The sequence below is a fragment of the Paenibacillus sp. Y568 genome (genome assembly GCF_059445545.1).
The window spans coordinates 115,344-173,014 of the sequence record NZ_JCAIUM010000008.1 but is presented as its reverse complement, the minus strand read 5'-3'; the positions used below and the strand labels follow the sequence as shown (position 1 = coordinate 173,014).

The window sequence follows — 57,671 nt, the reverse complement described above, 5'->3', positions numbered from 1 at the left end:
TCAACGGTACCCATGACGCCTTCTTTTTCATTATCAAAACCACGTAGCCATTTCGTTAACTTGATTCCTGAATTCTCTAATGTTGATAATACGGTTTCTGAGACACCACGGTCTTTAATGAGTCCAATCATATGGTCTGCGTTCAAAGATGCCATACCACAATCCATGTGACCAACGACAAAGACTTCATCTGCTTGAAGCTCATATATTGCAACCAACACACTACGCATAACACTACCGAAAGGTTGTGAAATAATAGCCCCTGCATTTTTGATGAGTTTGACGTCACCATTCTTGAAATTCATTGCTTTAGGAAGTAATTCGGTGAGGCGAGTATCCATACAAGTGATAACAACGATTCTCTTCTCAGGGAATTTGTTAGTACGATAGGCTTCGTACTCTTTGTTCTCAACAAAATGACGATTGTGTTCTAATACTTCAGTAATGTGATTCATGGGGGACCTCTTCCTCCTTTTTATTTTAACGATTTTCGTTCTTAGAAGTTGATTATACTTTTCTTAAAAAGTATCATCAAGAGGAAACAATAATTTTTTTCGTGAGGTGGATCACATAATGGAAGATCAAGTAAAAATGAAATTAGAACAATTCCGGGAGTTAGTTCGTAAAATTAGAGGATATTATGAAGCTGTAGCTTTAATGCAATGGGATCTACGGACGGGTGCTCCCCGTAAAGGTGCTGAATTTCGCTCAGAGACCATTGGAATGTTAGATACAGAAATGTTTAAGTTACAAATCTCAGATGAGATGGGAAACTATCTGGAATATTTTACAAAACCAGAAATTGCAGAACAGCTGGATGAAATAGATCTTAAAATCGTGAAAGATTGTAAAAATGACTTTGATCGAAACAAGCTTATTCCAGCGGAAAAGTTCCAAGAGTACTCCGTATTAACAGCTCATTCGCAAACCCTATGGGAAGATGCAAAGGAAACAAGCGATTTTGCTGGATTTGAACCTTATTTGAGTAAGATTGTTGCCATGAAGCAAGAGTTTATCGACTATTGGGGAGTCAAGGGAACAAGATACGATACGCTCATTGATATGTATGAACCGGATATGACCGTTGCGAAATTAGATAAATTGTTTAATCAATTACGTAGCCGATTATTGCCACTAGTTGAGAAAATTCACGCGTCTGAGTACCAACCGGACAATGGATTCCTACAGCAAATATTTGAGATCGATCAACAAGAGAAGTTCGGCCTCTTCATTCTTGAACAGATGGGATATGACTTTCAAGCAGGACGTCAAGATGAGAGTGTACATCCGTTTGCTACGGGACTGAACATTGGAGATGTTCGGATAACGACACATTATTTACAAGATGATGTAACAAGTGCGATATTCAGTTCTTTACACGAAGGCGGACATGCTCTTTACGAGCAGAACATTGACGCTAAGCTCGGAGGGACTCCTTTAGCTGAAGGTACTTCTATGGGAATACATGAATCTCAGTCACGCTTATGGGAAAATATGATTGGACGTAGCCGTTCGTTCTGGGAAAGATATTATGGAGATTTGCAACAACATTTCGGTCCGCAACTGCAGGGTGTATCCGTAGATGAATTCTATCGAGCTATTAATCGGGTAGAGAATTCACTGATCCGCATTGAAGCAGACGAATTAACGTATAATCTGCATATTATTATTCGATATGAGATCGAGCAGATGTTATTTAACGAAGGATTATCGGTTAAAGATTTACCAGAGGTATGGAATGCCAAATATCAAGAGTATCTGGGTGTAACACCTCCAAATGATGGACTTGGCGTCCTTCAGGATGTTCACTGGTCTGGTGGTGATTTTGGTTACTTCGCATCTTACTCACTAGGTAATATGTATGCAGCTCAATTCTTACATACCATCCGTAAAGAGCTACCTCAGTATGATGAGTGGATTGCAGAAGGCAACCTATTACCTATTAAAGAATGGCTTACTACCAAAATCTACAAATATGGCAAGAGTCTTACACCTACAGAAATCTTATTACAGGTAACAGGTGAGGAACTGAATCCAGACTACTTGGCGGACTATTTGGAAGAGAAATATAAAGAAATTTACAAATTATAGTCTGAGTACTATTGAATCACTCTATTAAATAGAGATTATTGCATAAGGTCTTGATTCTTCTACGATTAGTAGAAAATCAGGGCCTTTTTTTTGCCTAGAGATTTAAATGAGAGTACATGAATAACCTTTTGTAGGCTGAGGGCATATGATGCCATATCTTATACGAAAGAATGGAGGATACCATATGTGGAAAGGAACAAAAAAGCTGACTGCAGTAGCAGGTATTCTTCTTCTCTGTACGACGGCCATTGCTGGGTGCGGAGGGAAAGATGCTACGACGAAGGTGAAGATTGGGGAAGTAACCCGGTCAGTATTTTATGCTCCAGAATATGTTGCCATAGAGAAGGGTTTCTTTAAGGATGAGGGGTTAGATGTCGAGCTACAGACGACCTTCGGCGGAGATAAGACGATGACAGCATTGTTATCGAACGCGATAGACGTGGCACTTGTTGGCTCAGAAACATCCATTTATGTGTATCAGCAAGGATCCGAGGATCCTGTCATTAATTTCGCTCAATTGACTCAGACAGATGGAACATTCCTTGTTGCGAGAGAAGACAGTGGAACATTTAGCTGGGATCAGTTGAAGGGTGAGGTGTTCTTAGGGCAACGCAAAGGTGGTATGCCACAAATGGCCGGGGAGTTTACACTCAAGAAAAAAGGCATTGATCCACATGTCGATTTGGAATTAATTCAGAATATTGATTTCGCGAATATCGCATCAGCCTTTGCATCGGGAACAGGGAAATATGTACAGTTGTTTGAGCCACAGGCCTCCATTTTTGAAAAAGAAGGTAAAGGTCATGTAGTCGCCTCATTCGGTGTAGAAAGCGGGCAACTTCCATACACCGTGTTTATGAGCAAACAAAGTTATATGAAGAAAAATGCGGATACGGTGCAGAAGTTCACGAACGCCATTCAGAAAGCACAGCAATGGGTAGCAGGACATACGCCTGAAGAGATTACGGATGCTATCATGCCCTATTTTAAAGATACAGATCGTGAGATCATTGTCTCCGCAGTGAAACGTTATCAAGAACAAGGCACGTATGCTACTGATCCTATACTAGATGAAGCAGAATGGAACAATCTTCTAGACGTTATGGATAATGCAGGCGAATTGAAGGAACGGGTGACACAAGACGCGATTGTAGATAATTCATTTGCAGAGAAGGCAAAAGTGACGGTGAAATAACGTAATCCCTGCCAAAAGGAGAGTGCACATGGTACCTGTTGTTGAGTTGAATGATGTCGCCCATGTCTATATCACTGATCGCGAAGCCTCTCTGGCTGTGGATCATCTTCAAATGTCGGTTGCTCCTGGAGAATTTGTAAGTATTGTTGGGCCTAGTGGATGTGGTAAGACCACCATTCTGTCTATTATTGCAGGACTACTTACACCAAGTCACGGAGAAGTCCTTGTAAATGGTCACAAATTGGATGGACCAACACCTGAGGTAGGCTATATGTTACAACAGGATTATTTATTTCCCTGGCGTACCATTCTAAATAATGCCCTCATAGGGTTGGAGTTAACAGGAAGAGTCACACCGGAAAGTATAGAGGTGACTTCAGGTCTGCTTGAAGAGATGGGTCTAAAAGGGAAAGAAAATATTTATCCACAACAACTCTCAGGTGGAATGCGCCAACGCGTTGCACTTGTTCGGACACTGGCTACGGATCCCAGTCTATTGCTACTAGATGAACCTTTCTCTGCACTTGATTACCAGACAAAACTTCAATTAGAGGATTTGATATCTAGGACTTTACGTGAACGCAACAAAACGGCAGTGCTTGTTACCCATGATCTATCCGAAGCGATTGCGATGAGCGATCGGATTATTTTACTTGGTAGCAATCCTGGAAGAATACGTAAGACGTTCGATGTACCCCACAACATTCGAGAAGTGTTACCTTTTCATGCTCGTGATCAGGAAGGGTTCCAACATCTCTTTCACGAGATCTGGAGTGCAATGGAAATGACAAATGAGCAGAAGTGAGGAGGTGATCGATTAGGATGATAAGGAGAAGTCGAACGGAGGATGAGTCTACTGACACGAGGCACAGCGAATTAACTTCCATGTATCAAAATCATCTTGCTTTCAAAAAAAAGCAACGCCTGAACATATTATCCGTCCAGCTAGGATTGTTATTGTTGTTATTCGTTTTGTGGGAGACAGCTGGAAGGCTGAAATGGATCGATGTACTGTTATTCAGTTATCCGAGTAAAATATTTAAACATATTGCACAAGAAGTCATTAGCGGAGAACTCTGGGGACACTTGGGAGTAACGGTCGGTGAGACTGTCGTAGGTTTCGTACTTGGGACGGGACTTGGAACAGTTCTAGCCATTCTTATCTGGTGGTCGCCGTTCTTATCGAAAGTGCTAGATCCTTATATGGTTGTGTTTAATAGTATGCCGAAGGTAGCATTGGGACCACTATTTATCGTAGTGTTTGGTGCTGGCTTTACGGCCATTGTCGTGACTACATTGTCTGTCATCGTCATTATTACCACATTAGTGGTATACAATAGTTTCTCTGAAGTGGATTCTAATCTAGTTAAAGTCGTGCGAACATTCGGGGGATCACGATCAGATATTTTTCGAAAAGTTATCTTTCCAGCATCTTTCCCAGCCATTATCTCCACACTGAAAGTCAATGTGGGTCTAGCTTGGGTTGGTGTTATTGTCGGAGAATTTCTAGTGGCACAGATGGGGTTAGGATACTTAATTATCTACGGATTCCAAGTATTTAACTTCACCTTGGTGATGTCTAGTTTGTTCATTATTGCTGTAGTAGCAACGGTTATGTATCAACTTGTTGTCCTTATGGAGCGGAAGTTGTTGTCACATAAATAACGATTAGAAACATTCTTATCATGGAGTGTAAGATGTCACATTGTGTAGAAATATGAAATAAAGTACCATGAGACTACGATTATAATGATAGAAGAAAGAGGCGTCCTCATGGGTTTTCGTGTTATCAAAACAGCTATAGCTACACTTATTTCTGTTCAGATTGCAGCTCTAATTGGTATTCCCAATCCGCAGGCTGCAGGTCTGTTAGCTATTCTAGGGGTGGAAGTTACGCGTAAAAGGAGTCTTAGAACGATTTCGGCTCGTTTTTTCGCCTCCATCGTGGGGCTCCTTTTTGCGTGTGGACTATTCGCTCTATTTGGGTTCCATTATTGGGTACTAGCTCTATTTGTCCTCTTTGGATTTCCGTTAATTGTAAAGGCAAGCTTTAAAGAAGGGATCGTGACAAGTTCAGTCGTTGTGTTTCGTGTATTTGGAGAAGGTGTCCTATCGCTTCATATCGTGTTAACCCAGGTTGAACTGCTTGTTGTAGGACTAGGCTCTGCCATGATCGTTAATATGATCTATATGCCCAAAAGAGGAGAGCAGATGCTTGAGATTCGTCACAAGGTGGACGGGCTATTTGCTGTAATCTTTAATCAAGTGGCTTGTACGCTTCGTGATCCTCATTATTTATGGGACGGTAACGAGATTATTGAAGCGGGTAAAGCGATTAATGAAGGGTCACTGGCAGCAACTCGAGCGATGGAGAATCAGATGGTACGTCCTGACGTAGCCTGGAACATCTATTTCTACATGCGCAAGGAACAACTGGATTTGATCATGCAAATGATGCAACGAATTGCTGATGTGTATCAGAAGCTTCCTCAGGCTGACTTGGTTGCGGATTTATTCGAACAACTTAGTCATGACGTTACAGAGGAAATGTACACGGGACGTACAGAAGTCTTACTCCATGAGTTGGAACAAGATTTCAAAGAAATGGATCTCCCAACCACTAGAGATGAGTTTGAGATTAGGTCTTCTATTTTACAATTATGCCGAGAATTATCATTGTATTTGAAGATCGCGAAGAAGAATAAATCTCCTGTCCCTAATAAAATGCGGGTTGAATATGTCTTGAAGTAAGATCATGTAATAAAATAGTATTTACATAGTTCATTGTAGTGAAGCGATGGAATTAACGTAGATCAGGTTAAGTATATCTTTAATAAAGGGTGTATGTAGCCCAATTACAGTACTGACTATACTTAATATGGCTCACTCTTTGTCAAGAAGAATAGTATCTCGTTGATTCTCTCAAAAAATATTTGCACTGGGCTAATCAACTTTTGCCTACCTCCTGCATACACTTAGTAGTGAATGATTGTATGGAGGAGGTTCAAAGATGTCATTAAGTCGTAAACATCAAAGTAGAGAGATCATAACGAAAGCGATCTGCGGCAAAGGTCGTAAGTTCTCTACCGTAACACATACCGTAACTCCGCCTCATAATCCAACCAGTATCTTGGGTGCATGGATTATAAACCATCAATATGAAGCGGTAGCGGCCGGAGACGGAATTGAAGTTATTGGTACTTACGATATCAACATTTGGTATTCTTACGACAAAAATTCCCAGACAGATGTAGCCAAAGAAACTGTACCGTATGTAGAATTTGTCTCGCTGTCGTATCTAGACCCAAGACACCGTGCTTCAACAGTGGAGGTATCTGCGGAGGCAACGCAGGAACCTAGTTGTGTTGAAGCAAGTGTATCTTCGGGTGGGGGAAGCGTCATTATCCGTGTCGAAAGGGAATTCACTGTGGAACTCATTGCTGAGACCAAAGTATTCGTCCTGATCGGACATGAAGATTATGACGATAAGGAATTTGAATTCAGCGAGGATACTGGAGATTATGAAGACCTTGACCCTGATTTACTGGATGATGACCTGTAATAACAAGGGTAAGATTTAAATGGTATAACGTATTATATGATTCGAGGGCGTCTGTGTAGAGGGCGGATGCCCTCCTTTTTTGTTTTTATTTAAATCCTTATATTTCTGCTGAAACAAATGCCTTCCTTGAACCAAAGGACGTCTTAACCGTTTCTACTTGAGTGAAGGGGGAATTACGTAAGTGGATCAAGAAGAGTCTCTCTATAAATCGATGTCACTCCCAGCGGCACAAGCTCGACTTATCCGTTCTGGGGTCTCAGCTCAGCTTATGGAAGGTAGATCAGGACGTGAACACACATCTATCTATCGTAGCAGGTATGCTGTGCAAGTATGTAATTTACGTGGAATTGAAGTCAGTAAGTTAGGAATTGGTGCTAGTAGAATAGGTGTAATGCAGGGTTCTGGGAGAACGGAAATGGACATTGAACATCATCCTTTAATGAAAAGATTAACGAAGGTGGCTGTACGAAGCTTATATACGTTAGGTATAGATTCAGGTGAAGCTATCATCTCAACCTATGGTGATCGCCAATATGTGTTAGAACAGATTACACCATTATCGAAATTACGTGAACCTAAGTTGGCTGCATTATATAAACAACAACGAGCAAATGTACATAAGGTTTTACGTGAAGAAGAAAAGAATGGGATTCAGTTAATGATGGGTATGGATCCAGAATTTCTACTTGTCAATTCATCATCCATGGAAGTTGTTCCAGCTTCTGAATTTCTAGAACGAGTTGGTGAGGTGGGGTGTGATGCGGTTCATATGGAAGGGGTAACTAGCTACCCTGTGGCGGAATTACGTCCTGGACCACGTCTAGAACCACGAGGCTTACTGATTGAGCTTATGCACACGATGGGTTCCGCAAAGAAGTTAATTCGAGATCGATCATTAATATGGATGGCTGGGGGAATGCCAATACCTGGTCTGCCATTAGGTGGACACTTACATTTCAGTGGGATTGTGCTCACAACGTCCCTTTTGGAGGCTTTGGATAATTATTTGGCGCTTCCTGTTATGTTGCTTGAAGATCATACAAGCTTATCTAGACGGCCTCGGTATGGTTATCTAGGGGATTTCAGAAGGCAACCGCATGGGGGGTTTGAGTATCGAACACTTCCCAGTTTCTTAGTATCTCCACTCGTAGCGAAGGGTGTTGTATACCTAGCTTATTTGATTATGCTTCATTATAAACAATTAACTCTGAGACCTTTGCATCAAGAGAATATCCATAGAGCTTATTATGAAGGAAATAGGAATGTGATCCGAGATTGTGTAGAGCCATTGTTCAGAGATTTAACAGCTCTTCGTGATTATACAGCGTATGCCAAATATATCGATCCCTTAATGGTTCATATTTCCAACGGCAAGATATGGGATGAATCACGGGATATCCGTCCGCTATGGAATATTCCTGTGCTATAATAAATCTTAGTATAAGAAGATTTATGGAGGTAACTCATGGCCCAATATACGCCGATGATTGAACAATATTTGAAAGTGAAAGAACAAGCACAAGATGCTTTTTTGTTTTTCCGACTGGGAGATTTTTATGAAATGTTTTTTGAAGATGCGATTCTGGCATCTCGCGAGCTTGAGATCACGCTGACAGGGCGCGGAGGTGGAGGGGAAGAACGCATACCGATGTGTGGTGTGCCTTACCATGCTGCTGAGGGCTATATTCAGCGTCTAATAGAAAAGGGATATAAGGTTGCTATTTGTGAGCAACTTGAAGATGCGGCAACCACCAAAGGGATGGTGCGTCGTGATATTGTACGTGTTGTGACACCGGGAACGATTATGGATAGTAAGAACATCTCGGATAAATCAAATAATTATTTAGTATGTGTTACAACATCAAGCGGGATGATGAGCCTATCTGCTTGTGATCTTTCTACAGGGGAGTTGTATGTCACCTCGGTTCCATCTTCTTTGGAATGGCTTCGTGATGAGATTAATATATATGAACCTTCTGAGATCATAGGTGATCAAGGGATGTTAGATAGCATTCGATCCTTACAGCTTCAAGGAAACCGGCCTGTTGTCTATACGTCGTGGGATAAGAAAGATGAGAAGATGGTCCGGAGTCAATTCGGTGAAGCTTCATGGGCTCGATTGGATCAGGAGAGAGCGTTATGTGTCTCAGTGCTAATCTCATATCTTAGTGAGACACAGAGACGTTCCTTGGGCCAGTTAACACAAATTTCTTCCTATGAACCAGGTCATTTCATGATATTAGATCCCTTTACGCGGCGTAATCTAGAATTAGTGGAGACGGTCCGCGAAAGATCTAAGAAGGGTTCTTTGTTATGGCTTCTAGATAAAACAGAGACATCGATGGGTGCTCGCTTATTAAGACGTAGAATAGATAAGCCACTGTTACATCGGAGTCGAATTGAGGAACGGCTCGAAGCCGTTGAACTCCTATATAACCAGCTCATATTACGCGAAGATTTACGACAATCGCTTCGGGAAATCTACGATCTAGAGAGACTAGTGGGTAGAATAGCTTTTGGTAACGCGAATGGTCGTGATTTGAATGCACTTAAATTGTCTTTAGGCCAGATCCCGTCTCTCAAACAATTATGTGCAGCAACGCCATCCCTAACGCTTGGTAAAATTGCCAGAGAGATAGATGCCTGTGAAGATCTTTTTGATGAAATTAATCAAGCGATTAAAGATGAACCGCCATTATCCGTCCGTGATGGGGGATTAATCAAACCTGGATATCATGAACATTTGGACGAGCTTCGGGAAGCTAGCATCAATGGGAAGAAGTGGATTGCTGAGCTTGAAGCTAGAGAACGTGCGGCAACTGGCATTAAGTCTCTTAAGATTGGCTTCAATAAAGTATTTGGATATTATATTGAATTAACCAAATCTCATATTGGATCCTTACCCGAAGGTAGATATGAACGGAAACAAACGCTTGCCAATGCAGAGCGATATATTACACCTGAACTGAAAGAGAAAGAGAGTCTCATTCTAGAAGCGCAGGAGAAGATGGTGGATCTGGAATATTCTCTTTTTACAGAGTTAAGAGAGAAACTTAATAAGCAAATTCCACGTCTGCAGTCTCTGGCAGAGAAAGTTGCTGAATTGGATGTGTACCAATCTCTTGCAGCGACAAGTGCTGAACATGGCTTCGTGAAGCCTATACTAACAGAGAATTATGACCTCATTATTGAGGGTGGACGACATCCGGTCGTTGAGGCTGTGATGAAGGATTCTGCATTTATCTCAAATGCTACGAATCTGTCACAGGATTCAGCGAATATTTTACTAATCACAGGTCCTAATATGGCGGGTAAGAGTACGTATATGCGTCAGGTAGCCTTGATTTCCATTATGGCGCAGATCGGTTGTTTCGTCCCTGCGAGTCGGGCAGAGATTCCGATGGTAGACCGTATATTTACGAGAATTGGCGCAGCTGATGACCTGATTGGTGGTCAAAGTACCTTTATGGTAGAAATGGCAGATATTCAAGTGATGACAGAGAAAGCAACCCCTCGGAGTCTCATCATTATAGACGAGCTTGGTCGAGGAACATCTACAAGCGAGGGAATGGCCATTGCACAAGCCGTTATCGAATATGTACATGACGAAATTGGTTGTAAAGCGTTAGTATCCACCCACTTTCATGAATTGTCTCATATCGAAGGAAGCTTGAAGGGATTACGTAATTACTCCATGGCCGTGCAAGAGAGCGGAGATAAAGTTCATTTCCTACGCAAGTTGATTCCAGGCCCGGCTGGCAGTAGCTATGGTGTCTATTGCGCTCGCTTAGCAGGACTACCTGATTCTATTATTGACCGTGCGAATGGACTTCTTGAAAGTTTGGAGCAAGCGCTTGTCACTTCAGAAGTGGCCGTTGCTACAGAAGGAGCAAATGTTAAAGGAATACCAGCGACTGAAGATGCAGTAGTACCAGAGGCAGCACAAGCATTAACGTTAACGTCAACGAATGAAGCATCGACTAAGGCATATGCCGTGCCAGCAATGGAGAAACATGCAACTTCTATAGTTGTAGATGACGAGATCAGAGAAGGCGGTGACGTTGTACAGCTATCCATCTTTGATGAAGAGGAAGTCAAACCTCACAAAAAAGAATCCATAGCTCCAATGAACCGTAACGTCACTCAGATTATAGATTCTGTGAAGAATCTCGATCTTATGAACATGACCCCCTTACAAGCCATGCAATTACTCCACGAGCTTAGTGTGAAGGCGAAGGGGATCTAAATATAAGGGAAATTAAGGTGCTAGGTAATTAAGGGATTAAGGAATTAAGGTGTTGAAGTGATTTGTGATTTTAATAATATAAGTATTGAGTGAAATCGGAGTGTTACATTGTTTCATGCACAAACGTAGCGGAGGGGACGGAATTGTTCTGGAGAAGCGATAGCGTTCGCCTTTGCGGTCAGATTTCAACCGCTAAAGGCGGTATATAATCAAGAAATATGACCGCAACAGCGATCGTAAGAACAATCCGTTACCGTAGCGGTCGGTCATTATATATATATTTTTTCAAAACTAACAATGGTGTAGAAACCGAAAAGAGAGAGGGAAAATCCATGGCCAAAATCCACATATTGGATGAGCACATAGCCAACCAGATTGCCGCAGGTGAGGTTGTGGAGCGTCCTGCCTCCGTTGTTAAGGAACTTGTAGAAAACGCGATTGATGCAGGGAGTACAAAGATTGAGGTTACGATCGAAGAAGGTGGACTTCAGAGTATTCGAGTAACAGATAATGGTTCAGGGATTGAACCGGAAGACTGTGAGTCTGCCTTTTATCGTCACGCTACAAGTAAAATTACTAATGGTCGCGATCTTTTTCATATTACAAGTCTAGGCTTTCGGGGTGAAGCATTACCAAGTATTGCAGCGGTATCCAAGGTGACACTTACCACTTCTAACCAAGAAGATGGATTGGGACGAAAGCTTATCATTGAAGGTGGAAACTTAATCTCCAATGATGATTCCGCGTCTCCTCGGGGAACTGATTTTTTGGTGAAAGAATTATTCTACAACACACCAGCAAGGCTGAAATATATGAAAACCATCCAGACTGAGCTAGGTCATATTTCAGATTATATGTATCGAATTGCTTTATCTCATCCGAGCATTGGAATCACGTTAAGACACAATGATAATACGTTATTGCAGACCGTAGGAAATGGAGATCTCCTTCAGGTTATTGCTGCCATTTATGGGACGCAAGCTGCGAAGGCAATGCTCCCGATACAAGCTGAAGATATGGATTACGGCATGCAAGGATTTGTGAGTATGCCAGAATGGACAAGATCGAATCGTAATGCAATATCAACCTTTGTGAATGGTCGTTATATTCGGAATAATGGTCTGAATCATGCCATACTGAGAGCCTATCATACCTTACTGCCTATTAATCGGTATCCACTTGCGATACTTTCGTTAACGATGCATCCTTCGATTGTGGATGTCAATGTTCATCCAGCGAAGCTTGAGGTACGCTTTAGTAAAGAGTCTGAATTATATCCATTTGTTGAACAATCGATTCATGCGGTATTGCGTCAACAAGTCCTCATCCCACAACCTGTGAAGCATCCTTTAGGAAACAAAGGAAGTTCATCTTTTATACAAGAACAATTCCGATTCACCAAGAATCAAGAGAATGGAACATCGGATGTGTCGAATAAATCCGTTCAATCTGATATGATGGAAAGTCAATCGAGCAGACCTTCTTTATCCACCCCATACGCAACAAATTCAACAGGTCAGAATGAAGGGGTAAGGAATAGTGAAGCTACCCATGATGTTCGTTCGTCGAGTGCAAACACGCCGCTGAGAGAACGTAGTAACCAAGAGTATAGAGTGAATGGGATTACGGGAAATCGACCTCAAACGGGACAACATGTGCCTTTTAATCCAGAGGTATATGCGACACCTAAGAATGGATCACCGGATATTCCACTATTTCCAGAGTTGACACTTATTGGGCAACATCATGGTACATATTTGATCGCTCAGAATGAAGAGGGACTATATTTAATCGACCAGCATGCAGCTCATGAGCGAATTAATTATGAATTTTATTATGAGCAATTTGGACGACCAAATGATGCTTCTCAAGAGCTGTTATTACCCATTACCTTAGAATTTACGCCTTCGGAATCGGAACAATTGAAACATAAACTTACTTGGTTCGAACAAGTCGGGGTATATTTAGAACATTTCGGTGGACAGACCTTTCGTGTTCGATCCCTTCCTTATTGGTTTCCTAAGGGAGAAGAAGAGGCTCTAGTTGAGGAAATGGCAGAATGGGTATTAAGTGAACGCGTGATCGATCTGGCTAAATTAAGAGAGAAATCATCCATTCTATGTTCATGCAAAGCCTCTATTAAGGCGAATCAGAGTTTGACGACATTAGAATCTGATACGTTATTAGAGCGTTTAGCTGCTTGTAAACAACCCTATACATGTCCTCACGGACGTCCGATTGTGATATCATTCTCCACGTACGATTTAGAAAAATTATTTAAGCGTGTGATGTAGTGTAATGGAATAATGAAAACTTGTATTCACATATGACAGGAGAAAAACATGATTATTACAACAGGAAGAAGCGAGGCTACAGAAAGATTGGTGGAGCGTGCTAAGGCATTAGCTCTAGATACAGGATTCCGTTATGTACCGCGCCAGAGATCATCTGTAAAGAAGCTAGTTCAATCATCAGGAGATACAGTAGCACTCATTGTGCTGGATGGTGGCGCTAGGTTAGTCAGACCTGGACATCCGCCGATCGAATATCACCCAAGTATGGGTTATGTGAGAGTAAAACGTGTGATTAAAGGCGACAATGATCCTATGTTAGATGCAACAGGGATGCAAGTAGGAGACACAGTGTTAGATTGCACGGCTGGTCTGGGAAGTGACTCTCTTGTTTTTGCTGTAAAAGCCGGCCCTGAAGGTAAAGTGATGTCATTGGAGAGTTCGGGTGACTTGGCAGCCCTGTTGAAAGAAGGTTTGGGACATTACGTCACAGATCTTGAGGAAGTGAACCAAGCGATGCGACGAATCGAAGTGAAGCAGGGACATCATCTAGATGTATTAAGAGACATGCCGGATAAGAGTGTAGATGTTGTATACTTTGATCCGATGTTTCGGGAACCTTTAATGGCATCTGCAGCGATTAATCCGTTAAGAGAATTCGCCAATAGTGATGCACTTAGCTTAGATAGTATACAAGAAGCGATACGCGTGGCTAGAAAGTCGGTTGTGTTAAAAGAGAAGTGGGGTAGTCCTGAATTTGCACGACTTGGCTTCCAGATGATAGAGCGAAACAATTCAAAAATCACGTATGGAGTGATATTCCTTGACAATAGAGACTAAACCTTCTCTACTCGTGTTATTAGGTCCTACCGCCGTCGGAAAGACAAAGATGAGTATTGAAATTGCAAAACATTATGGCTGTGAAATTATTTCAGGTGATTCTATGCAGGTATACCGCCAAATGGATATTGGTACTGCCAAAATCTCGAAAGATGAAATGGAAGGTATCCCACATCATCTGATAGACATTCATGATCCAGATGATCCGTATTCTGTCGCCGAATTTCAAGAGCAGAGTCGACGACTCATTGAAGAGATTCACGCAAGAGGGAAGATTCCTTTTATTGTTGGAGGGACCGGGCTGTATATTGAATCCGTCTGTTATGATTTTCAATTTACCGATGTAGGCGCAGATGAAGAATTTCGAAATGAACAATTCGCTTACGCAGAGAGCTTTGGCGCAGAGGCTTTACACGATCGATTAAAGCTTGTAGACCCGATTAGTGCTGAGAGATTACATGCAAATGATCAGCGAAGAATCGTCCGAGCTTTGGAAATATATCATCTCACGAATAGGACTCTTTCGGATCAAATGGCTGCCCAAAAGAAAGAATCTCCCTATGATTTATGTATATTAGGTTTGACAATGGATAGGCAAATGCTATATAAACGTATTGAAGCTCGTATTGATGAAATGATTGAACAAGGATTAGTAGAAGAAGTGAAATCATTAATTCAAAGGGGTTACGGACCAGGTTTAATCTCGATGCAAGGTTTAGGTTACAAAGAGATCATAGCCTACTTGCAAGAAGAGTTAACATGGGAAGAAACAATAACGTTATTGAAACGGGATACACGTAGGTTTGCTAAGCGACAATTATCCTGGTTCCGCCATATGAAGGACATTTCATGGGTTGATGTTACGGACGTAGCAAATTTCTCTGAGAATTTCGCACGGATTCGTGATATAATAGCAGGAAAGTTTCTTTCAGATATTGAATATATATCTAAACAATCTAATTGAATCATTGGGGGTACGGCTAATGAACAAATCCATTAATATCCAGGATACTTTTTTAAATCAATTACGTAAAGAAAACATCTCTGTTACCATTTTCTTGGTGAACGGTTTTCAGATCAGAGGAACAATCAAAGCATTCGATAACTTTACGGTTGTAGTGGATAGTGAAGGTCGCCAACAAATGCTATTTAAGCATGCAATCTCAACGATTACTCCACAGCGTAATGTATCTCTTATGCAGGAACCTTCAACTGAGGCATAAAACAAAAAAATGAAACCTTTTATAATGTTTCTTCGTTTAAAAGAATAGGAAAAAGACAATGAGCAACCTATTATGGGTTGTTCTTTTCATTCCGATACTAGAATCAAGGGGTTAGGGAGGGCAATGATATGGCGAACGATCGGCCTACGAGGGCTAACGCAAATAATGCGAATAGTGCAAATAATAGAAATAGAGAACAGCCCAAAAAGAAAAAGAAGAAACGACTAACAAAAAAACGAGTGTTTTGGACGTTGTTTTTTACAGCAGCAATTGCAATCTTTTGTGCTCTAGCAGGATACTTGTATATTACTGTCAATGGTGAAAAACTTTATAATGAAAATAAAGATAAAATGGTTGTCAATGAAAATTCCAAAGTGTATGACAGAAATGGGAAATTAATGGGGGAACTATCCATTCAAAAAAGTGACCCAGTTGATTTCGATCAAATTCCACAGTTGCTAATAGATGCGTTCGTGGCGACAGAAGACAAGCGTTTCTACGAGCATAGTGGAGTGGATATTTTATCCATTGGACGTGCAGCGGTTAAGGACATTATCGCTAGAGCAAAAGTAGAGGGTGGAAGTACCCTTACGCAACAGCTTGCTAAGAATATATTCTTAACCCGTGACAAGACGTTTTTCCGGAAAGCAACGGAAGTATCGATTGCCATGGCACTCGAGCGTAACCAGACAAAAGACGAGATCATAACGATGTATCTCAATCGCATTAACTTTGGTGGCCAAATTTATGGGATCAAGGCTGCTTCTGAGTATTACTTTGGAAAAAGTGATCTGAATGATTTAAAGATTTGGCAGATGGCCACATTAGCGGCGATGCCAAAAGGACCAAGCAAATATAACCCTCTTCGCAATCCGGAGCTCTCCATGCAACGTCGGTCTGTGGTTCTTCAATTGATGGAAGAACAAGGTTACATTACAAGTGCAGAGAGAGAAGAAGCTAAAAAGGTGGTGTATGACTATACACCACCTGCGAAGAAACAACAGTACCTTGCATTTATGGATTATGTCATGAGTGAGGCTGAGGAAGTTACGGGCTTGTCTCAAGATGATCTAAACGTCGGCGGATATAAGATTTATACAACGATGGATGCTGATGCACAGAAAGTGCTTGAAAAAGAATTCGCTGATGATGACAACTTCGAGAAAAGTGTAGATGACACGCAGGTACAAGCTTCTATGGTGATCATGAACAATGACTCAGGAGCTATTGTGGCCCTATTGGGTGGTAGAGACTATGAACGTAAGGGATATAGTCGGGTTACAAGCAGCCGGAGACAGCCAGGTTCAGCTTTTAAACCTATTGTTTCTTATGCTCCAGCGTTAGAGTCAGGACAATTTACACAAGATTCGCTTCTTAATAATCAGAAGCAATGTTTCTCAGATTACTGTCCAGGTAACCTACATGGATATTCCGATACCATTAGTATGCCAGATGCCATTCAAAAGTCAGAGAATATTCCGGCGGTATGGCTGCTGAATGAAATTGGTGTAAGTACTGGATTTAAATTCGCACAGAAAATGGGCATACCTCTTAAGCCTGAAGATAAAAACTTATCATTAGCGCTAGGTGGTCTTAGTTCTGGTACGAATACGCTAGAGATGGCTCAAGCATACAGCGCATTCGCAAATGGCGGGACATTGAATGAAGCCTATGCCATTAAACAGATTAAGAATAGTGATGATGAAGTTAAATATGAGCATAAGAAGAATGGCAAAGAAGTAATGAGCGAAGAGACTTCTTATCAGATGACGGATATGATGAGGAATGTTGTTGAGAGTGGTACCGGGAAAAAGGCAGCTATAAGTAGACCTGTTGCAGGTAAAACAGGTACGACTCAGAGCGGTATCAAAGGTAACAGTTCGAACCGTGATGTATGGTTTGTGGGTTACACACCAGAATTAACTGCAGCCGTATGGATGGGTTATGATAAACCAGATGCTAAACATTTGCTTAAGAAGAGTAGTTCCCTAGCAGCATCTTTCTGGGGGAAAGTCATGGAACAGGCTGTACAAGGTTTTGAAGAGAAGAGTTTCCCTGCTCCTAAAAATACGAAAAAACCTGAACCAACGCCTGAACCAGAAGTAGCATCTGTCGCAACAGGGTTAAGTGGTTCTTATGATCTAAATACACAAATTGTATCTCTTACTTGGAATGGAGTAGATGATAATAATATTGAGTATCGTGTGTATCGTAAGGAATCCTCTGAAAGTCAATACAGCTTAATTCAGGATAATGCATCACCAGATAACACAGAAGATGTGGATGTGTTAGAAGGATTTACGTACGAATATTACGTAACGGTGTATAAACCAGATACGGGAGTAGAATCAGACAAATCTAATTTGTTTCAAATATTTACGGAACCGTTAGAACCTGAAGTTATACCAGAGCCTGAGGTCGTACCTCCAGACATGAATAACGGTAATGGTAACGGTAATGGTAACGGTAATGGTAATGGTAACCAGAATGGGAATAACGGGAATGGTAACAACGGGAATGGTAACAACGGAAATGGTAACAATGAAAACGGGAATAACGGCAATGGCAATGGTAACAATGAAAATGGGAATAACGGCAATGGCAACGGTGGTACAGAGGGTGGCACGAATCCGGGTGAGAATAACCCAGATACGGGTGGCGTGACGCCACCATCCGATATCACCCCAGTGGATCCAGGAACACCACCAGATGGCGTCGATTCGGGTGTGACGCCACCTCTAGATCCTGCATCAACCTCTACAGACACACTAGGTGTTGTAGATCCTGCGGGCACCACAACTCCATAAACCCCATAAAGACAACAAGAAAGCTCCCACCTGGGGGCTTTCTTGTTGTCTTTTTTAAAAGATAAGGAAATATAAGTTTTATTTGAATCATTCATCTAAAACAATGTAAGTTATATTGGTCTGTGTTGTATAATCAAGAAATAGGTAGTTGGAATTGTGCTAGAGAGCACTTATTTTTGAGTGTGATTCACAAATGTGTTAAGCTGTAGCTAACATATTGGAGAGGGTAATTTCCATGAAACGTAAATTTGGAGATCGTGCGAACTGGCGCAGAATTTCACGTCGACGCTTTACCTGCCGTTATGTTGAGTCCGAGAGGTTTACTGGGTATATAACGTTATATACGATTTATAACCTAAAGGAACCGCTATGGAAGACTTATGGCAGCCATACGTACAAAATTGCAGACAAAGGGTATTCTTGGTTGCAATATTATCCTAAGAATAGTCATTATATTGTGACTGCGATGTTTGATGAGCGGCAAGAAATCATTCAATGGTATATTGATACATGCAAAATACAGGGAGTAACGGACCAAGGGGTGCCTTGGTTTGATGATTTGTATTTAGATGTTGTTGTTCTTCGAAACGGTGAAGTATTTCTTCTTGATGAAGACGAACTGGAAGATGCATTGAATCGGAACGATATAAATGAAGATGACTATCAATTAGCTATGTCAACGGCACAACATTTACTACATGAAATTGACTCGCACCATTTCCCTTATTTCCTGATGTCATTGGAACACCGTAAACAATTGTTTGAGAACGGTGAATTCAGGAGGAACTCATGATTCTTATTTATAACACATCTTTAATTCGTAAAAGCCCGAAACGGCACCGTGCATTTAAGAGAATTCTAGTCTTCATTTTAATCGTATGTCTCCTCATTCTTAGTTGGTTAGGTTATGTATTATGGAAGATTAATCATGTACAAAATTCCGATATGAGAGAGTCAGTAGATGTCGGCATCATTCTTGGTTCTTCCATGTGGGGTGATTCCCCAAGCCCAAGTCTTCGTGAGAGATTGGATTATGGACTACAGCAATATCATGAGGGTAAATTCGATCATTTTATTGTAAGCGGGGGATTGGATCAGCCTGATTTCAATTTCACTGAGGCTGAAGGGATGCGCCAATACCTCTTAGACCATGGTGTATCGGATGAATTCATCATTGTGGAGAACAAAGCCACAAGTACTTTGGAGAACCTTCAATTTAGCCAACACATTATGGAGCAACGTGATTGGAAATCAGCTGTCATCATAACACATACATATCACGGAATGCGTTCTCTCGAAATAGCAGAATATTTAGGGTATGATCATCCTCTATTATCAACGACCGAATCGAAAGTTCTTCGGATGTCTTTTCATAAGAGTAGAGAGGTTCTGGCATATTCTAAATGGAAGCTAGATGAATTGATTCTAAGGCTTGGATGGAAATCATTCGAATCTGTTAATAACCCTACGTAAGTTTGAATACATTGAATAGAGATATCATCCCGGTAGATAATGAGGTGATGGGTGCATGAGCGGACGTGTCATGGCCTCAAACAGCCAGCCTGAGGGTAGGCCGTCTAGACAAATCAATGTTGTATTACGTAGCCAAGAATCACCTATACAGAGCAATGTTGCCCCAGAAAGAGAGCCTTTGAAAGTCCCAAAGGGTATTCCTGAGCAAGGCATGTATCAGGAAATTCAACGAGAGTTGGAACAACTTATAGGATTGGATAATATTAAAGAGTTAGTCTTTGAGATTTATGCACTTCTTCAAGTTGCTTTAATGCGTTCTGATGCAGGACTTGCAAGTGGAGGTCATGTGTATCACATGATTTTTAAAGGTAATCCTGGAACAGGAAAGACAACTGTTGCGAGAATCATCGCCAAACTTTTTCAAAAAATGGGTGTCCTTAGTAAGGGTCATTTGATCGAAGTTGAACGCGCCGATCTGGTAGGAGAGTATATTGGGCATACGGCCCAAAAAACGAGAGATCTTGTTAAGAAGGCATTAGGAGGCATTCTTTTCATTGATGAAGCTTATAGTCTAGCTCGTGGTGGGGAGAAAGATTTCGGTAAAGAGGCTATCGATACATTGGTGAAAGCGATGGAGGATCATAAGAATCAATTCATTCTGATACTTGCTGGTTATTGCGAGGAGATGGACTACTTCTTACAGACGAACCCTGGACTTCCTTCCCGTTTCCCCATTCAGGTTGATTTCTCGGATTACTCGATTGATCAATTGATTCAAATTTCGGAATTGATGGCTAAAGATCGAGAGTATATTCTAATGCCACAGGCGATACTTAAATTAAGACAACATATTACACATGAAAAGAACGAGAGTTTACATGCATTTAGCAATGCAAGATATGTGCGGAATATGATCGAGAAATCGATACGTAATCATGCTGTACGCCTGCTGAACCAATATTCAAATAGTAATCCGGGCAAACAAGAACTCATGACTCTGCGTACAGAAGATTTCAAGTTCGATTCTAAGTCTACCTCGAGCATTTGACTCAAATGGAGTTCAACCCATCCGTTCATTTATATTGAAAGCAGATAAAGGGGTAATTTAATTCATGGCAAATAACATCACGTTTGATACAGAAACAGATATTCCTGACCGCGCGGTACTAGTTAGTCTAGTTACGGATTCGGTTAAGAAAAAGGGGATTAATCCAGAATACTCTCTTCATGAATTAGTGCAGTTGGCTGAAACAGCTGGGGTAGAAGTTATGGATACGCTTAGTCAGAATCTGCAGAAACCAGATCCTAGATTTTTCATTGGAAAAGGTAAAGTGGAAGAATTGCGAATGGCTATGGAAGCTGTTGATGCCAATACGGCCATTTTTGATCATGAGCTATCTGGAGCTCAGGTTCGTCACTTAGAGGAAAGTCTAGATGTAAAGATTATTGACAGAACGCAGTTAATCCTTGATATTTTTGCCCAAAGAGCTAAAACGCGTGAAGGAATTATTCAGGTAGAACTGGCGCAGTTAACTTATTTGCTACCACGACTCTCTGGACAAAGCACGAACCTTTCCCGTCTGGGTGGGGGGATTGGGACCCGGGGTCCGGGTGAAAGTAAGCTAGAGATGGATAGACGTCATATTCGGAATCGTGTTAACGATTTAAAGGATCAGTTGGAAGAGATCACCCGTCACCGAACATTGTATCGCGAACGCAGACAGAAGAGCGGTGTCTTTCAAGTGGCACTTGTGGGATATACGAATGCGGGTAAATCGACATTACTAAAAGAACTTACAGATGCAGACGTATATATTCAGGATCAATTATTCGCAACACTAGATCCAACTTCTCGCATATTAGAGCTTCCCACGGGTAAAGAAGTAGTGATCACGGATACTGTTGGATTTATTCAAAATCTACCTCATGATCTTATTGCTGCTTTCCGTGCTACGTTGGAGGAAGTAAATGAAGCAAATCTCATTCTTCATGTGGTGGATGCTTCATCAGAAATGAGAGAAGATCAAATGGCGGTGGTTCAGTCGATCCTTGAGGAATTAGGTGCATCGGATAAACCACAAATCGTACTCTTTAACAAAAAGGATCGTTGTACACCAGAGCAACTAGAAATGCTTAATACAGTTGAAGGGCATTTGACGATCAGTGCCTTTGATGAAGAGGATCTGGCGTTGATACGAGATGCAATCCAGACCACGTTAACGGGGGACACCATTACCTTCCGGATTCCTGCAAGTCGTGGAGATATTGTAGCGTTGTTGTATCGTGTTGGTGAAATTGTTAATCAAGAGTTTGATGGTAGTGATACACTTTATGAGGTACTGCTTCATAAAGATGATTATGAGAAGAATGGTTATATGCTTCAAGAATACATTGAGTCATAATACACCTTTAAAATTCACGGATTGCATACTACATGCAATCCGTGTTGGTTTGATGACTACAAGCAAGGGAGAATGGAACAGAAATGGCAAGATTTACAGAACAACTAGAGAATGACATGAAATCGGTAGAACTTCAGATCAAAGATCAGATTCAAGCGGTAGATAACATCGTAGATCAGAATCAATGGAAAGTTATTGATGCATTTCAGAATCATCATGTGAGTGATTTTCACTTTGCTGGGTCTACAGGCTACGCCTACAATGATCGAGGCCGTGAAGTGCTTGATTTAGTATATGCAGACGTGTTTGGTGCTGAAGCAGCTCTTGTTAGACCTCATTTTGCCTCAGGGACACATACCATATCTACGGCCCTTTTTGGAGTGTTGCGCCCTGGAGATGAATTATTTTATATTACGGGTCGTCCCTATGATACGCTTCATAAGGTGATAGGTTCCGTTGGCGATGGCTCTGGTTCACTATTAGATTTCGGGATTACTTATCGAGAAGCAGCCCTACTAGAGGATGGAAATGTGGATTGGGAGGCTGTTGAGAACGGGATTACATCAGCGACCAAAGTCATAGGAATACAACGTTCGAGAGGTTATGATTGGCGATCATCATTCACAGTGGAACAGATTGGTGAAATGATTCGACGTGTAAAAGCGATTAAACCAGAGGTTATCGTATTCGTAGATAACTGCTACGGTGAATTTACTGAAGTGATCGAACCTACCAATGTAGGTGCTGATCTTATGGCAGGTTCTTTAATAAAGAATCCTGGAGGTGGCATCGCAGAGACAGGTGGTTATATCTGTGGGAAGAAAGACTACGTTGAATTAGCATCTTTTCGTCTGACAGCACCCGGAATCGGTGGAGAAGTAGGTGCAATGTTAGGAACAACTAGAGGAATCTACCAGGGACTATTCCTTGCTCCTACGCTTGTAGGACAAGCTGTTAAAGGTAGTATTTTTGCATCTGCTATGTTTGAAAAAGTTGGATTTATTACGAAGCCTGCTTGGTATGAGAAGCGCACGGACCTTATTCAAGCCATATCCTTCACAGGACCAGAGCATCTAATTGCCTTTGTACAAGGGATTCAACAAGCATCAGCAGTGGATAGTCATGTCGTTCCTGAACCATGGGACATGCCGGGATATGAACATCCAGTCATCATGGCAGCAGGTACCTTTATTCAAGGAGGTAGTCTTGAATTATCAGCGGATGCGCCCATACGAGATCCGTACATAGGTTATATGCAGGGTGGGTTAACCTATTCGCATGTTAAGTACGGTGTCCTTAAGGCGATTCAAACCATGATAGATAGAAAATTATTGTGAGTTTATCTAACATACCCTTGACACAACATATCATGAATTGTACAATGATAGATATTAGATCATTGGAAGGTTGATGAGTCATGGGTGATGAAATTCGTAGAAATATGGCTTTATTCCCGATTGGTATCGTAATGAAGTTAACAGATCTATCGGCAAGGCAGATTCGTTATTATGAACAACATCATTTGATTGTTCCTGCACGTACGGCTGGGAATCAACGATTGTTTTCTTTTAACGATGTGGAAAGATTGCTTGAGATTAAGGCCCTTATTGAGAAGGGTGTTAATATTGCTGGTATTAAGCAGGTCATGAACCCTGTGACGAAGGAATCTGAAGAAGCAACAGTCATTACACCAGATACTGAAGTTAAACGTAGGGAATTATCGGATTCACAGCTTCACCGTTTACTGAAACAGCAACTTGTAGCTGGTAAAAGACCGGGGCAAGTGTCTTTAATTCAAGGAGAATTGTCTCGGTTTTTTAATAAATAAATTAAGTAAGTAAGTATTTCCAGAAGAGAAAGGGAGAGGTTCTGTGAGTTATTCAAAAGAAGATATCCTAAACATGGCAAAAGAAGAGAATGTACGGTTCGTTCGCTTACAATTTACCGATTTGCTAGGAACGATTAAGAACGTAGAAATCCCTGTGAGCCAATTGAAGAAAGCCGTAGATAACAAAATGATGTTTGACGGTTCTTCTATTGAAGGTTATGTACGTATCGAAGAATCAGACATGTATTTGTATCCTGATCTTGACACATGGGTTGTATTTCCATGGGTAGCAGAAGATCGTATCGCGCGTTTGATTTGTGATATTTACATGCCAGACGGAACACCATTTGCTGGAGATCCACGTGGTATTTTGAAACGCAATTTGAAGGAAGCTGAAGAAATGGGCTATACATCCATGATGGTTGGTCCAGAACCTGAATTCTTCTTATTCAAAACAGATGCGAATGGTAATCCAACGACTGAATTGAATGACCAAGGTGGATACTTTGACCTTGCCCCTATGGATCTTGGTGAGAACTGTCGTCGTGAGATTGTTCTAACACTTGAAGAAATGGGATTTGAAGTTGAAGCTTCTCATCACGAAGTAGCTCCAGGTCAACATGAGATTGACTTTAAATATGAAGATGCTATCAAAGCGGCTGACCAAATACAAACGTTCAAATTGGTTGTTAAAACCATTGCTCGTGAGCATGGACTTCATGCAACCTTTATGCCTAAGCCTCTATATGGAGTGAATGGTTCAGGTATGCACTGTCACCAATCTCTCTTTAATGGTAATGAGAATGCGTTCTATGATGAAAGTGATGAATTAGGATTGAGCAAAACAGCTCGCCACTATATGGCTGGTGTTCTGAAGCATGCTCGTGCTTTTGCAGCGATCACTAATCCAACAGTCAACTCTTATAAACGTCTAGTACCTGGTTATGAAGCTCCTTGTTATGTAGCTTGGTCTGGTAGTAACCGTAGCCCAATGATTCGTATTCCTGCATCACGCGGACTAAGCACACGTGTGGAAGTACGTAATCCGGATCCTGCTGCTAATCCATACCTCGCACTTGCAGTTATGCTCAAAGCGGGTCTTGATGGAATCAAACGTGAACTTAAATTACCAGCGCCTATCGACCGTAACATCTATGTGATGTCGGAAGAAGAACGCATTGAAGAGGGTATTCCAAGTCTACCTTCAGATTTGAAGGAAGCATTGAATGAACTTATTCGTAGCGAAGTTATCACTTCAGCTCTTGGTGATCATGCTCTAGCTTATTTCTATGAGCTTAAAGAAATTGAGTGGGATATGTTTAGAACACAAGTTCACCAATGGGAACGCGATCAATATATGACGTTGTACTAGGTATTCTAAACCCTTGACGCTCTAAGCGTTGGGGGTTTTTCTTTTTGTGGGTATTTACTCATTTTGGAGCTATCGTCTTTGATTGCCCACAAAATGCCCACAAACTTTTAGATTTTTCAGGTTCGGTTTTTAGTTGCTAGATAGGGAGGGAATGTCGCCACGCAGACGTATATATTTTTTAGAGTAGACTAAGCAAGTAGTGATAAAACCAATAAGAATTATGGGAAACCATATGATACTCCAAGTAGAGGGAAGTACGTTCTTAAAGTAAGGACGCACTTCGTTATAACATGATGGCTTGTAAAGGATTTAATGTAGTGTACATATAATTACGGGGAATTGACTATATTTATATCATTATTTTCAATCTTTAAATCTCAATCTTTAATTACAAGTTCCAGCAATCCTGCAAATACATAAGCTTGGTTTCTTGAGATGGTACAACCCTTCAAATCATCCAGGTTAATACTTAATGAATTGAACTCACAGGTACTGAAGTCAATTCCTCCGTGTTTTGCACCCGAGAATTGAGATTGATCGATATCTGATTTCACAAAATTCACATTGCTAAAAGTAGAGTAACAATAGTCCGTGCTAGAGAATGAGCATTCATCAATGTTAACTTGTTTCATATTCGCAAACCTGAAATTTGCAAGTTCCCCCATACAGGTATGAAAAACAACATTTCGAAGTGTGGTCTCCGATAAATTTAATCCGATCATCTTACAGTTTCGAAATTCTGTTCTGTGGATGCTTGAGTTGCTGAAATCAGCATTAGAAAGATCACATTTATCGAATATCACATCGGTAAGCTCCAGATTAGAAAAATTAGAATTCGAAAAATTTACATTGGTGAAGAGAACTTCATCAAAAGTAACACGATCCAACTCAATATTGTCCATGAGGCAATCTTGATATCTACCTCGTTCAATGCATTCTCCATTGTGAATATCCGCTGCTAAAGCTGAGTTGTCTGGTAAATCCAACGGAATCTTGGGAGACTCTATCTTGACGGCTGGCTTCTTAGCTTTCATATGGGTTCCACCTCGATCTTAACAACAACACTCATATGTTGATACCTCCTGATTTTTTTCCCGACATTTACATAGAAAAGGACACAGCAGCAAGGTAGCAACCGTATCCTTTTCAAACGTCATTATGAAATGATTATAATAATAGCTTAATGAATGTCGCGGAAGAGTCCAACGACCTTACCGAGGATCGTGACATGATTTAAACGTAAAGCCTCGTAAGTTGGATTCTCGGGTTGGAGTCTGATATGATCCTTTTCTTTATAAAAGGTCTTGACCGTAGCTTCATCTTCCTCTGTCATCGCAACAACGATATCTCCGTTATCAGCCGTCTGTTGTTGACGAACGATTACAAAGTCTCCATCATGGATGCCTGCTTCAATCATACTATCTCCCATAACAGATAACATAAATACCTTCTCATCACCCACAAAATGTTGGGGTAGAGGGAAATAATCTTCGATATTCTCTGTCGCAGTAATAGGTACACCAGCAGTTACCTTACCGACAATAGGAACACGAGATACACTCTGGGTGAACATATGTGAATTCTCAGAGTCGTCTTGTCCTAAAATTTCAATCGCTCTTGGTTTCGTTGGGTCTCTTCGAATGAGGCCTTTCTTCTCTAGACGGTCTAGATGACCATGAACCGTTGAACTGGAAGCAAGTCCTACTGCTTCACCGATTTCCCGCACGGATGGCGGATATCCCTTAGTACGTACTTCGTTACGTATGAATTCTAATATAGCTTGTTGTCGGCTAGATATCTTCGACATATTGTACCCACCTCATTAAAGTGACTTTCGGGAAATTATAACATAGAACTTCCGTTCGCACAAACGTAGGTTCTAAATAATAGGGAACATCTGTTCTAAAATGTCTTGAACAAAACAAGTGTTCGTGTTATAGTTATTTCAAAGACAAGAACAAATGTTTGGGGGATGATGTTAATATGTTAAGATACAGTACTTACGAGAGTATTTATAAGGTGAATAGTGAATCACAAGTGCAAACACATACATACACATGGAGTGATAGAGTAAAGGGTTTGATCTCACAACAATTGATGAAGAAGATAATTTGTTTAATGCTATTATTTATAGTAGGCTGTACAGGTATGGTAAGTGTATTTGCTAATTCCACGAGTGAACTGCGGGAAGAGAAGCGTCTAATTATTCAACCAGGAGATACTCTTTGGGAGATTGCTCTGAATGAGAAACCTTCTAATATGGATACCCGAGTATATATTAAAGAAATAAGACATTTAAACGGATTATCTAACGGTGTAATAAGGGCTGGAGAGATACTGTCGTTACCACAATACTGAATTATTACTTACAATAGAGCTTGGTAAGGAGGAATCCTTGACAAGCTCTTTTTATCATGGCAAAGTTAGTACTGTTAGTCATGATTGGAGGAAGGTTTATGGATATAGACAACTTGGTACAACGTATTAATGAACTTGCCCAAAAGCACAAAACAGTTGGGTTAACAGAGGATGAATTGCAAGAACGTGCGAGTCTTCGCGAGAACTATCTTCAGAACATTCGGAGAAATTTCCGACAACAATTGGATTCTATTGAAATTGTTGATGAACCATCAAGTTCTGAACAAAAAGGTAATAAGTAAAGCTACATTATAAGGGGGACTAACGCATGGCTCGTTCGTGGGAGAGAATGGTAGAGAAGAATAAGAAAGAGCTTAATATGAAACGTAAGAAACAAGGACAATCGAGTATATCAACGACTGGATCCGTAGTAAGTGGAGATCGCTTTAAAGGACGTAAAATTATTTTTCCATTCGTATTAATTATGTTAGCCGTATTATATGGACTTCTTACATGGGCTTCGAGCACACTTCCCGAGCAAGAACAACAACAGACTAACGCTTTAATGAATTGGTTTGTAGTGGTTGCTTATATCGCGTTAGGTGTCATTTTGTATCTGAAACGTCCATATTTACTTGTCAATAAAGATAATCTACAAACACCTAAATTAAACAGAGTTCGAAGTGTACCGGCATCTGATATTACTAAGATTAAAGTTGCCAAAGGTTCGGTAGTGATTGAACAAAAGGGTAAAGGTGGGAACTGGGTATTTACACGTCTCCTTAACCGCTATGATGTTAATGCTATGGGAGAACGTTTGGAACAATTTGCAAAGGTCAACAATATACCTTTCGAAAAGTAATAGGCAAGGGAGAGAAGTAGAGAGATGTCGATAAATGCTGTTATATTCGATTTAGATGATACCTTGTTATGGGATGAACGCAGTGTGATGGAATCTTTTGAAGCTACATGTAACAAAGCTGCTGAAGCTACTGGAGTCGATCCTATCCAATTAGAAGAAGCTGTTAGAAGCGAAGCGCGAACACTATATGAGTCGTATGAGACATATTCTTTTACAACCAAGATTGGTATAAATCCTTTTGAAGGTCTGTGGGGGAACTTTACGGGTGGAGAACAGACTGAATTTCGTCAATTAGAAAAGTTAGTTCCTCTGTATCGGAAAGAATCTTGGAGACTTGGTCTGTTGAAACTTGGTATCGATGATGAGAGTTTAGCAAAAGAACTATCTGATCAGTTCGCAGCGGAACGACGTTCCCGGCCACATGTATATGAGGAAACGTTTAAAGTGCTAGATGAATTACGCGGAAAAGTGAAATTGCTCTTATTAACAAATGGATGTCCAGCATTACAACAGGAGAAGTTAGACGGCGTTCCAGAACTTACTCCTTATTTCGATGAGATCATCATCTCAGGAAATTTCGGACAAGGTAAACCGGATGTATCTATCTTTAATCATGCACTCTCTATTTTAGGTGTTAGTAAGGATCAAGTCCTTATGGTTGGGGATAAATTAACGACTGATATTCGTGGGGGTCTAGCTGCTGGGATTCAGACGGTATGGATTAATCGAACTGGAAAAATTTCTGATCCTGAAATCACTCCGAATTTCGAAATTGACCATTTATCTCAACTGCATCAGATTATCACTCAATTCTCTTAAAAGATCTTAATTAGCCTATTCTCTGTTTAGACAGAAGAAGGGGCTTTTTTTGAATATAAGAAAGGTTATTACGTATGACAAATGTCACAATATTGTGAATAAATCACTCGTTCTAAACTAGTTTGGGCTTTATAATACTGTTATGTGACTTATAGTGTATGTTCAAATTAATATTTATCTGCGGCTGTAACAAGAAAGGTAGGGGAAAACATGAGAAGAACATTAGCGGGGCTGGGTTTATTTATGCTACTTCTATTAGTAGTTGTTGGATGCAGTAATCATAATACCAATCATGCGGGGATGGATATGGAGAGCAATGGATCATTTTCTCTCGTGAACGTAGAACTAAACATTCAACCTAATCAAGTTAAAGTGAATGAGAAAGTTGTGATTGAGGCTGTAGTGACCCAGGATAATAAGAAAGTAACGGATGCAGATAAAGTCATCATTGAGATTGTGCCTACGGCTACCAACGGGAAACCTGTTGAAATACCAGCAAATCATGTAGGGGAAGGGAAGTATACGGTTGAGACAAGTTTTGTACAAGCTGATACATATAGCATCACGTCTCATGTGACGGTTGGGGCTATGCATACGATGCCGAAGAAAGTCATTACAGTTACGAATTAAGTACAACTACATAGTTATTTAGAAAAAAAGACAACCGCTGCCCTCCTTAAGTGGAAGACTGGGTTGTCTTTGTTGTATTAGAAATATAGGGATTAGTTCTTTATAAAATCAGGATCATTTACTGGTGAGGACACCCAGCCATTCTCTTCAATAAAGAGACGTACGGCTATAATCTGACGGTTATCCATTAATGTAAAGAAATGATTGGTGTTCTCAGGTACAGAGATGACATCCCCTGGGGATAATTCAACATCGAAATATCCAAGATCTCCAGCACCTTTGATTACAAAGATACCTTTTCCTGATACGATGGCACGAATCTCATCTTCTGAATGTGTATGTACTTCTTCGAATTTAGTGAGAAGCTCAGTGAGATTCGGAGTTGAATCTGAAAGTGTAATGACATCCCAAATTTTATATCCTCGACGAGTAGCTAAGTCTTGAATCTCTGCATCATAAGTTTGTAGAATGGTTTCTTTCTGGTCATCTGTTAGTAGAAAATTATTATGTAATTCGGCGGGTAACTTAGCTGGATCCCAACTTTCATAAATAACTTCCTGATTATTTAAAAAAGCACGTACATTATCCGCTCCAGTGATACGTTCGTTCGTGTTTCTAATAACGATTTCAGCCATTTATAACCCTTCTTTCCCACTTGGTTTAATATGTATTATAGTATAGGTTGTTTTCTTTGTCGATCATTGATTTATAGAAAACCTTCTCCTATCTAGTGTAATCCGACTAAAGTTACCTTTTCTATTGTTAGGTATTCTGTTAAACTAATATTTAACGTTTTGCAGGGGGGATAAAGTTGAATAGACAGAGCCTAGAAGAATCTTTAAAAGAACGAATATTCATAATGGATGGCGCTATGGGGACGATGATCCAACAAGAGGATCTCTCACCACAAGATTTCGGTGGAGAAGCGTTGGATGGTTGTAATGAGATGTTAGTTCTTACACGTCCAGATGTCATTGAAGGAATTCATGAAAAGTACCTGGATGCAGGTGCAGATATGATCGAGACGAATACATTTGGTGCAACATCCGTTGTACTCGCTGATTATGATATACCGGAAAAGGCTCGGGAGATCAACTTGAAGGCGGCGGAACTCGCACGTCGTGCTGCAGATAAATATAGTACGGAAAGTAAACCACGTTATGTTGTTGGGGCTATGGGACCTACGACGAAGACGTTGTCCGTCACAGGCGGGGTTACATTTAAAGAACTAATCGAATCTTATGAAGAACAAGCCATTGCACTAATCGAAGGTGGCGTGGACTTGCTTCTATTAGAGACGAGTCAAGATACGCTGAATGTAAAAGCTGGAAGTATCGGTATTCGTCAGGCTTTTGAACATACAGGTGTGACACTTCCTATTATGATATCGGGTACGATCGAACCGATGGGTACCACATTGGCTGGACAGAATATTGAATCTTTTTATATATCATTAGAACATCTTAATCCGATTTCGATTGGACTCAATTGTGCTACAGGACCTGAGTTCATGCGTGATCATATTCGCTCACTTGCTGCAATGGCCAAAACAGCTGTTAGTTGTTATCCAAATGCAGGTCTACCAGATGAGGACGGGAATTATCACGAGTCACCTGAGTCACTCTCACTTAAGCTCGCGGCTTTCGCTGAGAATGGATGGTTGAACATAGCAGGAGGTTGTTGTGGAACGACTCCAGATCATATACGAGCGATGGCAGAGACCCTCTCGAAGTATGAACCGCGGCGTGTATATGGTGAACATCCACCAGCAGTCTCAGGGGTTGATGCTGTCTTTATAGAGCCAGATAATCGTCCTATCATGATCGGTGAGCGGACGAATATTTCAGGATCGCGGAAATTCAAACGATTGATTAAGGAAGAGAAATTTGACGAGGCTTCCGAAATAGCACGTTCGCAGGTTAAAGGCGGAGCTCAGATTATAGATATTAACTTACAGGATACAGATATTGATGAGGAATTTGCTGTGAATCAGTTTCTTCCTATGGTTGCTAAGAAAGTCAAAGCGCCACTCATGATCGATTCTACGTATGATCATATTATCGAACTAGGTCTTCAGTATTCTCAAGGGAAAGCGATAATTAACTCCATTAACCTTGAAGATGGTGAATCAAAGTTTGAGAAAATAGTTCCACTTATTCATTCATATGGAGCAGCAGTGGTCTGTATCTTAATCGATGAGCGTGGGCAAGCGGTAACACGGGAAGCTAAACTTGAAGTAGCAAGCCGTTCCTACGATCTTCTTGTGAATAAGTATGGCCTGAAACCAGAAGACATTATATTTGATCCTAACATGTTCCCTGTAGGTTCAGGTGATCCGCAATATATTGGTTCTGCTGTTGAAACCATCGAAGGTATTAAGTTAATTAAGGAAAAGTATCCTGAGACAAAAACGATACTAGGACTTAGTAATATCTCTTTCGGGTTACCAGATGCAGGCCGTGAAGTATTGAACTCAGTATACCTGTATGAATGTACTAAGGCTGGGCTCGATTATGCTATCGTGAACACAGAGAAACTAGAGAGATATGCATCCATATCTCAAGAAGATCGTCGTCTTGCTGAAGATCTGATTTTCCGAACAAGTGACCAGACGTTGGCTGATTTTGTAGCTGCTTTTCGAGAAAAGAAAGTTGTGAAAAAAGAGGCGATTTCGAATCTTTCCTTAGAAGAGCGTCTTGCCTCTTATGTTGTGGAAGGTACGAAGGAAGGACTTATTCCAGATCTGAGTGAAGCACTCAAGAAATACTCTGCACTTGAAGTTATTAATGGTCCTCTGATGGATGGAATGGCGGAAGTGGGTCGACTTTTTAACAATAACGAGTTGATTGTAGCTGAAGTATTACAAAGTGCCGAAGTCATGAAAGCATCCGTTACCTACCTTGAAGATTTCATGGAAAAGAATGAGAGTAGTGTTAAAGGGAAGATTATATTAGCCACTGTAAAAGGTGACGTGCATGATATTGGTAAGAACTTAGTTGAGATCATTCTCTCCAATAATGGTTATCAGATCATTAATTTGGGTATAAAAGTACCACCGGAAAAGATTATTGAAGCTTATCGTGAAGAGAAGGCTGATATTATCGGTTTATCTGGGTTACTTGTGAAATCTGCACAACAGATGGTGATTACAGCTCAGGATTTGAAGAACGCTGGGATTGATGTTCCGATCATGGTAGGTGGAGCTGCCCTTACACGTAAGTTCACCAAAACACGAATTAATCCTGAGTATAATGGGATGGTACTCTATTCAAAAGATGCTATGGATGGACTAGATACAGCGAATAAGATCATGGATCCAGTACAACGCGAAATTTTGTTGGCAGAATCGAAGGCTGAGCAAGAGGCGATCCAATCTGCTAGTGTTGCTACACTTCCATTACCGGAATTGACACGAGCAATGAAGTCTAATATTGCAACAGATAACCCTGTCATTATTCCACCGGATACGGATCGTCACGTTCTACGTAATTATCCGATAGATCACATTATCCCTTATGTGAATATGCAGATGCTCTTGGGGCACCATCTAGGCTTACGGGGATCAGTTGAAACATTATTGGCTGAAGGAAATGTGAAGGCTGTAGAACTAAAGGAAACAGTTGATACTATTCTGGATGAGGCAAGACAGAATGCCATTATTCAGGCACATGCCATATATCAGTTCTTCCCGGCACAATCACAAGGGAATAATATCATTATCTATGATCCACAAGATCATGCGAAAGTGTTACACACATTTACGTTCCCTCGACAGAAGGTAGAACCGTATCTATGTTTAGCAGATTTCTTGAAATCTGTAGAAAGTGGTACTATGGATTATGTTGGATTCCTTATTGTTACTGCAGGACATGGTGTTCAACAATTATCAACTGAATGGAAAGATAAAGGGGACTATCTTCGTTCACATGTGTTGCAGGCAGTAGCTCTAGAAACTGCTGAAGGACTTGCTGAACGTATTCATCATATGATGCGTGATTCATGGGGATTCCCTGATCCAGCAGACATGACAATGAAAAAAAGACATGGGGCTCGTTATCAAGGAATTAGGGTATCCTTTGGATATCCGGCTTGTCCTGATCTTGAAGATCAAGGACCGTTATTTAAGCTACTACAACCAGAAGATGTTGGTATTGAGTTAACAGAAGGTTTCATGATGGAGCCGGAAGCTTCTGTATCAGCAATGGTATTTAGTCATCCACAAGCTCAATATTTCAACGTTGAAAAATTATAAAAAGTGTAATCTATGAAGTAAATACCATCAGGACATGTCTGTATAAGGTCCTCCGATATTTTCGGAGGACCTTATGCAGGTTGTTAAAGGGAGCTGATTTAGACATATGGATTTAATGTTTCTAGGTACGAATGCAGGTGTTCCTACGCTTCAACGCAATGTAACCTCCATTGCATTGCGTTTATATGAAGAAAGACGAAGCTTCTGGTTATTTGATTGCGGTGAGGCTACACAACACCAAATTCTAAAATCACCATTGAAGTTAAGTAAGTTAGAGAAAATATTTATAACGCATTTACACGGAGACCATTTATTTGGTCTTCCAGGGTTACTTGCGAGTCGAAATAATCAAGGCGGAACGTCATTATTAACGGTATACGGACCGAAGGGCATTAAAGAATTTTTAGACACCACATTGAAGTTGAGCCAATCTCGATTGGATTATGATTTAGATGTCGTGGAGCATGAGGGCGGCGTTATTTTTGAAGATCAGGGATTTGTGGTTGAATCCGAACTATTGGAGCATCGCATTGATAGCTATGGATACCGTGTGACGGAGAAGGAACGTATAGGAACGCTTAACCTTGCACTTCTAGAATCGCTCGGAATCAAACCGGGTCCTGTGTATGGGAAGATCAAGAACGGAGAGAGTATTGAACTTGAGAATGGCTCTGTTCTACTACCTGAAGAAGTATTAGGACTACCGAAGAAGGGAAGAGTGGTTACCATTCTTGGTGATACTCGACCATGTTCTACCGTTATCACTCTAGCACAAGATGCGGATATGCTTGTGCACGAAGCCACGTTCCTTCATGAGATGGTAAATACGGCTTACGAATACCATCATAGCACAGCTGTTCAAGCGGCTACTGCTGCTATGAAGGCCAAAGCTAAATGTCTCGTACTGACTCATTTTAGTTCACGATATAAAGATATGGAGCAGCTAGGTGGGCTTCTTGAAGAAGCGCAATCCATTTTTCGAAACACAATATTAGCAGAAGAATTTCACATTCTTCCAATTGAACGGATTCAATGAGATAATTGAGTTGTATAACTCTGGAGAAACTCTTGAATTATTTTCCGGGAAAGCGCAGGTTTAGACACAGGATTCCATGGTATTCATAGAAAATCCGGTGATCCTTCGATACTATGTGACGAATGTTGAGTAGAAGTGATGCTAAATGTGCTCTTTAAACCTTCGATTGTCATAAAGTAATGCTAAGTTAATTTTCTGTGTTTATTTCCTAATGATACATTTCCCACTGTGGGAATAGAAAGATACAGGTAATATGTTTTTGAGAAATGAGATTAAATACTAATACCATTAATTAAATGGAGGGTAGCTGATGTGTACTCTCCATTGAAAGGATGCTTCTATCATATGAAAACATCTAAAGGCCTATTAATTGATCTTGATGGCACGTTATATCATGGGGAACATATGATTTCAGGAGCAGATACACTTATTAATACGTTAAAATCCTTGGATATCCCGTATCTGTTCGTAACCAATAACTCATCGAGAACCGCACAAGATGTAGCAGCTCTATTAAATGGGATGGGCATACAAGCTGTTCCTGAAGATGTTTGTACTTCATCACAGGCTGCCGCAAAGTATATTGCTGAAGAATCACCTGGGGCAAGGGTAGCAATTCTGGGGGAAGATGGCCTACGTCAAGCACTAGCTGAAGCAGGTTTGCAAGAAGTTGAGGTGTCACCACAATATGTGGTTCAAGGTATTGATCGGAATTTTACATACCAATCTTTAGCTGCAGCGATCCGTTGGATTAGTGAAGGCGCACAATACATTCTAACGAATCCTGACTTACTTCTTCCTTCAGATCATGGGCAAATCCCAGGTGCGGGCACAATCTCGGCTTCAATTGAAGCTGGGAGTGGTGTGAAGCCCATTGTCATTGGTAAACCATCCAGTCACTTAATGACTTATGCAACGGATATACTAGGGATGAAACCATCTGAAGTCATAGTGATTGGTGATAATATGCGTACCGATATTGCTGCAGGTGCAGCTGCTGGTTGCGAAACGATTCTTGTTCTTACAGGAATTACGACGGATAATAACTTACAGCAGCATATACAGACTACAGGAGTAGAACCGGATACCATTTGTAAAGATTTGCATGAGCTTATAAAACTCCTGACTTCTTAAATGATAAGTATTTCAATAATTTGAATTCAAATCGTTATTCTCACACATGAAAGGGTCGAAGTCCACATGCCAGAAATGCCGGAAATGGAAAACTATCGCAAACTAATTTCTGACCAAATATTAAACATACCCATCACGAATGTAAAAGTGAATAGGGAGAAGTCGATTAATATGGAAGGAGATATGTTTATCTCCGAATTGTTGAACACAAGAGTTATTTTTGTAGAGCGTCGGGGTAAATATCTGAATTTCCATTTAAATAATGGTCGTAGATTGTTAGTCCATCTTATGCTTGGTGGACTCTTATATATGGGCACGAACGAGGATCTCCCTCAACGCAATACACAAGTGGAAATTTCATTTGGAGAGGTTACATTATATTTCATCGGCCTACGTCTAGGTTATGTGCATTTATTATCTGCGAAAGAAGTAGAACAAGTACTGGGTCAATTGGGTCCAGAAGTGACGGATCGTAGAATGGACAGCAATCGATTCGCGAGCATTGTCAAAGGTCGTCGCGGTTCATTAAAGACACTTCTCGTGAACCAAAATATTATTGCTGGAATAGGGAATCGTTATTCGGATGAGATTGCTTATGATGCAGGATTGTTGCCATCGGTAAAAGTGCAGGATTTGGGGCCAGAAGCGATAGACCGATTATATACAAGTATGAAATCTGTTCTAAGTAAAGCAGTCGAAGCTGGTGGTTATATTGACATGCCAGTGATGAAAGATGACACCCACACGGGGAGTTATAAATCAGAATTCAAAGTACATGATCGTGAAGGTGAACCTTGTGGTACATGTGCAGGACTCGTAGTTAAAGTAGAGTTGAATGGACGCAAAACATTCTATTGCCCTACTTGTCAGCATGAACAATAACATGAAGATTGGAAGTCATATCAGTATTCGAGGTGGCTATGCTAAAGCGGCGCGTCGAGCGATGGATATGGGGGCTCGATCTTTTCAATATTTTCCTAAGAATCCGCGGAGTTTGCATATTAAGGAATTCGATGCTAGAGACGCTGCAAGGTGTAAGTTAATTTGTGAAGAAGCGGATATCGTTAGTATTGCGCACACTCCTTATCCCGTTAATTTAGCCATTGATGAGCGTGATGATCCTGCGTTGTTTAATCTTACTGTGAGTTCTATACAGAATGATTTGAACATCGCTGAAGCCTGCGGTTCACTCGGGGTCGTGGTTCATTTTGGTCATTATAAAGGGATTGAGCCATTACAAGGGTATAAAAATATATTACAATGTCTTAATAAGGTACTCACCTCTTGGGAAGGAAAGGCAAAGATATTAATTGAGAATCAAGCGGGACATGGGCATATGATGGGAACTACGCTTGAAGAAATGGTTAATATTCGAAGTTTGTCCCAATATCCTGAGAAAATTAGCTTCTGCTTCGATACATGTCATGCATTTACAGCAGGATTATGGGATACTTCGGTTAGTCAATTGTTATTCGATAAAGGTGTAACATTGGATTATTGGAAAAACCTCGTTGCCGTTCATCTCAATGATTCACGTTTTCCTTACGGTTCTGGTCAAGATCGACATGCGCGTGTAGGAGAGGGTTATATTGGAGAGCCGGCTTTGCAAGAGCTATTATCCTTCCATGGCATGGATCATGTAGCGATCGTGATGGAGACTGAAGTCGGTGAAGATGGTACACACAAAGAGGATATTGCCAAAGTCCTCCGTTGGACATCGATGTGAGTAGTTACTTTAAATGAGGATTTGTGAAACTATTGAAAAGGATGATGACTGTGATTCATTTGTATTTAGATGACTATCGTCGCTGTCCTAAAGGATTCTCCTTAGCACGCAATGGAGAAGAATGTTTAATGATGCTTCGTGAATGTGAAGTAGATATTTTATCTCTAGATTACGAGCTTGGCTTCGATAGTAACATGTGTGGTGGAGATGTAGTGGCTGCGCTCATTCGAGAAGGTTTGTATCCACGCGAAGTGTATCTCCATACTTCTAGTCTGTCAGGGAAACAGGAGATGTATCAGATGTTATATGAGCATAAACCTGCGGGGATGATTCTCCACAATGGACCGATGAGTGATAAGGTATTACTCCGTATTGCAAAGGATTCTGATCTACATGTTGACTCTTAATGAACAAGAGTTACGTACCCAAATGAATGAGAAGGGTAGACCGATAGCTGTGTTTCTGTATACACCACTATGTGGAACATGCAAGGTTGCTCGACGGATGTTAGAGATTACGGAGCACTTACTTCCTGAGGATATACTATCGGCGGCGGATGTTAACATGATGCCTCAGATCGCTCAGGAGTATCAAATTCGAAGTGTACCTGCTCTCTTGCTAATGGACGCGAATCGTAAACACCCACCTAGTATTCGCTATCGTATGGGATCTGTGGAGGAGTTGTTAGAAGCTATTAGGAGTGTGATGTAATGATATCCATGCAACATATTACTCTTCAAAGAGAGAATGATATTATACTGGATGATGTATCGCTTGAGATTAAGAGTGGCGAGAACTGGGCGATCTTAGGTCGAAATGGTTCTGGGAAGACAACTCTTCTGGAAATGATGACGGGTTATTTATTTCCAAGTAGGGGTCGAGTTGAAGTAATGGGGAATGTATATGGACAATGCGATATTCGAGAAATACGCAAAAGCATTGGGTATATCAGTCCTTCACTATTAGATCGATTTACCGCGACAGATACGGTGTGGGAAGTTGTAGCAACAGGTGCGTATGCATACTTGCGCTTCTATGAAGTCATTCCGCAAGAGGTAAAAGAGAATGCATATCGTTTATTAGAAGAGATGAACATGGCGCGATTGTCAGAGCATTCATTAGGTACATTATCTCAAGGTGAACGTAAAAAGGTATTACTGGCTCGTTGTTTAATGGCAAATCCTAAACTTCTTATTATGGACGAGCCTTGTGCAGGTCTAGATCTATTTGAACGGGAAAAAATGTTAGTTGAAGTAGATCGTTTGCGCAAGAGAGATATAACAGTTGTTTATGTTACCCATCATGTAGAAGAAATTGTTCCACTCTTTACCCATGTTGCACTCATTAAAGATGGTAAGCTGGCTGGAGCGGGACCTAAAGAACAAGTTCTAAATAAAGAAATGATTATGCGTACCTATGAGATTCCAGTGGAACTGGAATGGGACGGTGGACGTCCCTGGATCAAGGTAACTTCTGGAGGTTAATCCGAATTGGATGATATTAAAGTAAATATTAGTGAAGAAGAACAACAACAACAAGAGCAACAAGAACAACGACAATCACAGTTTATTTGTACCGCAAATCATGGGTTCGCGCCATTTGCCCAAGAGGAATTGCGACGCTTGTTCGGAAGTGTCAAAAGTACGGTTCTCATCTCCGGTGAGGTGTTTTTGGTAAGCGTGGCATATTCATGGGACGAAGTGGCGAATATGATTGCGCAACAAGCACCTATCTTTGTTCGACACATTCAACCTGTAGATTTTGAGATTGCGGCTGATCAATTGAATGAAGGATTATCTGAGTTGAAGGAAGTTCTACTGCGTCAAGATGTACTACAGGGAGCGAGTGTTTCACTTCAAGTACGTAAATCCGAAAAGAGCCTAAGTGAACAAAGTGCGGGTGCACTTAGAGAACAACTACTTGTAGATTTGGCAGACCTACACGCGGAATTCACGGTTCAAGATGCGAAATGGATTCTGTCTGTGTTTGTATCATCCGACCATATTTATGCGGGCATATCTCTGCCTAAGGATAATCTTTCGGATTGGAATGGTGGTGCTGTTCGTTTCCAACGGGAAGAAGGTCAGATTTCTCGAGCTAAATTTAAGTTACTAGAGGCGGAGAAATCCTTCGGTATTGATTTCACTGCTTTTCGCCATGCTCTTGATATAGGTGCTGCACCGGGGGGATGGACATCGTTCTTACTTGAACGTGGAATTCATGTGACTGCGGTTGATCCAGCGAAGATGCATGATTCATTAGTGAATAACTCTCAATTAAAAATTATGCGTAAGAATGCTTCAGTAGTTAAATTCCGTGATAATCAATTTGATCTAATTGTATGCGATATGAGCTGGAGTCCTAAGCAAATGGTTAAACTGGTCAAAGATTTATTGTATAGTTTGTCCCCTGGAGGTACAGCTATAGTTACAGTTAAGCTTATGCATAAGAAGCCGATGGCATTGATCAAGGATGTGATCGCATCATTTGAAGAAGATCAGATGCAATTACAATATGCTAAGCAGCTCTTCCATAATCGGGACGAGATAACGCTTCATATGATTAAATATTAATGCGTTGAATTCGTTGATTTGATGACTTTTATCCGATTTACTCGTACTTTTCAAAAATAAACCTTTACAAGTGTCTTTGTAATGATTTATGATAATTCCAAAATTAACCAAAGAACAATATTAGGGAAAGTATCCCGAAGAGTTCGAAGAATGTCGGTTCAATCCGCTTCTTCACTTTTCTGGATACTTTCCTTTTTTTTGTTGCTACATGGAGGTGAAATAATGAATCAACGGTCTTTCCTTCAAAAGGGGCATATCATTGGTGGAAGATACATGATCCATCATGTGATAGGTTCTGGAGGAATGAGTCATGTTTATTTGGCCGATGATCTGAAGTTGTTAGGTAAACAGTGGGCTGTAAAAGAGTGTTTTTCTTTTCCACAGCAACTAATCAACATCGAGGATGAAGCGGAGCTTCTAATTACACTAAGTCATCCAAGACTTCCACGGATTGTAGACTTTTTTCCACCCCATGGAGGAGATCATGCCTATTTAGTCATGGATTATATCCAAGGAGTTACATTGGAGAAGTATTTCAGTAGTCATAATAGAAAAGTAAGTTGCGATTTTATCATTACCCTTGCAGAACAAGTACTAGATGTACTTGATTATCTACATAAACATGATCCTCCTATCATTTTTCGCGATCTTAAGCCATCCAATATCATGCTGACATCCCAACTAGAAGTCCGATTAATAGACTTTGGAATCGCACGTAACTACAACCAAGAGAAGGATCAAGATACGGTGAAACTTGGGACAGTCGGGTTTGCAGCTCCCGAGCAATATGGTAGTGGTCAGAGTGATGCGCGATCGGACTTATATGGCTTAGGGGCCTTACTCTTATATCTAGTCACAGGAGGAACGGCCAGCGAATGGACGGATGGGATAGAATCTAAGGTTCGTAGTGATTTCCCAAAAGAGATGATATCTGTAATACGTAAATGCTTACAACAATCACCAGATGATCGATATCAATCAGCACAGGATGTAAGCAAGGTATGGATGAGAAATAACCAACCTGTAAGTCATTCTTCTCAGACTAGAGTTACAGAACAAATAGGAACTCGAGTGATTGCTGTTATGGGCGTCGGTTCAGGTGCTGGTACTACACACACAGCTATTTGTATCGCACATTATTTAGCTAGAACTTTTAGCAAGGTTGCCATCGTTGAAATGAATATGAACGCTTCTTCATTTACTAGAATTCAGGAGGTGATCGAAGGGAGAACGAGTGTTACGAAGCAACAAGAGCGACGATTCTCGGTAGAGGATGTAGATTATTACCGACAGACTGCAAGAGCTAATGTGATCGCATTACTTGGGGGGAGTTACAGTTTTGTAGTTATGGATTTGGGTTCATACCGTGATAACGACCGATTGGAAGAGTTTCTGAGGGCTGATGTTCCAATTCTTGTTGGTTGGGGTTCGGAATGGCGCATGCAGGATATGAATGATGTCATACACAGTCTTGGGAGATATCCTCAGAACAAATGGGTATATTGTTTACCTCTTGCAGCTCCGGATGCCGTGCAACGTCTTCGTAAACAGATGAATACTACTAAAGTCTACAGCTTACCTGTACATGTGGATCCTTTTGATCGATGTGATCAGACGGAAAAAGTGATGGATCAACTATTTCAAGGCATTGTACCTGGCTTAGTGAAACGAAAAAGGTTTCGATTCGGATTAGGATAGCATTGAGAATGACTTCTAGAAGGGAGAAAGACGATGTCTAAGATCCGGCAGCGTAGTAAGAACCTGATCTATTCTGGACTTGCAGGGGCTGCTATTGTGGGAATTATGTTTGCAGGGTACGTGATATACAACATCAGAGACACCAATAAGCAGCAATTAAACTTGAGATTAGAGTATGAACAAAAGGTTCAGGTCATGAAGGATGAACAAGATAAACAGGAACAATCCATGGTTAGTGGATATGTAACTTCAAGTGATATTGCAGCAGGACAGATGATACAACAGAAGGATCTGGTCTCAGTGAAATTACCACCCATGGCCTCTCCAGAGAACTTAATTGCGAACAATGAGGACATTGTAGGATCTAGTAGTAAAATTGAACTCCGAAAAGGAACACCCTTGACCAAGGCGATGTTCTTTGAAGGTGCAGTGACCTCTCCCGATTTGAGAAATAGAGAGATTAACGTTATTAACCTTCCTACGAACCTTAAGATTGACGAGGTGGTAGATGTACGTATTCAATTTCCAACAGGCCAAGACTACATCGTTCTGTCGAAGAAAAAAATTGATAATTTGTTAAGTCCAACGATGTGGATCAGACTTAATGAACAAGAAATCTTAACGTTCTCAAGCGCCATGGTGGATGCCTACCTGCATAAGGCTACATTATATGCTTTAACGTATGTTGAACCACAAATGCAAGATGAGGCTATCCCAACTTACCCTATAAATAAAGAAGTTCAGAAACTAATAGCTAAGGATCCCAACATCGTGAACAAAGCAGAGCTGCATTTATCAGAATCCATTCGATTATCTTTAGAAGCCGATCTAGAACGAATGTCATTGGTTACTGGAACAGGCACTATAGAAACAATGAATAATTATGCCTCTAACTCTTCCGAAGTACCAACATCATTAGAAATGAATGAGGAGAACACAACTATTACCAACACGGATAATGAAATGAAAAATGATATTTTAGCACAGAATTCCCCCGCAGAAGAAATATTCTCAGATGCGCAAGATAACCCTTCACCGTAATGAAGAGAAAGGAGACACACACGATTGAAGACTTGGATGTTTGCCGGTATTCATGATAAAAGTGATTTGCTACTCTATCTGAGCATGATTCTAGCATCTACCAATAAGAGAGTTCTATTAGTAGATGCTACATTGACACATAAATATCCATTATATATTGGACAATTGGATTGTCCGTTGGCTATTACTGAGTTTATTAATTTTGATGTAGCATGCGGGTTTACTTCACATATGGATCTGGAGAGGCATTTACAAAATGAAGGAGAAGGAATAGATAAATATGATTATGTTATCTACGACATTGAAATTGAATCGTTCTGTTCAGTGAATATTTGGTTAGGAGCAGATGCAAGGATATGGACGATGGAGTATGGGGTTTGGTCATTGCATAGAGGAGCAGAATGGATGAACGATTGGATACACCAACACCCAGAGCTCAAAGGGCTCCCATTTCAACTCATATATTTACGAACAGTGGATTGTTTATTAGATCGTTCCTTTATGGATAGTTCCGTGGATAAATGGCCTGTAACCTGGGTGAATGAGTCTACGATTATTCCTTGGGATGAGCTGGATGTTGCGTTAAGGATCGAGAATGAGCATTTACGTCAACTGCGGCTCAAACCACTATCTAGGCGATACAAACGGATGTTGTGTACATTAGTAGAACAGCTTACTGAGATTGAACATAAACAAATTAAGCGTGCGCTACACAAAGCAGAAAGGAGAAAAGCATGAGCACAGTTGCATTTTGGAGTCCTTTACAAGGAGGAAGTGGAAGCACCGCACATACCATTTCTGTCGCATCTATGATTGGGTTGGAATATCGAGTTCGTATGTTGCTCGGACATGGTGGAGCAGTAGGTGAGAGAGTGGAGGGAGCATTTCAGTCAGGCCAAGTTGCATTAGATCAATCGTTTGTTTCATTTAATGATTGTGGCATGGATGCTTTGGAACGGTTATGTCTGAACCGACGTCTAAATAAAGAGAATATCCGCGATTACACGATACCGTTAATGCCTGAAAGATTCGACTTTGTTACTGGAAATGCAAAGAAGGAAGGTACACTTCCGGGATATAGACCTTCATTGTTACCGTCGATCCTCTCATGTGCTAACGAATATTATGATCTAGTACTCATGGATGCTGGATGTGGAAATGAAGATCTAGATAACAAAGGAGATGGAGCGCTTCTTAATAATGCAGATCTAATCGTCGTCAGTCTAACACAGAACATTAAAGCACTTGAAGCTTTTTTCTCAGGAGGAAAGCTGCCCGAAGCTCTTCATAATAAGCCATATATCATCGTGGTGGGTAGATATGACCGTGACTCTCACTGTACATTACAGAATATGAAGAGAAGATTTAAGTTCAAAGGTTCCATTCATGGGATTCCTTATTCGACTGACTTTCTAGATGCATGGAATATGCAGGCCGTATTGCCGTTTATACATAGAAGTCGACATATGAATAGTCATCAATCTGCGGCACCTTTTTATGAGAGTATTCGGTCTTTGGCAAAGGATATTATGGACCAGCTTAACCTAAGTTCTTCTATCAAAATGATGGAGAGGGGCGCTTAAATGCTCTTCGGAACGACTATAAACGCCATTATAATAGGTCTGATCACACTATTTGCTACATTGTTTCTTTATATTAAATTTCTAGAACTTCGTAGACCCATGCCGCAAATTACATCTGGCCATGAACATTATAGTATTGAATCAATGACGGAATTTGTTAAGGCGACTCTACATGAATTAACGCACAGTCAGTTGTCAGATCTAGGTCTTCACGAAGAAGAATATAGACGTAGATTGAACAAACGTAGTGAACTCCGGAAAGCACTTAAGGGATGTATCTCAGGTGACTTGTATGACAAGCAGTATGTAAAACAATTTATGAGTGATTTATTAATCAAGAGCTACGGATTAAGCGAGACCAATATTGACGGTGCTATTCCGTTTGAGCAGATTCATTTATTAAGTTCACAAGATCAATTCGAAATCATTCTTTATTTATATGGACAACAATTTCATCAAGATGCATTATCTCAATTATTTAAGCGTTATAAATTGGATGAACCTAGGATCCTTCCTCACTATGGAGATGAACCTGTCTATGCGATTGTTGCAGAAGATATTTCTCGTATTTTTTCCACGGAGTATCGGTTGTTGTCATTCGAGGAGAAGGTAGACATCGTTGCACAACGTATCTATCAGGAATATAAGGGGTTCTCCGTAGTAGATGAGTTACGTGATCAGCGGATTGATGGCATAAGTGGCGGCGTTAATGGAGTTACGGACTATGATTCTGAGTTGGATTGGTATACATCCCAGATGAGTGATCGAAGTGAAATGCCGACTAAAGCTATTGAAAGTGTGTGGGTATTTTATAAAGGAAAGTCTATTCATATGGCCTTTCTTTCTTTTGGATCAGAGCTTGAGTTGAAGCGTGTATGTCAGAACATTTACAAATACAACTATCCTGGACAATTGTCAGAGGCGGTAAGTTACAAAGTTAACGAAATGAAGGATGGCTCACGTGTCGTTGTCGTAAGACCACCATTCTCGGAATCATGGGCTTTCTTTGTACGGAAGTTTGATGTTCCCAACGCAACCTTAGAACAACTTATTGTTGGAGAGAATGCAGAGCTGCCGATCGGAATTGTATCTTATTTGATGAAAGGTAGTCGAATTACAGCTGTAACTGGCGCCCAAGGTTCAGGTAAAACAACGCTGTTAATGGCCATGGTTCAATATATTTATGCTTCATATACGCTACGGGTACAGGAAATGGCATTTGAACTCCATCTACGTAAAATTTATAGTAGGCGTAACATATTAAGCTTTCGAGAGACAGAGCATATATCGGGACAAGCAGGTCTGGATCTACAGAAGAAAACAGATGGAACCGTCAATATTCTTGGTGAAGTGGCAAGTGATGAAGTCGCTTCGTGGATGATCCAAATGTCGCAAGTAGCAAGTTTGTTCACCGTATTTACGCATCATGCCAAAACGTTTAGAGATTTGATTCATTCGTTGCGTAACTCACTTCTCAAAAGCGGGGTGTTTCACAATGAAGCCATAGCAGAACAGCAAGTTGTGCATGTTATTAATTTCGATATTCATATGAAGCGGGATCCATATGGTAATCGATATATTGAACGAATTACAGAATGTATTCCTCGAGAAGAACCACCATTTCCGCCTTGGGCAGAGAGTGATGGGTCAATGAAACAAATGGTAGGTCAGTTCATGAAATTAAGTAATGAGTACTACCGAAGAGTAGGAGATAGGACCGCTTTTACTTCACGTAATGTCATTGAATATCGTGATGGAGGATATGTAGCCGTGCATCCGATCTCTGAACATAATTACCATGAGATGGTTGAGCAAATGAGCCCTGAAGATGCCATGTCCTTCGAGAGATTCACTAAGAATTACTGGGGTGAATGTGATGTCGGCTAACTTTGTATTAACAACAATCCTGATTATAACCTTGGTCATGTTCTGTATGACATATGGTTTTCTAGCTTGGATGAAGAGTAGAGAACAGAATGCCGAACAAACGGTCCTTTATGGTAACGAACTTACTCATAAATTCAAGTTCAAGGAGAGGTATCATTCCTTCTTACAATTATCTTATACAAGAGGAATGAAGCTTCCGCTCTTATCAAGCTATATAAGACGAATGCGAAAAAGGCTATCTGGCGTCCATGCCTACGATGAGTTTCATTTACGTCATGAATGCATGAAGATGACTTACGCTGTACTTGGAAGTATTGGCTGTTCAGTAATCATGTTGTTAACTATTAATCAGAGTTTAAGTTTTCTTTTGTCAGTCATTATTGCGGCAATCGTGATGAACAGTTTTATTGTAGATATGTATGTTAACGCCTTAGAACGAAGATTTTTATCACAGATGGTGGACCTCTTCTCTGATGTTCGTCATCGCTATCATCAACATGGCATGGTAGAAGAAGCGTTGTATGAAGCTGCAGAAACTGCTGGTTATGAGGTAGCCTTACATACTCGTAAAATTTATGAAGCACTTACTTCTAAGAATCCAAACGAGGAGCTTGAGAAATATTACGAAGCGGCACCCAATCGTTTTATTAAGGCGTTTGCGGGGATCTCTTACATGATTATGGAATTTGGAGACAAGGTGAAAGAGCACGGGTCCATTTATCTTCAAGGACTTAGCAGTCTCAGTAAGGAGATTCATCTCGAAATTCTGAGAAGAGACAAACTTGATTATTTATTGAAAGGTCTTAATGTAATTGCGCTGGCTCCTATTTTCTTTACAAAGCCTATTGAACGTTGGGCACGAAATAGTTTTCCAGCCATGGATCAATTCTACATGAGTAAGCTAGGATACATTACTAAGATTTCGATATTTGTCATCATTATTCTAGCGTATATGATTCTTCAGAAGTTACAACATAACGATGAGACTGTATACCGGGCTGGGAAAGAACATAAATCATGGGAACAAATCATAAATTCCTTCGGCTGGATCAGATGGATGGCTGTTCTGATAGGGCCTAAACCACAAACTAGACCCTACTATACCGTTATCAAGCTACTTAAAGATACGAACAGCCATTTAAAGGTGGAATGGTTCTATATTCGCCGAATGATGTTTTTTGTTCTTAGCTTTTTGATTACTTTAACCACAGTGTTGTTCCTACACTATTCTGAAAGAGAACATATTTTAGAAGATCCTGTCTCCACAAATGCGTTCTTTGGTCAGTTGTCAGTAGAACAGGAGTACGAGGGTAACCAATTAGCGACTAAGGATCGGCAAGTGATGGAGCAGGTTGGTATGTCTGCTATAGCAAACTATGATCAAGTGGCGTTAATAGTGGAGGGACAGGCGGATAAAGCAACGAGTAGTGAGGATCTGGTGACCAACGTTCAACGGATATTGGACAAGTTACAACAGTATAATTCCGAATATCTGAAATGGTGGGAATGTTTATTGGCTGTGTTACTAGGCATTATAGGGTACCAGTTCCCGCTATGGTTACTTTATTTTCAAAAGAAAGTACGAACGATGGATATGAAGCATGAAGTCTATCAATTCCATACCGTTCTATCGATGTTACGTGATATGGATCGCATGTCCGTGGAAGGGATGTTGGAATGGATGGAAAGGTTCTCTATGATCTTCAAAATCCCGTTGCAAAGATGTATTCTCCATTATGATCATGGTGCAGAGAAGGCGTTGTATGTACTGAAGGAAGACATTTTATTTGCAGAGTTTCAACGTATTGTAGACAAGCTTCTCTTAGCCGTAGAGAAAATCCCAATTGCTCAAGCGTTTGATGATCTGGAGAGTGAAATGTCATTCTATTTCGAGCAGCGTAAACAAGAATACGAGAAAATAATTGATACGAAAGCAGGATGGGGAAGAATAATCGGTTTTGCACCCATGTATGCCTTGATATTTCTGTATCTTGTTATTCCGCTGATTGGTATGAGTTTTATGCAAATGAACATGTATTACGAACAAATACAACACATTTAAGGAGATGGAGTTCATGAATAACGCTTCAACAGCATTAAAAGTAGCCGCAGGTATATTTCTAACGATTGCATTAATAACGATTGTAGTCATTTTGTTTATTTCAGCACAAGAGGCAACCAAAACAGCACAAAATAATTTCTCGGACATTCAAACGGAATTATCTCAAGCATCTTTCACTGTATATGATGGAACTACCATTAGTGGATCACAGGTGACAAACGCACTACGTAAATTTAAGGATAAAGATCAATTTGGAGTTAAGATTGAAACAGGTAAAAACCTAACTACGGGCGGTGCATGGTATGGTAATGCACTTAATATGACCGTGGCAAATACAAATAGCGAATATGGTTCGGTGATTAACCCCGGATCTCGACAAGGAAACATTAACGATACTATTGATGAAGCAAATGCAGAGTATGTGAATCCCAGCGGTAAATTTAGAGCTAGTATTGTAAAAGATAGTTCGAATGTCGTTCGGGGTCTTATATTTAGTCAATATTAATGGAGGAGGCAGCCTGAATGTCTGGAAATGCTCAGAGTATGATCTATTTAAGCACATCCTTGTTCATATTTGTGGGTGCTTGTTGGTTGTCTGTTAGTATGTCCAACCAAATGGATCATGCTTTGCAGGCTGTAAGTAAGGTCACAAGAGGACAAGATAGAACAATAGATGAGACTTATCGTTCCTTGGGAGCAGAAATATATAGTGGTTCTCAGGTGTTATATAGCCTTAAGGGAAGCTTACCATTAGGACAACGTATTGAAATTGACAGTACAACCTTCAATGGTCCAGTAATGACTGCTCGAGATCAGGCTGTTATTGACCTGCAATCGAATTACTTGGTGAAATATATACGAGATGCTAACGGTAATATACAATCCCTTATATTTACGAAGGCGCCAAAGGGGACTCCCTAATGAGCAATGCTGTGTCTAAATTCGTAGCTGTTATTTTGGCATTATTGCTCTTATATATTTATCCAACCCTAGAAGCGGCAAGACGCCAAGATGATCTTTCCCAGATGATTGTCACGAATGCTGTCACTCAATTTGCGGATGCTGTTAGATCGAAGGGATATGTAACACCTACCATGTACAATGAGTTTATTCGAGATGTATATGTTACAGGGAACGAGTACGTCATCCATATGGAACATTTACATAAGAAGTATCACCCGGAATATACGGATGCAGCAGATCCCAATACATTTCAAGATACATTTAATGTGGTGTACGAAGGCTTTTATGACTCCGCTTTGACGGATGTTCTATTTCCAGATAACTCTTTACCACTAGATAGTGAGTCTCGGAAATATAAAATGATGGTTGGTGATTTCTTTAAAGTAACAATCACCAATTCAAATCATACTCCAGCGAATGTGATGTCTGATTTGCTCTATGGCAGTGGGTCTCTTTCAGGAGAACGTGCTGCAATCGCCTTCCCTTATGGAGGAATGGTCCTTAATGAAGATTACTGATTTATCGATTATCTTTGTATGTATTTTATTTCCTATCTTCATGATTAATGGACTACATGTAGAAGATCAAAAAGAAGTTCAAATATTAGAAATGAAATATACCGCGGCTCTACGAACGGCTGTTCAGGATGGTGGAAGAGTACTCAGTATGAATGAACAGCAGGAACTTGAGTCAGGGTATACTTCATCAAAGTTGTTTCGTGCGGATAAAGAGCTAGCTCTAAACATCTTTTTACGGACAATGTATATTAACATGGACATAGAGGATGATCCAATAGCTCAGTCTGTTCTACAGTGGTACATACCTGCCATTGTTGTGATGGATTATGATGGTTATTACATCTATACGATGGGTGAATACAAGGACGGTGCAGGAACTACTATTCAAAAACCGATGTGGACTACGAAGAAACCTTATTCGTATAGTGATAGGAACGGAAACAGTATTCATTTTACTTTAGATCAAGTAGTTGAAGCCTTTGATTCCAATAGTGGAAAGTGGTTACAAGGTCGGCAAGAAGAAATAAAGAACAGTACCACGATTCCATTACTTCAGGATAATCAACTGTTTGAACAAGTAAGAAGAACAGCGATTGTGAATACAATCCAAGATGATCTTAGTGTGTATATTCAGCGACATAATGACATCGCAACAAGAAATGGGATATCCTATTTATTTACTTTGCCAACAATCTCACAAGAAGAATGGAATAATACCGTCAACGATATTGGGATGATGGCGTTCGTTCAAGGAATCCCCGTAGGTGATCAATTTTATAATAACTATGCATTAGGCGGTGGTAGATTAGTAAAAGTTCCGGATATTCATGCAGGAATAGAACCGAGCACAGGGATTAAATATTACTACCGTGGTTCGTGTACATTTCCAATTCAATCAGACGAAATATATAATCATGCTAAAGACGCAGCACTAGCTGGATATATTGAAAAGGCTTGTTATAATACCATCATTCCGTAAGGTCCGACAAATATGGGATACATTTATGCTGTAGCCCACCTCCTATTTATGTTACAATATAATCTTGACAGTAATTTTTAATCGTGATTAATTGATTTTCATAATAGATAGGAGTTAGAAAATAGAGATGAGTTTATTAACTGTAGAAGGTCTTTCCCATAATTTTGGAGGGCGTACATTGTTTAAAGATGTTTCTTTTCGATTGTTAGAAGGGGAACGTGTAGGTTTTGTTGGTGCCAACGGGGTTGGTAAATCCACATTGATGAATATTCTTACGGGTAAATTGCTTAAGGATGAAGGGAAAGTAGAATGGACGCCACGCGTTCGTTTTGGATATTTGGATCAACATACGAAGTTAACACCAGGAAAAACGATTCGTGATGTTCTCAAAGATGCTTTCTTGCCACTTTTGGTACTTGAGCAGGAAATGAATGAGATTACTAACAAGATGGGCGAAGCAACACCTGAAGAATTAGAAGTTCTCTTAGAGCAAATGGGTGATATTCAAGAGCAGTTAGATATCGGGGATTTCTATTTGCTTGATGTTAAAGTTGAAGAAATGAGCCAAGGTCTAGGTCTTACTGCTATCGGTTTAGATCGGGATGTAGCATCATTAAGTGGTGGGCAGCGGACGAAGGTATTGCTTGCTAAGTTATTACTTGAGAAACCGAACGTACTACTACTGGATGAGCCTACCAACTACTTGGATGTTGAGCATATTGAATGGTTGACACAGTATTTGAAGAACTATCCACATGCTTTTATGTTGATCTCACATGACACGGATTTCATGAATCAAATCGTAAATGTCATTTATCATTTGGAATTCTCTAAATTAACAAGATATACTGCGAATTATGAGAAGTTCCTTGAAATGGCTGATATGACGAAGAATCAGCATGTCGATGCTTACGAGAGACAGCAAGAGTTGATTAAGAAGCAGGAAGATTTCATCGCTCGAAATAAAGCACGTGCTTCTTCATCCAAACAAGCGAAGAGCCGTGAGAAACAACTGGATCGCATGGAACGAATTGAGAAACCAGAAGAAGCATCTAAGCCAACCTTCAAATTCAAAGATGCTAGAGCAAGTTCTAAGACCGTGTTCGAAGGGATTGATTTCGAGATTGGTTATGATCACGCACTACTTCCGAAGATGAGTATGGTGATTGAACGTGGTGATAAGATTGCAATCGTTGGGTGCAATGGTGTAGGTAAATCTACATTGCTCAAAACAATTCTCGGTAAGTTACCTACGATAAGTGGTAGAACGTACCTAGGTGAGTATTTACAACCAGCATACTTCGAGCAGGAAGCAATGGCTGGTAAAATCACGCCTCTTGAAGACGTATGGAATGAATTTTCTGACCTTACGCAAAGTGAAGTGCGATCACATTTAGCACGAGTGGGTCTTAAGAATGATCATATTACACGCCCTTTAAGTATGTTGAGTGGTGGAGAGCAAGCAAAAGTTCGTATATGTAAGCTAATGATGCGTGAAACGAACTGGATTCTATTTGATGAACCTACGAACCATTTAGATATCATTGCTAAAGCTGAATTACAGAAGGCTCTTAAGGAATTTAAAGGGACGGTAGTTCTAGTCTGCCATGAACCAGAATTCTATGAAGACTGGATCACAAAAGAATGGAACGTAGAAGAATGGGCATCCAAGATCAAAACTGTATAGTACTGAAAGGGTGAATAACATGTCCAATGATGAGATCCTACAGGAAATACCATCAGATGCCTTGCAACGCTATTCACGACAAGAACGATTCACACCTTTAGGTACGGAAGGTCAGAAGAAACTTGGACAAAGCCATGTTCTGATCGTAGGTTGCGGTGCCTTAGGGACTTCTATTGCTGAGACATTAGTACGAGCAGGGGTAGGGCATATTACGTTAGCTGACCGGGATTATGTGGAGTGGAGCAACCTACAACGACAGCAGTTGTTTAGTGAGCAAGATGCTTCACAACGTCTTCCTAAAGCTGTAGCTGCTAAGCGACGATTAGAGGATATCAATTCTTTCGTGACAATTGATGTTCATGTGATGGACGTACGGGTGGAAGAACTGGAAGCCTTGATCACCGGAGTAGATCTGATCATGGATGGCACAGATAACTTCGATACACGATTGTTGATTAATGATATTTCTCAGAAGCATAATATTCCATGGGTTTACGGTGGATGTGTGGGGAGTTATGGCATTACTTATACCATTATCCCGGGAGAAACACCTTGTCTCAATTGTCTGTTAGGTGCCGTGCCCCTAGGTGGAGACACGTGTGATACATCTGGCATTATTCCTCAAGCCGTACAGATGGTAACTGCTAATCAGACAACAGAAGCGTTGAAACTTCTTAGCGGTCATCCAGAAGCATTACGTCGTAAGTTACTTTCCTTTGATTTGTGGCGAAATGAGTATGTATCCATTGGAGTGGATTCTGCTAAGAAAGAGGATTGTCTTTCTTGTGGAAGTCATGCCACATATCCATACTTATCAGCATCCAACTTAGAGAAGGTGGATGTTCTTTGTGGACGTGACACTGTACAAATTCGTCCGAGCCAACACCAACATATAAATCTTGAACAGGTAGCCTCTCGGCTTTCGAAACTTCAAGAAGGTACAGTAGAGAGCAACCCCTTCCTGGTATCCTATCGTATAGGACAACATCGATTAGTTGTTTTTCCTGATGGGAGAGCATTGATCCATGGTACCAAGGACATCGCGGAAGCTAGAACACTGTATCACCGATACTTTGGATAATTTGCATCCTCGGATCATTAATTTATTTTCTTGCTATCCATTCCTCTTAAGAGGAATGGATTTTTTGTCTTGGAGCAAGCTATGGTATAGATAAAGGTCACGATTAGATTATAGAGAAATTGGTGGAAGCTGTGAATGAGATCATTTTATATGTGGAGTACGATAGTGGATCTGCGGATCCCATTATTGAAGCGTTAATAGAAGCGACGTACGAAGTGATAAAAGTTGTTAACAATACGGAAGCTAAGGAATATGCAGATATCCACGATATAGATATGCTAATTATCGATCAATCCATGGATGAAGTGATGGATTATACTTTGATTAGAAGGCTGCAGGAGAGAAAAAGGCATTTTGTAAGTATAATTCTGTCCCATCGATTAAATACAGAAGATATAGTGGAAGGTTTCAACGCAGGAGGAAATGATTATATCGTTAAACCGGTTCAAATTGACATATTGTTAGTTCGGATTCAGAATCTGTTTCAACTTACATCTATGAATGGTTTAGTGATGAGTCTACCCCTTGCAATTGGTGAATTAACGATTGATCTGAAAAGTCGTAGAGTTACACGTAATTCTGAGGAGATTTACCTGACACCAAAAGAATATGATTTGTTAGTATTTCTTGCCCGGCACGTCAACGAAGTATGCAGTAGAGAGGAGATTTTAAAACAAGTATGGAAGTATGATTATTCATTAGGAACGAATGTTGTTGATGTATATGTACGACATTTAAGAGTTAAGTTAGATAAAGGTCATCATGACAAAATGATTCAAACCTCACGTGGAGTGGGTTATATATTAAAAGGACCCACATATTAAAAAAACTGACAGTTATTTAACTGTCAGTTCATCTGAATGTTGTATGAATTTATATATGATATCTAAAGTTCTGATGTATTAAAGGACGCGTCGCGCCTTCAAATAAGTCTTCTTCCAGTGTGCTTTATTAATATCTGTGATCATAACACCTGGCGCGCCATAAGTATGAAGCATTTTACCATTTCCAATGTACATACCAACGTGAGTTACATTCTTACCGTTTGCTCTACTTCCAGTAGAGAAGAATAATAGATCACCTTTTTTAAGGTTAGCTTTAGACACCGCTACACCCTTTTTGGATTGATCAACAGACGTACGAGGCAAGCTAACGCCGTATTTGGCATAAATTCTTTTCATTAGAGAAGAACAGTCAAAGTTCTTAGTTGTAGTCGTTGCAGCACCAAATTTATAAGGAGTTCCTAAAAAGGTTTTTCCGTAGTTGATGATTTTATTTGCCTTTGATGTCGTGGTTGCTGTAGCTGTAGCCGTAGCGGCTTCTGCAACAGGATTTGATATAGTAATGGCAGCAGTTAGGGCTAAAGATGAGCATATCCCAATTATAGCTAATCTATGGGTCAATGTGTGTTTAGTCATGTTGTCATACCTCCGAATATTTCATTTTATTTTTGATATCTGTCTGGGCTCGAAACCAAGTATAACAGTTCTGTAACAACCTAAATTATGGGCATGACTCAGAAAATACAGATATACCAGTAGTTAGACAAGCTTTATTAAAATTCAATTAAAAGTTACAAAATATTAAATATTACATTTATTTCAAAAATAAAAAGCCAAGAAACCTGTATCATCAGGGTTTCTTGGCTTAGTTTGTGACCAGTTAATTATTACAAAACTGTAGTAAATTAATCTTTACTTTGAATAACTAGTAATAATCCACTTTCAATAGAAACAGAACCGATCTCCTCAGCTAAGCGATTACTAACGCCTAGAGATTGTCCTAATTTCAATGTTGCATTGACGAGAGGATATTGAAATCCTTCAATAGTAATGCCAGTAACTTCTGCTGTCATCGGCAAGAGTGACACATAGGTGTAGCCCATATCTCTGACTTCAATAGTAGACCCGGTCATTGTAATATAATTATTTTTGTCGAGTATAGCGAAAGAAGTATGATGTTGTAATGCTCTATTTAGCATCTGGATGTTGGCTAACGTATGGTCGAGCCGAGTACCTGTTCCACCCACAAGTAAAATGTGAGTAGGGCGTTGCTCAAGAGCAATCTCAAAAGCTAGTTCACTATCTGTGAGATTCTTATCAATAGCATCACATGCCATGATCTGACCACTAGATGCAGACACGATTTCTTTCTCACCTGCGGTGATTGAATCGAAGTCTCCTACAGACATGTGAGGATGTATATTATTCTCTATTAAGAATAGAGCTCCTTTATCGGCTCCTATAATGAAGTCATCTTTTTGAATCTCTTGTAAAAACTCTGGATAGAGACTTCCACCTGAAAAAATGATTACGCGTTTATATGTCATATGTATTATTCCTCCGTGATCAATTGAAATAGATAAAATGAACTTTAAGGTCCCATAAATGTTGATTATAGATTGAATCAATAGGATTTAAGACGGGAATTATTTTGGTTCAATTAATATTACTGTATCTAGTGACAATTATAAATGAGAATTCAGGGTTGCACAATTCATCAAGTCTTGTTTACAATAGTGTCAGCATCATGTTAGGAAAGAGGTTGCATTGAAAAGTGGATATGGATATTTTTGATGTGTTCAGTATTATCGGCACAATTGCTTTTGCAATGTCAGGAGCATTTGTAGCAATGGAAGAAGAGTACGATATCTTAGGTGTGATCGTATTAGGTCTTGTCACCGCTTTTGGTGGAGGAATCGTACGTAATGTGTTGATTGGTTTCCCTGTAACCGCGTTGTGGAGCCAAGGGCTATTAATGAGTCTTGCCCTTATTTCTGTCTTGTTTGCTTTTGTCCTACCTCAAAAGTGGGTCAAGCATTGGAAGAGATCAGATGTTATATATGATGCTATTGGTTTGTCAGCCTTTGCGATTCAAGGCGCATTCTATGCAATGGATATGAAGCAACCCCTAAGTGCTGTAATTGTGGCTGCAGTATTAACTGGAACTGGGGGTGGTATTATCCGAGATATTCTTGCGGGTCGTAAACCACTTGTCCTCCGAGATGAGATTTATGCTGTGTGGGCGTTAATTATTGGGGTAATTATGGGTCTGAATTGGCTTCATGATACGTGGGAATTATTATCCGTATTCGTTGCTATCGTATTATTCAGATTGTTATCTGTCTTTTATAAGTGGAAATTACCAAGAAGACGTTCTGTAAATTCTCCTACAACAAGACTTAAGTAGTAATTTACTAAAAATGTAACGAGTGAGCGCGGAAAGGATGAAGTACGATGGTTAAAGTATTGTTTGTTTGTCTCGGTAACATTTGTAGATCTCCCATGGCTGAGGCCGTATTACGGGACAAAATTAAAAATAAGGGTTTAGAGAAAGTGATTAGTGTTGATTCTGCAGGAACAGGGGATTGGCATATCGGTCATCCGCCACATGAAGGAACTAGAAAATTGCTAGATACTCATACAATTAGCTATGAAGGTATGACTGCTCGA

Annotated in this window: 55 protein-coding genes (2 of these 55 cut by a window edge); 49 read left to right on the top strand and 6 right to left on the bottom strand. The window is 40.4% G+C overall.

From position 1 onward, the window contains the following. Window positions 1-455, bottom strand: the 5' portion of a protein-coding gene (locus AC1D7X_RS13415; RefSeq protein WP_495457282.1) for a beta-class carbonic anhydrase. It extends 112 nt beyond the left edge of the window; only the first 455 of its 567 coding nucleotides appear in the window; its start codon is at window positions 453-455; its stop codon lies off the left edge, out of view. Between the two features lie 118 nt (window positions 456-573). Here AC1D7X_RS13415 and AC1D7X_RS13410 point away from each other — a divergent pair, with 118 nt between their 5' ends. The 20 genes from AC1D7X_RS13410 to glnA all read left to right on the top strand — a co-directional run bounded on the left by AC1D7X_RS13410 (window position 574) and on the right by glnA (window position 25,330). After that, entirely contained in the window at window positions 574-2,091 is a 1,518-nt protein-coding gene (locus AC1D7X_RS13410) for a carboxypeptidase M32 (protein ID WP_495475406.1), read from the top strand. A gap of 184 nt (window positions 2,092-2,275) precedes the next feature. Further along, window positions 2,276-3,286 (top strand): ABC transporter substrate-binding protein, encoded by a 1,011-nt coding sequence (locus AC1D7X_RS13405; protein WP_495457280.1) that lies wholly within the window; start codon window positions 2,276-2,278, stop codon window positions 3,284-3,286. Between the two features lie 28 nt (window positions 3,287-3,314). After that, on the top strand, window positions 3,315-4,091 hold the full coding sequence (locus AC1D7X_RS13400) for an ABC transporter ATP-binding protein (protein ID WP_495457279.1): 777 nt from the start codon (window positions 3,315-3,317) through the stop codon (window positions 4,089-4,091). Window positions 4,092-4,171: 80 nt separating this feature from the next. Further along, the gene (locus AC1D7X_RS13395; protein WP_495457351.1) at window positions 4,172-4,951 is read left to right on the top strand and encodes an ABC transporter permease; all 780 of its coding nucleotides are present in this window, start codon (window positions 4,172-4,174) and stop codon (window positions 4,949-4,951) included. Between the two features lie 108 nt (window positions 4,952-5,059). Next, window positions 5,060-6,037: an aromatic acid exporter family protein gene (locus AC1D7X_RS13390; RefSeq protein ID WP_495475405.1), complete on the top strand. Its 978-nt coding sequence runs from the start codon at window positions 5,060-5,062 to the stop codon at window positions 6,035-6,037. Window positions 6,038-6,296: 259 nt separating this feature from the next. Then, a complete protein-coding gene (locus tag AC1D7X_RS13385; protein WP_068648547.1) occupies window positions 6,297-6,848 on the top strand; it encodes an outer spore coat protein CotE in 552 nt (183 codons plus the stop codon). 181 nt (window positions 6,849-7,029) lie between these two features. Further along, window positions 7,030-8,277, top strand: a complete 1,248-nt coding sequence (locus AC1D7X_RS13380; RefSeq protein ID WP_495457277.1) for a putative amidoligase domain-containing protein — start codon at window positions 7,030-7,032, stop codon at window positions 8,275-8,277. A 36-nt stretch (window positions 8,278-8,313) separates the two neighbouring features. Further along, window positions 8,314-11,094 (top strand): DNA mismatch repair protein MutS, encoded by a 2,781-nt coding sequence (mutS, locus tag AC1D7X_RS13375; RefSeq protein WP_495475404.1) that lies wholly within the window; start codon window positions 8,314-8,316, stop codon window positions 11,092-11,094. A gap of 332 nt (window positions 11,095-11,426) precedes the next feature. After that, the gene (gene mutL, locus AC1D7X_RS13370; protein ID WP_495475403.1) at window positions 11,427-13,388 is read left to right on the top strand and encodes a DNA mismatch repair endonuclease MutL; all 1,962 of its coding nucleotides are present in this window, start codon (window positions 11,427-11,429) and stop codon (window positions 13,386-13,388) included. Window positions 13,389-13,436: 48 nt separating this feature from the next. Next, on the top strand, window positions 13,437-14,225 hold the full coding sequence (locus AC1D7X_RS13365; RefSeq protein WP_495457274.1) for a class I SAM-dependent methyltransferase: 789 nt from the start codon (window positions 13,437-13,439) through the stop codon (window positions 14,223-14,225). Beyond that, window positions 14,209-15,189: a tRNA (adenosine(37)-N6)-dimethylallyltransferase MiaA gene (gene miaA, locus AC1D7X_RS13360; RefSeq protein WP_495457273.1), complete on the top strand. Its 981-nt coding sequence runs from the start codon at window positions 14,209-14,211 to the stop codon at window positions 15,187-15,189. Before AC1D7X_RS13365 ends, miaA begins: the two co-directional genes overlap by 17 nt. Before the next feature lie 19 nt (window positions 15,190-15,208). Next, the gene (hfq, locus tag AC1D7X_RS13355) at window positions 15,209-15,448 is read left to right on the top strand and encodes an RNA chaperone Hfq (RefSeq protein ID WP_068585714.1); all 240 of its coding nucleotides are present in this window, start codon (window positions 15,209-15,211) and stop codon (window positions 15,446-15,448) included. A 128-nt stretch (window positions 15,449-15,576) separates the two neighbouring features. Further along, on the top strand, window positions 15,577-18,255 hold the full coding sequence (locus tag AC1D7X_RS13350) for a PBP1A family penicillin-binding protein (protein WP_495457272.1): 2,679 nt from the start codon (window positions 15,577-15,579) through the stop codon (window positions 18,253-18,255). Between the two features lie 235 nt (window positions 18,256-18,490). Next, window positions 18,491-19,048, top strand: a complete 558-nt coding sequence (locus AC1D7X_RS13345) for a ribonuclease FAU-1 family protein (RefSeq protein WP_495457271.1) — start codon at window positions 18,491-18,493, stop codon at window positions 19,046-19,048. Next, complete coding sequence (locus AC1D7X_RS13340; protein WP_495457270.1) at window positions 19,045-19,728, top strand: YdcF family protein; 684 nt, start codon at window positions 19,045-19,047, stop codon at window positions 19,726-19,728. The genes AC1D7X_RS13345 and AC1D7X_RS13340 overlap by 4 nt, the downstream gene beginning before the upstream one ends. 55 nt (window positions 19,729-19,783) lie before the next feature. After that, entirely contained in the window at window positions 19,784-20,776 is a 993-nt protein-coding gene (locus AC1D7X_RS13335; protein ID WP_495457269.1) for an AAA family ATPase, read from the top strand. A gap of 64 nt (window positions 20,777-20,840) precedes the next feature. Continuing rightward, window positions 20,841-22,130, top strand: a complete 1,290-nt coding sequence (hflX, locus tag AC1D7X_RS13330) for a GTPase HflX (protein WP_495457268.1) — start codon at window positions 20,841-20,843, stop codon at window positions 22,128-22,130. Window positions 22,131-22,246: 116 nt separating this feature from the next. Then, window positions 22,247-23,467 carry a methionine gamma-lyase family protein gene (locus tag AC1D7X_RS13325; RefSeq protein WP_495475453.1) on the top strand — a complete coding sequence of 407 codons (1,221 nt, stop codon included), beginning with the start codon at window positions 22,247-22,249 and terminating at the stop codon, window positions 23,465-23,467. An 80-nt stretch (window positions 23,468-23,547) separates the two neighbouring features. Continuing rightward, entirely contained in the window at window positions 23,548-23,958 is a 411-nt protein-coding gene (locus AC1D7X_RS13320) for a MerR family transcriptional regulator (RefSeq protein ID WP_495457267.1), read from the top strand. A 43-nt stretch (window positions 23,959-24,001) separates the two neighbouring features. Further along, window positions 24,002-25,330: a type I glutamate--ammonia ligase gene (glnA, locus tag AC1D7X_RS13315; protein ID WP_495457266.1), complete on the top strand. Its 1,329-nt coding sequence runs from the start codon at window positions 24,002-24,004 to the stop codon at window positions 25,328-25,330. 377 nt (window positions 25,331-25,707) lie between these two features. On the opposite strand, the gene AC1D7X_RS13310 is transcribed toward glnA, so the two are convergent. Continuing rightward, window positions 25,708-26,364: a pentapeptide repeat-containing protein gene (locus AC1D7X_RS13310; protein ID WP_495457265.1), complete on the bottom strand. Its 657-nt coding sequence runs from the start codon at window positions 26,362-26,364 to the stop codon at window positions 25,708-25,710. A 146-nt stretch (window positions 26,365-26,510) separates the two neighbouring features. Further along, a complete protein-coding gene (gene lexA / locus AC1D7X_RS13305; protein ID WP_495457264.1) occupies window positions 26,511-27,137 on the bottom strand; it encodes a transcriptional repressor LexA in 627 nt (208 codons plus the stop codon). Between the two features lie 176 nt (window positions 27,138-27,313). On the opposite strand from lexA, the gene AC1D7X_RS13300 reads away from it, so the two are divergent. From AC1D7X_RS13300 to AC1D7X_RS13280, 5 genes are all read left to right on the top strand, one after another. Beyond that, on the top strand, window positions 27,314-27,688 hold the full coding sequence (locus AC1D7X_RS13300) for a LysM peptidoglycan-binding domain-containing protein (protein ID WP_495475402.1): 375 nt from the start codon (window positions 27,314-27,316) through the stop codon (window positions 27,686-27,688). A gap of 98 nt (window positions 27,689-27,786) precedes the next feature. Next, window positions 27,787-27,990 carry a DUF896 domain-containing protein gene (locus AC1D7X_RS13295; protein WP_495457349.1) on the top strand — a complete coding sequence of 68 codons (204 nt, stop codon included), beginning with the start codon at window positions 27,787-27,789 and terminating at the stop codon, window positions 27,988-27,990. A gap of 26 nt (window positions 27,991-28,016) precedes the next feature. After that, entirely contained in the window at window positions 28,017-28,550 is a 534-nt protein-coding gene (locus tag AC1D7X_RS13290; protein WP_495457262.1) for a hypothetical protein, read from the top strand. A gap of 24 nt (window positions 28,551-28,574) precedes the next feature. After that, window positions 28,575-29,369 carry an HAD family hydrolase gene (locus AC1D7X_RS13285; RefSeq protein ID WP_495475401.1) on the top strand — a complete coding sequence of 265 codons (795 nt, stop codon included), beginning with the start codon at window positions 28,575-28,577 and terminating at the stop codon, window positions 29,367-29,369. A 210-nt stretch (window positions 29,370-29,579) separates the two neighbouring features. Beyond that, on the top strand, window positions 29,580-29,999 hold the full coding sequence (locus tag AC1D7X_RS13280; protein WP_495457260.1) for a FixH family protein: 420 nt from the start codon (window positions 29,580-29,582) through the stop codon (window positions 29,997-29,999). Window positions 30,000-30,091: 92 nt separating this feature from the next. On the opposite strand, the gene AC1D7X_RS13275 is transcribed toward AC1D7X_RS13280, so the two are convergent. After that, the gene (locus AC1D7X_RS13275) at window positions 30,092-30,634 is read right to left on the bottom strand and encodes a cupin domain-containing protein (protein ID WP_495457259.1); all 543 of its coding nucleotides are present in this window, start codon (window positions 30,632-30,634) and stop codon (window positions 30,092-30,094) included. Between the two features lie 224 nt (window positions 30,635-30,858). Here AC1D7X_RS13275 and metH point away from each other — a divergent pair, with 224 nt between their 5' ends. The 22 genes from metH to AC1D7X_RS13165 all read left to right on the top strand — a co-directional run bounded on the left by metH (window position 30,859) and on the right by AC1D7X_RS13165 (window position 55,043). Further along, complete coding sequence (gene metH / locus AC1D7X_RS13270) at window positions 30,859-34,251, top strand: methionine synthase (RefSeq protein WP_495475452.1); 3,393 nt, start codon at window positions 30,859-30,861, stop codon at window positions 34,249-34,251. 106 nt (window positions 34,252-34,357) lie between these two features. Beyond that, window positions 34,358-35,287, top strand: a complete 930-nt coding sequence (gene rnz / locus AC1D7X_RS13265) for a ribonuclease Z (protein WP_495475400.1) — start codon at window positions 34,358-34,360, stop codon at window positions 35,285-35,287. Between the two features lie 345 nt (window positions 35,288-35,632). Beyond that, window positions 35,633-36,421, top strand: a complete 789-nt coding sequence (locus AC1D7X_RS13260; RefSeq protein ID WP_495475399.1) for a TIGR01457 family HAD-type hydrolase — start codon at window positions 35,633-35,635, stop codon at window positions 36,419-36,421. 66 nt (window positions 36,422-36,487) lie between these two features. Continuing rightward, window positions 36,488-37,303 (top strand): Fpg/Nei family DNA glycosylase, encoded by an 816-nt coding sequence (locus AC1D7X_RS13255; RefSeq protein ID WP_495475398.1) that lies wholly within the window; start codon window positions 36,488-36,490, stop codon window positions 37,301-37,303. After that, the gene (locus tag AC1D7X_RS13250; RefSeq protein ID WP_495475397.1) at window positions 37,257-38,147 is read left to right on the top strand and encodes a deoxyribonuclease IV; all 891 of its coding nucleotides are present in this window, start codon (window positions 37,257-37,259) and stop codon (window positions 38,145-38,147) included. The genes AC1D7X_RS13255 and AC1D7X_RS13250 overlap by 47 nt, the downstream gene beginning before the upstream one ends. A 50-nt stretch (window positions 38,148-38,197) precedes the next feature. After that, entirely contained in the window at window positions 38,198-38,554 is a 357-nt protein-coding gene (locus tag AC1D7X_RS13245) for a cyclic-phosphate processing receiver domain-containing protein (protein WP_495457347.1), read from the top strand. Further along, window positions 38,541-38,858, top strand: a complete 318-nt coding sequence (locus AC1D7X_RS13240; protein WP_495457254.1) for a thioredoxin family protein — start codon at window positions 38,541-38,543, stop codon at window positions 38,856-38,858. Before AC1D7X_RS13245 ends, AC1D7X_RS13240 begins: the two co-directional genes overlap by 14 nt. Beyond that, window positions 38,858-39,631 carry an ABC transporter ATP-binding protein gene (locus tag AC1D7X_RS13235; protein WP_495457253.1) on the top strand — a complete coding sequence of 258 codons (774 nt, stop codon included), beginning with the start codon at window positions 38,858-38,860 and terminating at the stop codon, window positions 39,629-39,631. The genes AC1D7X_RS13240 and AC1D7X_RS13235 overlap by 1 nt, the downstream gene beginning before the upstream one ends. Before the next feature lie 15 nt (window positions 39,632-39,646). Next, window positions 39,647-40,720: an SAM-dependent methyltransferase gene (locus tag AC1D7X_RS13230; RefSeq protein WP_495457346.1), complete on the top strand. Its 1,074-nt coding sequence runs from the start codon at window positions 39,647-39,649 to the stop codon at window positions 40,718-40,720. 222 nt (window positions 40,721-40,942) lie between these two features. Then, window positions 40,943-42,418: a serine/threonine protein kinase gene (locus AC1D7X_RS13225; RefSeq protein WP_495475396.1), complete on the top strand. Its 1,476-nt coding sequence runs from the start codon at window positions 40,943-40,945 to the stop codon at window positions 42,416-42,418. A 33-nt stretch (window positions 42,419-42,451) separates the two neighbouring features. Further along, window positions 42,452-43,459 (top strand): SAF domain-containing protein, encoded by a 1,008-nt coding sequence (locus AC1D7X_RS13220; RefSeq protein WP_495475395.1) that lies wholly within the window; start codon window positions 42,452-42,454, stop codon window positions 43,457-43,459. Window positions 43,460-43,483: 24 nt separating this feature from the next. Beyond that, a complete protein-coding gene (locus AC1D7X_RS13215) occupies window positions 43,484-44,197 on the top strand; it encodes a hypothetical protein (protein WP_495475394.1) in 714 nt (237 codons plus the stop codon). Next, a complete protein-coding gene (locus tag AC1D7X_RS13210; RefSeq protein WP_495457249.1) occupies window positions 44,194-45,042 on the top strand; it encodes a hypothetical protein in 849 nt (282 codons plus the stop codon). The genes AC1D7X_RS13215 and AC1D7X_RS13210 overlap by 4 nt, the downstream gene beginning before the upstream one ends. After that, window positions 45,043-46,929 carry a pilus assembly protein CpaF gene (locus AC1D7X_RS13205; RefSeq protein WP_495457248.1) on the top strand — a complete coding sequence of 629 codons (1,887 nt, stop codon included), beginning with the start codon at window positions 45,043-45,045 and terminating at the stop codon, window positions 46,927-46,929. Continuing rightward, complete coding sequence (locus tag AC1D7X_RS13200; RefSeq protein WP_495475393.1) at window positions 46,919-48,991, top strand: hypothetical protein; 2,073 nt, start codon at window positions 46,919-46,921, stop codon at window positions 48,989-48,991. The genes AC1D7X_RS13205 and AC1D7X_RS13200 overlap by 11 nt, the downstream gene beginning before the upstream one ends. A 13-nt stretch (window positions 48,992-49,004) precedes the next feature. After that, window positions 49,005-49,496: an ABC transporter permease gene (locus AC1D7X_RS13195; protein ID WP_495457246.1), complete on the top strand. Its 492-nt coding sequence runs from the start codon at window positions 49,005-49,007 to the stop codon at window positions 49,494-49,496. A 17-nt stretch (window positions 49,497-49,513) separates the two neighbouring features. After that, on the top strand, window positions 49,514-49,912 hold the full coding sequence (locus tag AC1D7X_RS13190; RefSeq protein WP_495457245.1) for a hypothetical protein: 399 nt from the start codon (window positions 49,514-49,516) through the stop codon (window positions 49,910-49,912). Next, window positions 49,912-50,472: a hypothetical protein gene (locus tag AC1D7X_RS13185; RefSeq protein WP_495475392.1), complete on the top strand. Its 561-nt coding sequence runs from the start codon at window positions 49,912-49,914 to the stop codon at window positions 50,470-50,472. The genes AC1D7X_RS13190 and AC1D7X_RS13185 overlap by 1 nt, the downstream gene beginning before the upstream one ends. After that, window positions 50,459-51,451 carry a hypothetical protein gene (locus tag AC1D7X_RS13180; protein ID WP_495457243.1) on the top strand — a complete coding sequence of 331 codons (993 nt, stop codon included), beginning with the start codon at window positions 50,459-50,461 and terminating at the stop codon, window positions 51,449-51,451. The genes AC1D7X_RS13185 and AC1D7X_RS13180 overlap by 14 nt, the downstream gene beginning before the upstream one ends. 127 nt (window positions 51,452-51,578) lie before the next feature. Continuing rightward, window positions 51,579-53,138, top strand: a complete 1,560-nt coding sequence (locus tag AC1D7X_RS13175) for an ABC-F family ATP-binding cassette domain-containing protein (RefSeq protein WP_495475391.1) — start codon at window positions 51,579-51,581, stop codon at window positions 53,136-53,138. A gap of 19 nt (window positions 53,139-53,157) precedes the next feature. Continuing rightward, window positions 53,158-54,219: a thiazole biosynthesis adenylyltransferase ThiF gene (locus AC1D7X_RS13170; RefSeq protein ID WP_495457241.1), complete on the top strand. Its 1,062-nt coding sequence runs from the start codon at window positions 53,158-53,160 to the stop codon at window positions 54,217-54,219. 131 nt (window positions 54,220-54,350) lie between these two features. Further along, the gene (locus AC1D7X_RS13165; RefSeq protein WP_495475390.1) at window positions 54,351-55,043 is read left to right on the top strand and encodes a response regulator transcription factor; all 693 of its coding nucleotides are present in this window, start codon (window positions 54,351-54,353) and stop codon (window positions 55,041-55,043) included. Between the two features lie 78 nt (window positions 55,044-55,121). Here AC1D7X_RS13165 and AC1D7X_RS13160 read toward each other — a convergent pair whose 3' ends face one another. Further along, window positions 55,122-55,637, bottom strand: a complete 516-nt coding sequence (locus tag AC1D7X_RS13160) for a C40 family peptidase (RefSeq protein ID WP_495457239.1) — start codon at window positions 55,635-55,637, stop codon at window positions 55,122-55,124. Window positions 55,638-55,906: 269 nt separating this feature from the next. Next, window positions 55,907-56,548 (bottom strand): thiamine diphosphokinase, encoded by a 642-nt coding sequence (locus AC1D7X_RS13155; RefSeq protein WP_495457238.1) that lies wholly within the window; start codon window positions 56,546-56,548, stop codon window positions 55,907-55,909. 233 nt (window positions 56,549-56,781) lie between these two features. Here AC1D7X_RS13155 and AC1D7X_RS13150 point away from each other — a divergent pair, with 233 nt between their 5' ends. Together AC1D7X_RS13150 and AC1D7X_RS13145 are read left to right on the top strand one after the other, a co-directional pair. Beyond that, window positions 56,782-57,408: a trimeric intracellular cation channel family protein gene (locus AC1D7X_RS13150; RefSeq protein WP_495457237.1), complete on the top strand. Its 627-nt coding sequence runs from the start codon at window positions 56,782-56,784 to the stop codon at window positions 57,406-57,408. 47 nt (window positions 57,409-57,455) lie between these two features. After that, window positions 57,456-57,671 carry the beginning of a low molecular weight protein-tyrosine-phosphatase gene (locus tag AC1D7X_RS13145; RefSeq protein ID WP_495457236.1) on the top strand. 252 nt of this gene lie beyond the right edge of the window, so the window shows 216 of its 468 coding nt (coding positions 1-216); its start codon is at window positions 57,456-57,458; its stop codon lies beyond the right edge, outside the window.

What these genes read in the sequence shown, in the direction of transcription:
- AC1D7X_RS13410 (WP_495475406.1), top strand. Translation starts at nt 574, where the DNA reads ATGGAAGATCAAGTAAAAATGAAATTAGAACAATTCCGGGAGTTAGTT.
- AC1D7X_RS13405 (WP_495457280.1), top strand. Translation starts at nt 2,276, where the DNA reads ATGTGGAAAGGAACAAAAAAGCTGACTGCAGTAGCAGGTATTCTTCTT.
- AC1D7X_RS13400 (WP_495457279.1), top strand. Translation starts at nt 3,315, where the DNA reads ATGGTACCTGTTGTTGAGTTGAATGATGTCGCCCATGTCTATATCACT.
- AC1D7X_RS13395 (WP_495457351.1), top strand. Translation starts at nt 4,172, where the DNA reads ATGTATCAAAATCATCTTGCTTTCAAAAAAAAGCAACGCCTGAACATA.
- AC1D7X_RS13390 (WP_495475405.1), top strand. Translation starts at nt 5,060, where the DNA reads ATGGGTTTTCGTGTTATCAAAACAGCTATAGCTACACTTATTTCTGTT.
- AC1D7X_RS13385 (WP_068648547.1), top strand. Translation starts at nt 6,297, where the DNA reads ATGTCATTAAGTCGTAAACATCAAAGTAGAGAGATCATAACGAAAGCG.
- mutS (WP_495475404.1), top strand. Translation starts at nt 8,314, where the DNA reads ATGGCCCAATATACGCCGATGATTGAACAATATTTGAAAGTGAAAGAA.
- mutL (WP_495475403.1), top strand. Translation starts at nt 11,427, where the DNA reads ATGGCCAAAATCCACATATTGGATGAGCACATAGCCAACCAGATTGCC.
- AC1D7X_RS13365 (WP_495457274.1), top strand. Translation starts at nt 13,437, where the DNA reads ATGATTATTACAACAGGAAGAAGCGAGGCTACAGAAAGATTGGTGGAG.
- hfq (WP_068585714.1), top strand. Translation starts at nt 15,209, where the DNA reads ATGAACAAATCCATTAATATCCAGGATACTTTTTTAAATCAATTACGT.
- AC1D7X_RS13350 (WP_495457272.1), top strand. Translation starts at nt 15,577, where the DNA reads ATGGCGAACGATCGGCCTACGAGGGCTAACGCAAATAATGCGAATAGT.
- AC1D7X_RS13345 (WP_495457271.1), top strand. Translation starts at nt 18,491, where the DNA reads ATGAAACGTAAATTTGGAGATCGTGCGAACTGGCGCAGAATTTCACGT.
- AC1D7X_RS13340 (WP_495457270.1), top strand. Translation starts at nt 19,045, where the DNA reads ATGATTCTTATTTATAACACATCTTTAATTCGTAAAAGCCCGAAACGG.
- AC1D7X_RS13335 (WP_495457269.1), top strand. Translation starts at nt 19,784, where the DNA reads ATGAGCGGACGTGTCATGGCCTCAAACAGCCAGCCTGAGGGTAGGCCG.
- hflX (WP_495457268.1), top strand. Translation starts at nt 20,841, where the DNA reads ATGGCAAATAACATCACGTTTGATACAGAAACAGATATTCCTGACCGC.
- AC1D7X_RS13325 (WP_495475453.1), top strand. Translation starts at nt 22,247, where the DNA reads ATGAAATCGGTAGAACTTCAGATCAAAGATCAGATTCAAGCGGTAGAT.
- AC1D7X_RS13320 (WP_495457267.1), top strand. Translation starts at nt 23,548, where the DNA reads ATGGGTGATGAAATTCGTAGAAATATGGCTTTATTCCCGATTGGTATC.
- AC1D7X_RS13310 (WP_495457265.1), bottom strand. Translation starts at nt 26,364, where the DNA reads ATGAAAGCTAAGAAGCCAGCCGTCAAGATAGAGTCTCCCAAGATTCCG.
- lexA (WP_495457264.1), bottom strand. Translation starts at nt 27,137, where the DNA reads ATGTCGAAGATATCTAGCCGACAACAAGCTATATTAGAATTCATACGT.
- AC1D7X_RS13300 (WP_495475402.1), top strand. Translation starts at nt 27,314, where the DNA reads ATGTTAAGATACAGTACTTACGAGAGTATTTATAAGGTGAATAGTGAA.
- AC1D7X_RS13295 (WP_495457349.1), top strand. Translation starts at nt 27,787, where the DNA reads ATGGATATAGACAACTTGGTACAACGTATTAATGAACTTGCCCAAAAG.
- AC1D7X_RS13290 (WP_495457262.1), top strand. Translation starts at nt 28,017, where the DNA reads ATGGCTCGTTCGTGGGAGAGAATGGTAGAGAAGAATAAGAAAGAGCTT.
- AC1D7X_RS13285 (WP_495475401.1), top strand. Translation starts at nt 28,575, where the DNA reads ATGTCGATAAATGCTGTTATATTCGATTTAGATGATACCTTGTTATGG.
- AC1D7X_RS13280 (WP_495457260.1), top strand. Translation starts at nt 29,580, where the DNA reads ATGAGAAGAACATTAGCGGGGCTGGGTTTATTTATGCTACTTCTATTA.
- AC1D7X_RS13275 (WP_495457259.1), bottom strand. Translation starts at nt 30,634, where the DNA reads ATGGCTGAAATCGTTATTAGAAACACGAACGAACGTATCACTGGAGCG.
- metH (WP_495475452.1), top strand. Translation starts at nt 30,859, where the DNA reads ATGGATGGCGCTATGGGGACGATGATCCAACAAGAGGATCTCTCACCA.
- rnz (WP_495475400.1), top strand. Translation starts at nt 34,358, where the DNA reads ATGGATTTAATGTTTCTAGGTACGAATGCAGGTGTTCCTACGCTTCAA.
- AC1D7X_RS13260 (WP_495475399.1), top strand. Translation starts at nt 35,633, where the DNA reads ATGAAAACATCTAAAGGCCTATTAATTGATCTTGATGGCACGTTATAT.
- AC1D7X_RS13255 (WP_495475398.1), top strand. Translation starts at nt 36,488, where the DNA reads ATGCCAGAAATGCCGGAAATGGAAAACTATCGCAAACTAATTTCTGAC.
- AC1D7X_RS13250 (WP_495475397.1), top strand. Translation starts at nt 37,257, where the DNA reads ATGGACGCAAAACATTCTATTGCCCTACTTGTCAGCATGAACAATAAC.
- AC1D7X_RS13240 (WP_495457254.1), top strand. Translation starts at nt 38,541, where the DNA reads ATGTTGACTCTTAATGAACAAGAGTTACGTACCCAAATGAATGAGAAG.
- AC1D7X_RS13235 (WP_495457253.1), top strand. Translation starts at nt 38,858, where the DNA reads ATGATATCCATGCAACATATTACTCTTCAAAGAGAGAATGATATTATA.
- AC1D7X_RS13225 (WP_495475396.1), top strand. Translation starts at nt 40,943, where the DNA reads ATGAATCAACGGTCTTTCCTTCAAAAGGGGCATATCATTGGTGGAAGA.
- AC1D7X_RS13220 (WP_495475395.1), top strand. Translation starts at nt 42,452, where the DNA reads ATGTCTAAGATCCGGCAGCGTAGTAAGAACCTGATCTATTCTGGACTT.
- AC1D7X_RS13210 (WP_495457249.1), top strand. Translation starts at nt 44,194, where the DNA reads ATGAGCACAGTTGCATTTTGGAGTCCTTTACAAGGAGGAAGTGGAAGC.
- AC1D7X_RS13205 (WP_495457248.1), top strand. Translation starts at nt 45,043, where the DNA reads ATGCTCTTCGGAACGACTATAAACGCCATTATAATAGGTCTGATCACA.
- AC1D7X_RS13200 (WP_495475393.1), top strand. Translation starts at nt 46,919, where the DNA reads ATGTCGGCTAACTTTGTATTAACAACAATCCTGATTATAACCTTGGTC.
- AC1D7X_RS13195 (WP_495457246.1), top strand. Translation starts at nt 49,005, where the DNA reads ATGAATAACGCTTCAACAGCATTAAAAGTAGCCGCAGGTATATTTCTA.
- AC1D7X_RS13190 (WP_495457245.1), top strand. Translation starts at nt 49,514, where the DNA reads ATGTCTGGAAATGCTCAGAGTATGATCTATTTAAGCACATCCTTGTTC.
- AC1D7X_RS13185 (WP_495475392.1), top strand. Translation starts at nt 49,912, where the DNA reads ATGAGCAATGCTGTGTCTAAATTCGTAGCTGTTATTTTGGCATTATTG.
- AC1D7X_RS13180 (WP_495457243.1), top strand. Translation starts at nt 50,459, where the DNA reads ATGAAGATTACTGATTTATCGATTATCTTTGTATGTATTTTATTTCCT.
- AC1D7X_RS13175 (WP_495475391.1), top strand. Translation starts at nt 51,579, where the DNA reads ATGAGTTTATTAACTGTAGAAGGTCTTTCCCATAATTTTGGAGGGCGT.
- AC1D7X_RS13170 (WP_495457241.1), top strand. Translation starts at nt 53,158, where the DNA reads ATGTCCAATGATGAGATCCTACAGGAAATACCATCAGATGCCTTGCAA.
- AC1D7X_RS13160 (WP_495457239.1), bottom strand. Translation starts at nt 55,637, where the DNA reads ATGACTAAACACACATTGACCCATAGATTAGCTATAATTGGGATATGC.
- AC1D7X_RS13155 (WP_495457238.1), bottom strand. Translation starts at nt 56,548, where the DNA reads ATGACATATAAACGCGTAATCATTTTTTCAGGTGGAAGTCTCTATCCA.
- AC1D7X_RS13150 (WP_495457237.1), top strand. Translation starts at nt 56,782, where the DNA reads ATGGATATTTTTGATGTGTTCAGTATTATCGGCACAATTGCTTTTGCA.